At 59.4% G+C, this 54,131-nt stretch carries 42 protein-coding genes, 2 tRNA genes and 2 pseudogenes; 20 read left to right on the forward strand and 26 right to left on the reverse strand.

Annotated features, from left to right (window positions below; translation table 11 throughout):
- The 5 genes from OXG98_13700 to OXG98_13720 all read left to right on the forward strand — a co-directional run.
- On the forward strand, positions 1–901 hold a 901-nt coding region (locus tag OXG98_13700), incomplete at its 5' end, for an aminotransferase class III-fold pyridoxal phosphate-dependent enzyme (GenBank protein ID MCY3773057.1).
- An 89-nt stretch (positions 902–990) separates the two neighbouring features.
- On the forward strand, positions 991–2,082 hold the full coding sequence (locus tag OXG98_13705; GenBank protein MCY3773058.1) for a PmoA family protein: 1,092 nt from the start codon (positions 991–993) through the stop codon (positions 2,080–2,082).
- A gap of 97 nt (positions 2,083–2,179) precedes the next feature.
- Entirely contained in the window at positions 2,180–2,632 is a 453-nt protein-coding gene (locus tag OXG98_13710) for a hypothetical protein (GenBank protein MCY3773059.1), read from the forward strand.
- Between the two features lie 223 nt (positions 2,633–2,855).
- Positions 2,856–3,863 carry a MoxR family ATPase gene (locus OXG98_13715; protein ID MCY3773060.1) on the forward strand — a complete coding sequence of 336 codons (1,008 nt, stop codon included), beginning with the start codon at positions 2,856–2,858 and terminating at the stop codon, positions 3,861–3,863.
- 25 nt (positions 3,864–3,888) lie between these two features.
- Positions 3,889–4,788, forward strand: a complete 900-nt coding sequence (locus tag OXG98_13720; GenBank protein ID MCY3773061.1) for a DUF58 domain-containing protein — start codon at positions 3,889–3,891, stop codon at positions 4,786–4,788.
- A 111-nt stretch (positions 4,789–4,899) separates the two neighbouring features.
- Here the strand turns inward: OXG98_13720 and ugpC are convergent, their stop codons facing one another.
- Positions 4,900–6,000: a sn-glycerol-3-phosphate ABC transporter ATP-binding protein UgpC gene (gene ugpC / locus OXG98_13725; GenBank protein ID MCY3773062.1), complete on the reverse strand. Its 1,101-nt coding sequence runs from the start codon at positions 5,998–6,000 to the stop codon at positions 4,900–4,902.
- A gap of 329 nt (positions 6,001–6,329) precedes the next feature.
- On the opposite strand from ugpC, the gene OXG98_13730 reads away from it, so the two are divergent.
- The 6 genes from OXG98_13730 (at position 6,330) to OXG98_13755 (ending at position 12,042) form a co-directional block, all read left to right on the forward strand.
- Positions 6,330–7,277, forward strand: coding sequence for an ornithine cyclodeaminase family protein (locus OXG98_13730; GenBank protein MCY3773063.1), 948 nt, complete (start codon positions 6,330–6,332; stop codon positions 7,275–7,277).
- 146 nt (positions 7,278–7,423) lie between these two features.
- Positions 7,424–8,602 (forward strand): aminotransferase class I/II-fold pyridoxal phosphate-dependent enzyme, encoded by a 1,179-nt coding sequence (locus tag OXG98_13735; protein MCY3773064.1) that lies wholly within the window; start codon positions 7,424–7,426, stop codon positions 8,600–8,602.
- An 18-nt stretch (positions 8,603–8,620) separates the two neighbouring features.
- Positions 8,621–9,772: an aminotransferase class V-fold PLP-dependent enzyme gene (locus tag OXG98_13740; GenBank protein MCY3773065.1), complete on the forward strand. Its 1,152-nt coding sequence runs from the start codon at positions 8,621–8,623 to the stop codon at positions 9,770–9,772.
- A gap of 161 nt (positions 9,773–9,933) precedes the next feature.
- On the forward strand, positions 9,934–11,394 hold the full coding sequence (locus OXG98_13745) for a hypothetical protein (GenBank protein MCY3773066.1): 1,461 nt from the start codon (positions 9,934–9,936) through the stop codon (positions 11,392–11,394).
- Positions 11,395–11,458: 64 nt separating this feature from the next.
- Positions 11,459–11,713 carry a type II toxin-antitoxin system HicA family toxin gene (locus tag OXG98_13750; GenBank protein ID MCY3773067.1) on the forward strand — a complete coding sequence of 85 codons (255 nt, stop codon included), beginning with the start codon at positions 11,459–11,461 and terminating at the stop codon, positions 11,711–11,713.
- Positions 11,710–12,042: a type II toxin-antitoxin system HicB family antitoxin gene (locus OXG98_13755; GenBank protein MCY3773068.1), complete on the forward strand. Its 333-nt coding sequence runs from the start codon at positions 11,710–11,712 to the stop codon at positions 12,040–12,042. The genes OXG98_13750 and OXG98_13755 overlap by 4 nt, the downstream gene beginning before the upstream one ends.
- Positions 12,043–12,105: 63 nt before the next feature.
- Here OXG98_13755 and OXG98_13760 read toward each other — a convergent pair whose 3' ends face one another.
- From OXG98_13760 to htpG, 13 genes are all read right to left on the reverse strand, one after another.
- Positions 12,106–12,858 carry a nucleotidyltransferase family protein gene (locus OXG98_13760; protein MCY3773069.1) on the reverse strand — a complete coding sequence of 251 codons (753 nt, stop codon included), beginning with the start codon at positions 12,856–12,858 and terminating at the stop codon, positions 12,106–12,108.
- Between the two features lie 5 nt (positions 12,859–12,863).
- On the reverse strand, positions 12,864–14,300 hold the full coding sequence (locus OXG98_13765) for a phosphotransferase (GenBank protein MCY3773070.1): 1,437 nt from the start codon (positions 14,298–14,300) through the stop codon (positions 12,864–12,866).
- A gap of 111 nt (positions 14,301–14,411) precedes the next feature.
- Entirely contained in the window at positions 14,412–15,377 is a 966-nt protein-coding gene (locus OXG98_13770; GenBank protein ID MCY3773071.1) for an esterase-like activity of phytase family protein, read from the reverse strand.
- A gap of 16 nt (positions 15,378–15,393) precedes the next feature.
- Complete coding sequence (locus OXG98_13775) at positions 15,394–16,992, reverse strand: peptide ABC transporter substrate-binding protein (GenBank protein ID MCY3773072.1); 1,599 nt, start codon at positions 16,990–16,992, stop codon at positions 15,394–15,396.
- 222 nt (positions 16,993–17,214) lie between these two features.
- The gene (locus OXG98_13780; GenBank protein ID MCY3773073.1) at positions 17,215–18,780 is read right to left on the reverse strand and encodes a response regulator receiver domain; all 1,566 of its coding nucleotides are present in this window, start codon (positions 18,778–18,780) and stop codon (positions 17,215–17,217) included.
- A 9-nt stretch (positions 18,781–18,789) separates the two neighbouring features.
- A complete protein-coding gene (locus tag OXG98_13785) occupies positions 18,790–21,744 on the reverse strand; it encodes an ATP-binding protein (protein MCY3773074.1) in 2,955 nt (984 codons plus the stop codon).
- The gene (locus tag OXG98_13790; protein ID MCY3773075.1) at positions 21,744–22,805 is read right to left on the reverse strand and encodes a DNA cytosine methyltransferase; all 1,062 of its coding nucleotides are present in this window, start codon (positions 22,803–22,805) and stop codon (positions 21,744–21,746) included. The genes OXG98_13785 and OXG98_13790 overlap by 1 nt, the downstream gene beginning before the upstream one ends.
- Before the next feature lie 172 nt (positions 22,806–22,977).
- Positions 22,978–23,403, reverse strand: coding sequence for a DNA mismatch endonuclease Vsr (gene vsr / locus OXG98_13795; GenBank protein ID MCY3773076.1), 426 nt, complete (start codon positions 23,401–23,403; stop codon positions 22,978–22,980).
- Between the two features lie 204 nt (positions 23,404–23,607).
- Complete coding sequence (locus OXG98_13800) at positions 23,608–24,279, reverse strand: hypothetical protein (protein ID MCY3773077.1); 672 nt, start codon at positions 24,277–24,279, stop codon at positions 23,608–23,610.
- 179 nt (positions 24,280–24,458) lie between these two features.
- Positions 24,459–25,619 (reverse strand): restriction endonuclease subunit S, encoded by a 1,161-nt coding sequence (locus OXG98_13805; protein ID MCY3773078.1) that lies wholly within the window; start codon positions 25,617–25,619, stop codon positions 24,459–24,461.
- Entirely contained in the window at positions 25,616–27,241 is a 1,626-nt protein-coding gene (locus tag OXG98_13810; GenBank protein MCY3773079.1) for an N-6 DNA methylase, read from the reverse strand. Before OXG98_13810 ends, OXG98_13805 begins: the two co-directional genes overlap by 4 nt.
- A 10-nt stretch (positions 27,242–27,251) precedes the next feature.
- Entirely contained in the window at positions 27,252–29,393 is a 2,142-nt protein-coding gene (locus OXG98_13815; protein MCY3773080.1) for a DEAD/DEAH box helicase family protein, read from the reverse strand.
- Positions 29,394–29,556: 163 nt separating this feature from the next.
- Entirely contained in the window at positions 29,557–31,485 is a 1,929-nt protein-coding gene (htpG, locus tag OXG98_13820) for a molecular chaperone HtpG (GenBank protein ID MCY3773081.1), read from the reverse strand.
- A gap of 349 nt (positions 31,486–31,834) precedes the next feature.
- Here htpG and OXG98_13825 point away from each other — a divergent pair, with 349 nt between their 5' ends.
- A complete protein-coding gene (locus tag OXG98_13825) occupies positions 31,835–32,698 on the forward strand; it encodes a phytanoyl-CoA dioxygenase family protein (GenBank protein ID MCY3773082.1) in 864 nt (287 codons plus the stop codon).
- 38 nt (positions 32,699–32,736) lie between these two features.
- Positions 32,737–33,897 carry a Gfo/Idh/MocA family oxidoreductase gene (locus OXG98_13830; protein ID MCY3773083.1) on the forward strand — a complete coding sequence of 387 codons (1,161 nt, stop codon included), beginning with the start codon at positions 32,737–32,739 and terminating at the stop codon, positions 33,895–33,897.
- Positions 33,898–34,064: 167 nt separating this feature from the next.
- On the opposite strand, the gene OXG98_13835 is transcribed toward OXG98_13830, so the two are convergent.
- The 7 genes from OXG98_13835 to OXG98_13865 all read right to left on the reverse strand — a co-directional run bounded on the left by OXG98_13835 (position 34,065) and on the right by OXG98_13865 (position 39,923).
- A complete protein-coding gene (locus OXG98_13835; protein ID MCY3773084.1) occupies positions 34,065–35,162 on the reverse strand; it encodes a hypothetical protein in 1,098 nt (365 codons plus the stop codon).
- The gene (locus OXG98_13840; GenBank protein ID MCY3773085.1) at positions 35,155–36,330 is read right to left on the reverse strand and encodes a quinone-dependent dihydroorotate dehydrogenase; all 1,176 of its coding nucleotides are present in this window, start codon (positions 36,328–36,330) and stop codon (positions 35,155–35,157) included. Before OXG98_13840 ends, OXG98_13835 begins: the two co-directional genes overlap by 8 nt.
- A 493-nt stretch (positions 36,331–36,823) precedes the next feature.
- Positions 36,824–37,873 (reverse strand): mandelate racemase/muconate lactonizing enzyme family protein, encoded by a 1,050-nt coding sequence (locus OXG98_13845; GenBank protein ID MCY3773086.1) that lies wholly within the window; start codon positions 37,871–37,873, stop codon positions 36,824–36,826.
- 102 nt (positions 37,874–37,975) lie between these two features.
- Positions 37,976–38,049 (reverse strand) — tRNA-Val (locus OXG98_13850).
- A gap of 39 nt (positions 38,050–38,088) precedes the next feature.
- Positions 38,089–38,175 (reverse strand) — tRNA-Leu (locus OXG98_13855).
- 747 nt (positions 38,176–38,922) lie between these two features.
- Positions 38,923–39,111 (reverse strand): hypothetical protein, encoded by a 189-nt coding sequence (locus OXG98_13860; protein MCY3773087.1) that lies wholly within the window; start codon positions 39,109–39,111, stop codon positions 38,923–38,925.
- Positions 39,112–39,650: 539 nt separating this feature from the next.
- Positions 39,651–39,923 (reverse strand): HU family DNA-binding protein, encoded by a 273-nt coding sequence (locus OXG98_13865; GenBank protein MCY3773088.1) that lies wholly within the window; start codon positions 39,921–39,923, stop codon positions 39,651–39,653.
- 240 nt (positions 39,924–40,163) lie between these two features.
- On the opposite strand from OXG98_13865, the gene OXG98_13870 reads away from it, so the two are divergent.
- The 7 genes from OXG98_13870 (at position 40,164) to OXG98_13900 (ending at position 51,637) form a co-directional block, all read left to right on the forward strand.
- The gene (locus OXG98_13870; GenBank protein ID MCY3773089.1) at positions 40,164–41,459 is read left to right on the forward strand and encodes an ATP-grasp domain-containing protein; all 1,296 of its coding nucleotides are present in this window, start codon (positions 40,164–40,166) and stop codon (positions 41,457–41,459) included.
- Positions 41,460–41,637: 178 nt separating this feature from the next.
- Positions 41,638–43,131 carry a carboxypeptidase M32 gene (locus tag OXG98_13875; GenBank protein MCY3773090.1) on the forward strand — a complete coding sequence of 498 codons (1,494 nt, stop codon included), beginning with the start codon at positions 41,638–41,640 and terminating at the stop codon, positions 43,129–43,131.
- Positions 43,132–43,136: 5 nt separating this feature from the next.
- Entirely contained in the window at positions 43,137–45,083 is a 1,947-nt protein-coding gene (locus OXG98_13880) for a hypothetical protein (protein MCY3773091.1), read from the forward strand.
- Positions 45,084–45,223: 140 nt separating this feature from the next.
- Positions 45,224–45,928: a DNA alkylation repair protein gene (locus OXG98_13885; protein ID MCY3773092.1), complete on the forward strand. Its 705-nt coding sequence runs from the start codon at positions 45,224–45,226 to the stop codon at positions 45,926–45,928.
- A 159-nt stretch (positions 45,929–46,087) separates the two neighbouring features.
- On the forward strand, positions 46,088–47,998 hold the full coding sequence (locus OXG98_13890; GenBank protein ID MCY3773093.1) for a phospho-sugar mutase: 1,911 nt from the start codon (positions 46,088–46,090) through the stop codon (positions 47,996–47,998).
- 89 nt (positions 47,999–48,087) lie between these two features.
- Entirely contained in the window at positions 48,088–49,194 is a 1,107-nt protein-coding gene (locus OXG98_13895) for a sialidase family protein (protein ID MCY3773094.1), read from the forward strand.
- A gap of 40 nt (positions 49,195–49,234) precedes the next feature.
- A complete protein-coding gene (locus OXG98_13900; protein MCY3773095.1) occupies positions 49,235–51,637 on the forward strand; it encodes an ABC transporter permease in 2,403 nt (800 codons plus the stop codon).
- 41 nt (positions 51,638–51,678) lie between these two features.
- On the opposite strand, the pseudogene OXG98_13905 reads toward OXG98_13900, so the two are convergent.
- The 5 genes and pseudogenes from OXG98_13905 to OXG98_13925 form a co-directional block, all read right to left on the reverse strand.
- Positions 51,679–51,812, reverse strand: a pseudogene (locus OXG98_13905) (IS3 family transposase).
- Between the two features lie 178 nt (positions 51,813–51,990).
- Positions 51,991–52,404, reverse strand: a pseudogene (locus OXG98_13910) (hypothetical protein).
- 116 nt (positions 52,405–52,520) lie between these two features.
- Positions 52,521–52,982 carry a hypothetical protein gene (locus OXG98_13915; protein ID MCY3773096.1) on the reverse strand — a complete coding sequence of 154 codons (462 nt, stop codon included), beginning with the start codon at positions 52,980–52,982 and terminating at the stop codon, positions 52,521–52,523.
- A 133-nt stretch (positions 52,983–53,115) separates the two neighbouring features.
- Positions 53,116–53,508 carry a DUF2750 domain-containing protein gene (locus tag OXG98_13920; protein ID MCY3773097.1) on the reverse strand — a complete coding sequence of 131 codons (393 nt, stop codon included), beginning with the start codon at positions 53,506–53,508 and terminating at the stop codon, positions 53,116–53,118.
- Between the two features lie 2 nt (positions 53,509–53,510).
- On the reverse strand, positions 53,511–54,131 hold a 621-nt coding region (locus OXG98_13925; protein MCY3773098.1), incomplete at its 5' end, for a polymorphic toxin type 8 domain-containing protein.

Here is a 54,131-nt window from a genome sequence, read left to right on the forward strand (position 1 = left end):
GGTGGGGAAGGGCGCGATGATCCCCTTCGACGAACCCGTCTCGGCAGGCATCCCCCAATGCGTGCTGGACACCATCGAAGTCATCCCGGCGGATCTCGACCGGGTCGCCGGCCTGCTGGAAAAAGACCGGGACATTGCCGCGGTCATGCTGGAGCCCTCCGGCGCCTCCTGGGGCACGGAACCCCTGACGGTGGCGTTCAACGAAGGGCTTCGAGCGTTGACGGAAACCCATGGCGTACTCCTGGTCTACGATGAAGTCATTACCGGTTTCCGCTACGCCCCCGGGGGCTACCAGGAGTACTCGGGGATCACGCCGGACATGAGTTTCCACGGCAAGATCGTGGCCGGCGGCATGCCGGGCGGCGTGGTCGCGGGCCGTGCCGACATCATGGAAGTCTTCGACTACACCGGGGACGCGCAACGGGACCGGTACGAACGGGTGCATCACCTGGGGACTTTCAACGCCAACCCGGTCTCCACCGCGGCCGGGATCGCCACCCTGAAACGAGTAGCCACCGATCTTCCCCACGAACGGGCAAACCAGCTGGCCGACCGCCTTCGTCAGGGCATGGATGACATCCTCCGCGAGGAACGCGTGGCGGGTTACGTCTACGGGGACGTGTCCATCTTCCACGTATACCTGGAGGCCTTCCCCGGAAGCGGCGCCTCCGACCGCGATCAACTGATTACCCGTGACGTGAACGTCCTGAAGGGGATCCCGGCTCCGCTCGTCGCCGCCTTCCAGAAGATGCTGCTCGCCCGGGGCATCGACCTGGTCTCCTACACGGGCGGGGTCACGTCCTCCGCCCATACCGACGAGGATATCGCCTTGACCCTCGATGCTTTCGGAGAAGTCATACGCGCCCTGGCGCGGGAGCACATGATCGCGACGCTGAAGTGAAGACACGCCGGACTGAGAACGTATCGCGCGACGCGGACGCGACGCAAACCGAACGACAACCTGATTTGAAGTAGGGAGAGCAAAGATCCATGAAATTGACCCTGACCTCGCCACGATCCAGAGCAGCCCAACTGGCCTCCATCCCGGCGCCCGGGGACTGTAACGCGCCGATCCTCCGCCTTTCCTCCCGAGAGGGCGCAATCCTTCTGGCCGAGCGGGACCCCCTGTCGCCGTTATATCATGCCATCCTGCCTGCCATGGAAGCGGGTGAGGAAGGGACCTGGGAAGCTGCCGAGATAGACGATGCGGAGACCGCCTGCGGGATAGGCTACGAACGCCGGGAAGACCAGGTGGAGGTGTCGCTGGAAGGAGCACCGTTCATGACCTTCCACCACGGCGCCGGCTACCCCAAGCCCTTCATCAATCCCATCCTGACACCCGGCGGGGTCAACATGCTCAGGGAGCCTATGCCGGCTTACAGCGACGGAGAGCATCCCTGGCAGCGGGGACTTACCCTCATGCAGGGCGCCATCAACGGGGTGGACTGCTGGGGGGAGTTTGACCGGCCCGGGTTCGGGCGGACCGTCCAGGACGAGATGTCCATCCGGCAAGGTCCCCTTTCGCTCACCATCGCCACGGGCAACACGTGGTACGAAGGAGACCGGCCCCTCATGTCCGACCGCCGGTGGTACCGCCTGTTCGACACCGGCCGCAACGCCGTTGTGCTGGACGTCCTCTTTACCCTGATCGCCGATCACGGCCCCGTTACGATCGGCTCCACGAAGGAAGGCGGATTCCTGAGCATCCGCGTCAACCCCTCCATGAACGCCTCGGGCGACGGCAAAATGCGCAACGCCTACGGCGCGGGCGATGAGACCGGGTGCTGGTCCCGGCGGGCCCACTGGATGGACTACTGTGGTCCGGTCGGTAATGAAACCGCCGGGTTCGCCGTGTTCGACCACCCGGACAATCTGCGATACCCCACGGCCTGGCACGTGCGGGGGTACGGACTGTTCGCCGCGAACTGCTGGATGGTCTGGGACGACTGCCACTGCGCCGCAGACACAGAAACCACATTCCGGTGGCGCGTCGTCATACACGAGGGCGATACGCGGGAGGCGGCCATAGCGGACCGCTTCCTGGATTACGTGGACGGACCGAGGGCGAACTGGGATTATTGAAAAACCCTCATTGTTCGAGAAAATCACAAGTACGTCGACTAACGGTGAGAGTGGGCACGTTCGGGGCCTGGAAGAATATCTCTCATAGGAGGCGTATATGTCGACCAACGAAGATCTGGCCAAGAGGTCCGATGTCCTTGAGAAAAACCTGACCGACAGGTTTGAGGTCTTAGAGAAAAATCTGGCCAAGGGGTTCGATGTCCTTGAGAAAAACCTGACCGACAGGTTCGGTGTCTTGGAGAAAAACCTGACCAAGAGGTTGAATGTGTCTGAGGAAGGTATGATCAACAGATTCAATGTCTTTGGAAGGGAAGTTACTCGAAAGATCAGCGCACTGCACGGGTGCGTGGACCGGCGGTTTGATACCGTAGACCAACGGTTCGAGGCTGTTGACCAGCGATTTGAGGTTGTAGACCGGCGGCTCGATGTCATAGAACAGCGGCTCGGCACCGTAGACCGGCGGCTCGACGCCGTGGAACAGCGATTGGATCGGATAGAAACCGACGTGGTGGAGATCAAGGATATACTGATCAGAAGACTGGGAAAGTAGCCTTCCAGAAGATCAAAAAGCGATAGAGGAGATCTCACCTTCCGTTTAAACTCCTTGATAGCCTTTCCAATCATCCTGTATCTTGTCAGGCCGTATCTTGCCGGCATTGACGCGCTGACGGGGCCGGAACTCCGAAGGCCACAGGATCGCACCAAGTATCAGGTATCGGGTACCGGCGTTGCGCGGCAGCGAAAACGGATTCTCATCTTCGCAGGAAGTGCAAATGAATGAAGAACGGCAACACGACGACGATCTGAGGATCGTAGAGGAACTCAAAGAAGCGGGCGAAAGCATACGGAAGGAGATTTCCAAGGTCATCATCGGCCAGCAGGACGTAATTCAGCAACTCCTGACCGTCCTGCTGGCCAACGGTCACGCACTGCTGATCGGCGTCCCCGGACTGGCCAAGACTTTGCTGATCAACACGCTTTCCAGGACGCTCGACCTCAAGTTCAGCCGCATACAGTTCACGCCCGACCTGATGCCGTCCGACATCACGGGAACGGAAATCCTGGAAGAGGACCGTACGACCGGTCACCGGGAATTCAAGTTCATCCGCGGACCGATATTCGCAAACGTTATCCTGGCCGACGAGATCAACCGCACGCCGCCCAAGACCCAGGCGGCGCTGTTGCAGGCGATGCAGGAACACGAAGTGACGGCCGCGGGGGAATCCATGAAGCTCGACGAGCCGTTTTTCGTCCTGGCGACGCAGAATCCCATCGAGCAGGAAGGCACCTATCCCCTGCCGGAGGCCCAACTGGACCGCTTCATGTTCAGTATCTACATGGATTATCCGTCCCGCAGCGAAGAGATCGAAATTGCCCGGAGTACGACGAGCGTTCAGGAGGCCGTGCCGGAGCATATCCTGACGGGGGACGACGTAAAGAAACTGCAGCAACTGGTCCGAAGAGTGCCCGTGGCGGACCATGTCGTCGAATACGCCGTCTCACTGGCGCGCATGACCCGTCCTATCGAGCCGGACGCCCCACCGTTCATCCGGGACAGGGTCAGTTGGGGCGCCGGACCCCGGGCTTCCCAGTACCTGATCCTGGGCGCAAAGGCCCGGGCGGTGCTCACGGGAAACTACACGCCCACGCCGGAAGACGTGCGCGCCCTGGCCCTGCCGGTGCTGAGACACCGCATCGTGACCAATTTCAACGCGGACGCGGACGGCGTCACCGCCGATGACATCATCACGCAGTTGATAGATGAAATGAAGGTGTCCTAGCCTTCCTCACGCGTTGCGGCAATCCATGAACACGCCCGACTATCGCAAGTACCTCGATCCGATGACCGTGTCCCGGCTCGCCCGGCTGGACCTCAAGGCGCGGCTGGTCGTGGAAGGGTTCATCGCCGGACTGCACAGCAGTCCCTACCATGGGTTCAGCGTCGAGTACGCGGAACACCGGCAATACATGCCCGGCGATCCCATCAAGCATATCGACTGGAAGGTCTTCGCCAAATCCGACCGGTTCTACATCAAGGAATACGAAGAAGAGACCAATCTGAAGTCCTATATCTTCCTGGACGTCAGCGCGTCGATGGAATACGCGTCCAACGGCATAAGCAAGCTGGAATACGGCAGGTACCTGGCGGCCGCCCTCACCTACCTCATGCTGAGCCAGCAGGACTCCGTCGGCCTGGTGCTGTACGACGAGCGCATACGGCAATACGTTCCCCCGCGGTCGATCCGCAACCACCTGCACGCCATTCTACAGCGGCTGCACGCCGCGGAACCCGGGTCCGGAACGCGAAGCCGGGCGACGTTTCACTCGCTGGCGGAGCGGATTAAGCGTCGCGGGCTGATCATTATTATTTCCGACCTGTTCGACGACCCGGGAGACATCGTCGACAGCATCCGGCATTTCCGCCATCGAAAACATGAAGTGATCGTATTTCGCCTGCTCGATCCCGCCGAGAAGGACTTTTCCTTTCGGCACCCCGCCCGTTTCCGCGACATGGAGACCGGGGAGGAGGTATACACCCACCCGCACGTTATCCGTGAAGCCTACCTGGGCGACCTGAAGGAACAGGACGCGTTGTATACCCGCGTCTGCCGGGAGAACGCGGCGGACTACCTCAGCCTGGACACCGGCACGCCCTTCGATCTCGCACTCTTGACCTTCCTCGCCAAACGCGCCCACCTGGGTTGACGCTCGGCTCCTCAACCGGTCACAGAGATCCGGGCCGTTGGAAAGAAATGTTCCGGAGCAAAGACAGGCAGGAGGACAGGCGTGAACGGGGCGGCATGCGGCACCCGGCTGTCAAACGATCGCCGCCTCGTCGTCCCTGGAGAAGAAGTGGGCCTTGGCCATGTTCACGAGGAGCGGCATTTCCGTATTTAAACCGGGATCCACGAAGGCGTCCACCCTGGCGATGAACGGATACCGGCCGGTGGTCATGTACAGGAAGGTCTCGCTTCCCATGGGTTCCACCACCTCGACGGTCGCCGTGATCTGACGGGCTTCTTTCCAGTCCTTGTTCGCATCCACGGAAGTGATGTCCTCCGGCCGGATGCCGAACGTGACTTCCTTGTCCCGCCAGGGTGCCAGGGCTTCCCGCATACCGTCCGGTATCGGCAACCGGAGGCTGCCTTCGTCGAACTCCGCATGCCCGTTGTCGAATACGACCCGGCCTTCCAGGAAGTTCATGCCCGGACTGCCGATGAAACCCGCGACGAACCGGTTCGCCGGATTCTCGTAAAGCTCGAGGGGCGCGGCGACCTGCTGCACCTCGCCGTCTTTCATCACGGCGATCCGGTCGCCCATGGTCATGGCTTCGACCTGGTCATGGGTGACGTAGACGATGGTCGCTTCCAGGCTGTTGTGCAGCTTGCTGATCTCCGTCCGCATCTGCACGCGCAGCTTGGCGTCCAGGTTGGAAAGGGGTTCGTCGAAGAGAAACACCTTGGGCTTGCGTACGATGGCGCGGCCCACCGCCACGCGCTGTCGTTCGCCGCCCGAGAGCGCCTTCGGCTTGCGCGCGAGAAGATGGCCGATGCCCAGGATGCCGGCGGTCTCGTTGACCCGCGCCTCGATCTCGGAGCGGGGGTACTTGCGCAGCTTCAGCCCGAAGGCCATGTTCTCGTATACCGTCATGTGGGGATACAGCGCGTAGTTCTGGAATACCATGGCGATGTCCCGGTCCTTCGGCGGGACGTCGTTCACGCGCTTCCCGTCGATGTGGATTTCGCCGGAAGTCACCTCTTCCAGGCCGGCGATCATGCGCAGCGTGGTGGACTTGCCGCACCCTGAGGGTCCTACGAGCACGACGAACTCGCGGTCCCTGATTTCCAGGTTGACGTTTCGGACCACCGTATTCTTGTCGAACCGCTTCTCGACGTCCTTCAGGACCACGTCCGCCATGCGGTTATTCCTCCGGGAAGCTGCAGGTTGCCTGTGAGACTCCCGTATTTTGCGGCATGGGGCCGGTTTTGTCAATACAATATACCTGACTGACCGGGGTGCCTCTATCCCGCCGGATCGGCGTGCCTCAGATAGTCGCCCAGACGCACTCAGGCGCAGTCGTCCAAGCGCGGCCTCGGCCTGCTTTTCTGACGCAATATCATCGCGGTTTTGGTTGACTTCGACCCGCGTATTCGTTAACTTGTCTGCTCGTTTTTGTTAAACATACCAGATGCCCACCGCACCGGGTATATGCCCAGATCAACCAGACTGCCGGGAGGATTCATACCATGCCACTCATCGTCGAACTGGACCGCATCAAGGAAGCCGTTGCCGGCATTGACGTCATTCAGGACATCGAAGACGGTTTCGTGGCCTATTCGCAGGGGAAGGTGCAGGTTCCTCCCGTCGGCGAAATGCACTTCGAGGATCCCCCGGGGAACGTCCACATAAAGTACGGCGCCATCAACGAAGACGACTATTACGTCATCAAACTGGCCTCCGGATTCAGCGATAATCCGAACGTCGGCCTCCCGCGCGTCCAGGGCATGATGCTGATCTTCAACCAGAAAACGGGACAGCCGGTGGCGTTCCTGCTCGACCAGGGCTACCTCACCAACGTGCGCACGGCGGCCATGGGGCCCGTCGTGGCCAAGGTGCTCGCGCCGAAAAGTGTGAGCCGCATCGGTGTATTCGGCACAGGGCTGCAGGCGCGCATGCAGGTCGAGTATCTCAAGGGCGTCGTCGACTGTACCGACGTGATCGCCTGGGGCCGTTCCGCCGAGAGCAAGGCGTCCTACAAGCAAGAAATGGAAGCCCAGGGATATACCGTCGAGATAACGGACGACGCCGGCGCGGTGGCGGCGACAAGCAATCTCATCATCATGTCCACCCCGTCCCTGTCGCCGCTGCTGACCGCCGGCCAGGTCCGACCCGGCACCCATATCACGGCCATGGGATCCGACACGCCGGACAAGATCGAACTCGATCCCGGCGTACTCGTAAAAGCCGACGTGGTCGTGGCGGACAGCATCCCCCAGTGCAGGTTGCGGGGAGAGATCGCGCAGGCGATGAAGGCAGGCGCCATTACCGAGGATAAGGTGGTCGAACTCGGGAACGTGATCCAGAATCCTTCCCTGGGCCGCACTTCCGACGACCAGATCACGATCGCCGATTCGACGGGCGTCGCCGTGCAGGACATCCAGATATCCAAGGCCGTCTACCACGCCGTAAAGTAAGGCGGCGAGCGCGGGTCGGCCTGGTCCGTCCCCATCATAAGCGGGCCGGACACGAAGAAACCCGGGCCGGCCAAGCCCGCCAAGCTGATCGGTATGACCGGCTGGCCGAGTTGACAGGCGGCGCATTAAAACCAAGGAGCAAGCACATGGCAGCGGCCTTCCAGACTTTCGAATTGGAACGGATCATGTCGGACTGGGAACAGGTCGTCGAGTACAATCTGTCCGAGAGCGGCGCGCACCCGGTTAAAGTAAGGGAACTGATAGAACACGATCCGGACGTCCTGGACCGCATGCTGGAGACCGAACTGGGCTACGGATACGCCAACGGGTCGCCGGAACTGCGGGAGGCCATCGCCCAGTACTACCCCGGCGCGACAGCGGATAACGTCCTGGTGACCATCGGGTGCATCGAGGCCAATTTCATCACGTTCCAGACCCTGCTGGAAAGCGGCAATGAGGTGGCCGTCCAGGTGCCCTGCTACCTCCAGAGCTGGGGACTCGCGCACAACATGGGCGCCGTGCGCAGGACGTTCACCCTCGATCCCGACCGCGGGTGGGCGCTCGATACCGACAGCCTAGAAGCCGCGGTGACGGACCAGACGAAACTGATCTCCATCTGCAACCCGAACAACCCCACGGGACAGATCCTGACGGAGTCCGAAATGGATGCCGTCGTCCGCGCGGCCGAACGCAGCGGCGCCTACCTGCTCGCGGACGAGATCTACGCCGGGTCCGAACGAGAACGCGACGAGGTTTCGCCTTCCTTCTACGGACGGTACGACCGGGTTATCGCGGCGGGCAGCATGTCCAAGTCCTTTGGTATGCCCGGCCTGCGGATCGGGTGGCTCGTGGGCCCCGAAGACCTTATCAGGGAGCTCTGGAAGCGGCACGAATACCTGACGCTGAGCACGGCCAAGCTGTCCAACCACTACCTCGCGCCGCTCGCCCTGCGCCCGGACGTGCGGAAGGCCATCTTCGACAGGACGCGGGGCTACATACGGCGCGGATGGGACAACTACCAGACCTGGATCAGCGACAACGCGGACATCCTGAGTCTCGTGCCGCCCCAGGCGACCGCCGTGTCCTTCGTCCGGTATGATCTGAAGACGGATTCCGCGACGCTGGCGAACCGGCTGATCCAGGAGAAGTCGGTGCTCATCGGCCCCGGCGACTACTTCGGCGTCCCCAACCATCTCCGCATCAGTTACGGGCTGCCCGCGGACTTCCTGAACGAGGGCCTGCGCCGCATCGCCGATCTGCTCCGCCAGGTAGCCGAGGAAGAGGCCGCGGGGTCGGAAAACGAGCGCGGCGCGGCCGCTGGCTGATCACGGGAAGGGCCTGCCATGCCACCGTCCCTCGATCCGCTGGTGCCGGTAGATGAATTCCCCGTAGCGCACACCTGCACCTACATCAACGCGGCCAACGTGACGCCCATGTACCGTCCAGCGGCCGCGGCGATCGCCGAATGGTACCGGGACGTTGCCGAGCACGGCAGCAACCACTTCGACGAAGAAGCCGAAGCCACGGTCTTCGATGAACTCCACCGGCAGGCGGCCCGGCTCTTTAACGCGTCCCCGGCGGACATCGCCGCCGGTTCCAGCACCACGGAACTCCTGAGTTCCCTCGCCTGGGCGGTCATGCCCGGCGCGGAGACCAACGTCGTCAGCACCGACGTTTCCTTCCCCGCCTCGGTCTATCCCTGGAGACGCGTCGCCAACCACACGGGCTGCGAGGTCCGGCTGGCACACGCCCGGGGCGACACCGTCGATCCCGACCGCGTCAGGGACCTCGTGGACGACAATACGGCGGTGGTGGCCCTGTCCCACGTGGAATTCCGCAGCGGCCAGCGCTGGGACCTCGCCGCCTTTGCGGAGATCGCGCACCGCCACGGCGCCCTGCTCGTCGTGGACGCCACGCAGTCGGCCGGCGCGGTGCCCATCGACGCGCCCGGCATGGGCGTGGACGCCGTGGCCACGGGGGCGTACAAGTGGCTGTGCGGGCCCTTCGGTATCGCGGTCATGTACCTCGCGCCGCACCTCGCCACGAGCCTCGAACCCGGCCTGGTGGGCTTTCGGAGCCAGAAGGACATCTGGGACATCCGGACCGATCCGCCGGACTACCCGGAGGACGCGTCCCGGTTCGAGTTCAGCACCATGGCCTATGGGTTGTCCGGCGGGTTCGCGAAGTCGATCGAGTTTCTCGTGGACACGGGTATTGACCGGATCTTCGCCCATAACCAGGTCCTGGCCGACCATCTGATCGACGGCCTGGCCGCGATCGGCGCCGAAGTCACTTCCCCCCGGGACGCCGCCGAACGATCGGCCATCGTCACCGCCCGCTTTCCGGGACGCCGGGTTGCCGACGTGGCGCAACACCTGAAGCAGGCCGGCGTCATGGTCGCCCTGCGCGGCGACGTGATCCGGTTCTCACCCCACCTGTATAACCGGATGAACGACGTAGAACGGGCACTCGAAGTAATATCCGGCATGCCCTGATTCCTCCGCCAGGCCGGAGCGAGTGAACCGCCCGACGTCGTCCTACCCGGCCTGTTCGACACGGCGGCCGGCGTGGGTACGTTCTGAAACCTCTCGGAGGCGTCCTTACAGGTCTATCCGACGCGGCGCAGAGCATACCGCCGGTTCGAAACGGAACAACCATGTACAAGTACCAGTGGTACCAGTCGATCTACGACAACTTTCCAAAAATCGTCGAAGAAGCCCGGCGGTACGGCGAAGAGATCGGCACGCTGAAGCTGAAGCAGGACATCGGCCTGTACGCCGGCAGCTCGGCCAGACCGGGCAACCTGCCCGATTACGTACTCGACGCGATCGTGGAGGCCAACCGGGGCGGAAAGACCTACACGGTACGGGTGATCGAAGACGAACTCCGCGAAGTCGTCAAGGACGTCTACGGCGACGCATACGACGCGGTGGCCGCCAATACCTGCGAAGCACTGCTGCGCCTCACGCTCGAGACCCTGTGCGCGCCGCCCTCCATGCGCCACGGCGACATCTACCGCGGCCGCCTGCTGATGCCCTACGGCGAGGACTACGAATGGCTGGGCGGGTATGGTCGGGCGTTTCCGCCGCGTTACAAGAACCTCCTCGTGGATCGGACCATCGCGGGCGGCGAACTGGGTATCGAGAACAAGAGCCTGGCGAACCTGGAGACCCTTTACGTCCGCATGGACGGGGCGAAGTACGATCCCCATGGGATCCGGTACAATCCCACTTCGCTGCTCACCGCGGTCGACGTGGACGGCACCATCGAAAACGTGAAGAAAGCCGCCGAGCGAAACGCATCGCTGCTCACGGGCGTCGCCACGGTGGGATACGACACGCCCAGCTACGGACTCGGCGAACAGGACGAAAGCGGCGCGCCCATACTCCTGAAGAAACTCGCCGCCGTGGCCCGGGACTACGACGTCCCATACATCGTCGACACGGGAGGCTCGATTCCCATCGTCGGAATGGACCCCCGGGACATCGACTGCGATATCATCACCTACAGCATGGACAAACCGGGCCGCGCGCCCGCGTCGGGACTCCTGATCGGCAGGGAAGAGGCCATAAACCCGATCCGCAAGGGCATGGGCCTCGGCGGACAGCGATACGGTGACCTGTCCTCCCACGGTAAGGCGGTCTATACCTTCAGCGATCCAGGGCGTGACACCCTGGTGGGACTGACCGCCTACCTGAAGGTCCTGCGCGACCGGCCTCACCTGGTCACCGATCCCGTGGACCGTTTCCACGAAATCATCGTGGAGGAGTTCGGGCAGATGAAGCCCGCGCGCTTCCGCGACGACCTGATCTTCACCAAGACCTACCAACTGGGCGGCACCGAGCTCAACTACGAGCGCACGTGGAAGGACGGCGTCTTCGGCATCCCGATCTTCAACCTCGAAGACCTGTGGGCCAACACCAACCCCATCGTACTCGCCCAGGAGCACATGGGCGTCGAACCCGCCACGATCTACAGCGGGAAGATGTTCCTTGGGCCCGGCCTGGGCACGCTCGACCAGGAAGGCAACCTGATCGAGGAATACGCGGTGCTCGGCGCGAAGACGCTCGTCAAGGCCGTGGAGATCGTGTGCCGTTATGCGGGGCTTCGGGATTAAGCTTAGCACTAGCAGTGACGATTAAAACACTTGCCAATGATATTAATATTTGATATCATATAGCATGAATAGTCGTCAGCGGAAGATCCTCGAAGCGATTTTCGCCGACCCAGTATCCTCGAACATAGAATGGCGACAAATCGAGACGCTTCTTGTTTCCGTGGGTTGTGAAGTGATTAAAGGCTGTGGATCCAGAATAGCTTTCAAATGCGGGACGCTTCGAGCCGATTTTCATCGACCTCATCCGGGCAAGGAGGCTAAACCCTATCAGGTACGCGCTGCACGCGAGTTTCTCAAACGGATGGGAGTAATACCATGAAGCCGATGCGCCATAGAGGATATCCAGCACGAATCGAATACAGCGACGAGGACGGATGTTTCGTTGGCCGCGTGGCTGGTATACGCGACATCATTACGTTTCACGGAGAAAGCGTAGGAGAAGTTCGAGAGGCCTTTGAAGAAGCCGTTGAATTCTACTTGGTCAGTTGTAAAGAACGTGGCGAGGCACCAAACAGACCCTATTCAGGGAAGATTCTTTTACGTATTGATCCTGAAGTACATGCAGCGGTAGCTGAGGCGGCCGAGGTCAGCGGCGTGAGTATAAATCAGTGGGCTAGAGATAAACTGTCCGAAGCTGCCAGCCGTTAGAACGCAGTGTCTGGCGTGATACGTAATTCGATTCCAACCAAAATCCCCAGAAGATATCTTCCGTTATCTGTCTATCGCGACCAGCCCCTCAAACCAATCCCCGCCGAACAACTTAACCCCCGCCTCGATACGCTCCTGGCTGCCGAAGTCTGCCCACCTGGCGTCTTCGGCCCGGAATGCACGGATCCGCTCGCCATCGCGCGCCAATTGCAGGAAGAAATCGATTATCGAAAAGGGACCGGCCTCTCGCATCCTCGTGAGCGCTTCCGGGGACATGGCGTAGACGCCCATGAATGGTACGGCTGTGACTTCGCCGTGCGACGGCCGGGCTGGCCGGACCATGCGGGTCTCGCCGGTAACATCCGACTGCCATCCGCAGAGGATGTCTTCCCGGTCGAAAAGCAGGTGACGCGAACTCCTGCGTTCCTTCACGGCAACGGTGACCAGGGCGTTCGATGCCCGGTGGGCGTTCATCAGTCCGGATAGATCCAGGTCGGTCAGCACGTCCACGTTGTGCACCAGGAACGGCTCGTCGTCGAAGAAACCCGTGGCCTTCCGGACCCCGCCCCCGGTGCCCAGGATCTCCTCTTCCACGGATACGGTCAGCGAAATCCCGGGATGATCGAAGGCGTCCGCAAAGGCCTCGATCTGGTCGGCGAAATGGTGGGCGTTGATGATGAGGTCGGTGAATTCGTGCCGGGCCAGACGGGCGATCACCCAGGAGGCCATGGGCCGCCCGGCAACCTCTACCAGCGCCTTGGGCCGGTCGTCGGTGAGGGGCCGGAGCCGGGTGCCCAGTCCCGCGGCGAGGATCATGGCCTTCACGCATCCTCCTGTTCCCGGTGCCTGAGTTCCACCACGACGCCCGGCCGGTCCGCCAGGTGTTGGGCGAGCCGCTCGGCGAAGTAGACCGACCGGTGCTGGCCGCCGGTGCAGCCGAAGGCGACGGTCAAGTCGGTGAACCCGCGACGCACGTGATGTGCCACCGCCTGGTCGATCATCGTTTTGACGTCCCGAAACAGGGACTGCGTCTCGTCCAGGGCGTCCAGAAAAGCCGCGACGGGCGCGTCCATGCCCGTCATGTGCTCGTATTCCGGGTATCGGCCCGGGTTTTTCACGATGCGGCAGTCGAAAACGAAACCGCCGCCGTTGCCGCTCGGGTCCAGTGGCAGCCCCTTGTGATACGAAAAACTCCACAGGCGGACGGTCAGGCGGCCCCGGGATGATTCGCCCATGCGCCGCAATTCGGAAGAATCCACAATATCGGACCAGGCCCGCTTCAACGCCGGCAATTCATCCGGCAGATCCGCCCTTTCCATCAGGCCTTCCAGGTTCCTTACGCCATGGGAGATGCTCGTCAGAAAGTGGGACTTGCCTTCGTAGAGCCCCCGGTAACCATAGGCGCCCAGTGCCTGCATGAGGCGGACCAGGGCGTACCCGTAGTAGTGGGCGAGGAAAGACTCGCGTTGAACCGGCACGTAAGCACGCACCGCCTCGATGTAGTGTTCCAGGAGTTTGTCCCGGGTCTCCCAGGGGATTTCGGCCTTGGCGTCCTGCAGCAGGGAGGCGACGTCGTACTGGAGCGCGCCCTGGCGTCCGCCCTGGTAGTCGATGTAGTGCGGCCGGCCGTCGTGCCACATGATGTTGCGGGACTGGAAGTCGCGGTACAGGAAATATCCGGTTTCCGTTTCCAGGAGGAACTTCGTGAACCGCTCGAAATCGTCTTCCAGGGCCTGTTCGTCGAAGTCGATGGGCACGAGTTTGAGGAAATGGTACTTGAAGTAGTTCAGGTCCCACCGGATCGACTGCGCGTCGAAACGGCGGCGCGGATAACAGACCGAATAGTCCAGGTCGCTGCCGGCGGCGACCTGGAAGCGGGGCAGGTCGTTGATCACGCGTCTGTACATCGCGACCATTTGATCCGAGAAGGCGCCCTCCTCCGCTCGCGTGGCGGCCACACGATCGTACAGCGTCTCGTCTCCCAGGTCCTGCTGGAGGTAGATCCCCTGGTCCAGGTCCTCGGCGTAGATCTCGGGAACCGGCAGGCCGTGGCGATGGAAGTGCCGGGAAAGAGAAAGGAAAGCGACGTTCTCCCGGCGGTCGGCGTTTGCCGCGCCGACGACGGTCGTTTCATCGTCCGCCAGACGAAAGTAACGCCGCCTGGAGCCGTCGCCGCCCAGCGCGGCCGTACCCGTCGGCTCATGCCCGAACGTGCGGCGGAAGAACCGTACCAACCTGTCCCGGGCATCTCGCATCATGGTCGGCCATCCTTTATCCAGGCGAAGACAACCTGTGCTTCATTCGGACCGTTTCGCGACCTGTCGTGACACGGTCGGATCGCAAATGACCCGGCCGACAGACCGCCGATTTCATCCGGGCCGCTTCATGATCAGGAGCAAGGGTCTGTGATCGGTGGGATACATCCTGCGCGCGTCGTTGTTGTTGTCGAGGATGACATAGACCCGGTCGTGGTCCATGGCGAGCCCTTCCGCCGTTTTCGCGCCGAACTGCTCGTGCTGATAGAGGTACTCCGGGTCGTTGACGATATGGGCGAAGGACCAGATCGTGGACGGCGCGTCGATATCCAGGTACCGGATGGTCCTCCGTATCGTCGCCGTGCTCCGCTGCAGGATGTATACGTTTTCGACCTCCCGGTGCAGACCCGTGTAACTGTCCGCCGATCCATGATTCGCGATCTCCACGATCCTTTGCACCGGGGCCATGTCGACTTCGATCAGGCCGCAGGGCTGCCGTTCGGCGGTGACCAGGAACCGGTCCCGGGCCATCAGCGTGATCCCCTCGAGATAACCGCCGCGCGTCTGGAAGAGCCCCGCCGAAGCACCCACTTTGCGGAGGCTCGTGGTGACCCAGGAGGCCTTCTTCCCATCCGCGTCGACCTTCAGAATAGCGAAGGCGCCCTCGCTGGCGAGGTAGAAGCTTCCGTCGTCATCGCGGGTGATACCCTCCAGGTCCAGCCTGAACACGCCGAAGGGTCTGGGTGCGTCGAACCGGACGTGGGGTACGAATACCACTGCATCCTCCCGTAGCTCGATTCGGAAGATGGTATCGTCGTGCTTGTCGGAAACGGTATACAGGGTATCGCTGTGGACGAAGAGTCCCGATGGTTGGTTGGATTCGGGACCTTCCACGGGGAGGACGCTGATCGCTTCCAGTTTAATCGGTTCGTTCTGCGCCAGAGAAGCTTCAGGAATCCAAAACAGGGCCGAAACGCATAGGGCGAGCGGCGCAATGAGAAAGCGATGGGCGGGCAATGCGAGCGGCGCGAGAAGGAGACGAAGCACGAGCGGCAGGCGAAGCGCGGCCGGGCCCCGCATACCCCCGGAAAGATCCCTACTCCCCATTGTCCACCTCGGCGATGTAAAGCTTGTGCCAGCGGAAGGAACCCACCGTGCCGTCGTCGTTTACGGCATAACCCTTCAGCCAGGGTTTCCGAAGCTGCAGGCCCATCTTGTGATAGAGGAAAGCGGCGGGATAGTCCGCCACCTGGACGGCCGAGGCTTCACGGTACAGACTTTCCCGGATCTCCGGATTCAGTTCGGCCGCGGCCGACTCCACGAGGCGGTCGAAGCCGGGATTGTGCCAGTCCTGCCGTCCGTGACCCCGGGGCTGGGAGTGCCAGATCATGTCCAGCATGTTGCGCGGGTCGAGGAAATCGGCGCCGAAAGCGATCAGGCCGAGGTTCATGTTCCACTTGTACAGGTGGTCCATGTAGGTATGCAGATCGGCCGTCCGGATGTCCACGTCGATACCGAGATGCTCTTTCAGCATGCTCTGTATCGCCACGCCGATCAGGCGGTCGGAGGGGGTTGGCGCCCTGAGCCACAGTTCCTGCCGCGGGAAACCCTGTCCCCCCGGATATCCGGCCTCGCGCATCAGTTGCCGCGCCCGTTCGGGATCGAATCCCTGCACGGCGGCGTGGGTGTCGCCTTCGAATTCCTTGAATCCGGGCGGGATCATGGAATAGGCCGGGACGGCCCCGCCCCGCAGGATGATGTTGCACAGGTTGTCGCGGTCCATCACCCGCGTGAAGGCTTCCCGGACGCGAATGTCGTTGAAAGGCGGCAACTGCGTCCTGAAGAAGAGATACCAGGTGTTCAGCCCGTGAAACCGCACGAGATCCTTCTTCAGGCCGGGATCCCGTTCGATGCGGGCCAAGTCGTTCACATCGACGTTCTCCATGTCGACCTCGTCGCTTTCATAGGGAAGAATGGTCGCCGCGGCCGCGTTGCGGAAGGGGTGTATGACCTTCTCCAGGAAGGGCTTGTGGGGGCCGTTGTAATAGGGATTCGGAACAAGCGTCATGTGGCTGCCGTTGACCCACTCCGTGACCATGAAGCCGGAATTCGTGATGATGTTCTGCGGTTCGGTCCACTTGCGGCCGTATTTGTCCACGAGCCGCTTCGGCACCGGCATGGCGTCACCGAAGGAAACGATATGGGGCAGGTAGGGCGCCCGCTTTTCCGTCTCGATGACCAGGGTCGAATCGTCCACGGCCCGGATGCCGAGGGACGTGAGATCCTTGTTCTCCCCCTTGACGATCGCTTCGGCGTTCTTGATGTCGTAATAGAAGAAGGCGTAGATGTTGGTGGATTCGGGATCGAGCATCCGGCGGTAGGAATACACGAAGTCGTGGGCTGTCAGCGGCGACCCGTCGCTCCAGCGCATCCCGGACCTGAGGTTGAAGGTCCAGATTATCCCGTCATCCGAGCCCCAGCTGTGCGCGGCGCCCGGGATTGGGTTCCAGTGCTCGTCCTTGAACAGCAGGGCCTCGAAGGGCAGGATCGTCTGCTCGGTGTCGTAGGGCTCGATACTGGGGTCCAGGCTCTTCGGCTCGGGACTCATGGACCGCAGCACCTGGCGGGAGGCGTCCACGGCGTCGTCGGGCAGCGTCACGCCGATCGAGTTTACGCGGCCGCCTTCCGTGGGCACTTCAGCATCCTGTTCCCCGCCGCGTTCGCCTTCGCCGCAGGAGATCAGCAAGAGGATCGATATCAGAAGAATATATAAGCGCATGGTGGATGATGATTTGACGCTTCTGTCTGGTTCTAAATAACCGGGAATGAGGATTGCTAACTTCCCAATGCAAACCAAAGAACTATTCATAGGTTCCGAAGACTGTCTACACAACCGAATGAGTAAGTCTTGAACCTATTAACCTTTCCTCGCCGTTCTTCTTAACCACTCGGACTCATCAACCGCTGGGCGACTCAGTTTGGTCGCAAAACTCTGTGCTATGCGTTGAGCGTATTCAGCCTTTAGCTCTCCACGCCACGTATATCGCTTGTCGCTGGTATCTAAAAACTCGAATCCGCGATCGGTCTGCCTCCTAGTCGCAGTTACCGGACTCGGATTATTGCACTCCGATGGGTTGAATTGCAGAACAACCCAACCGGATGAATCAAATTCAATCCCCATTCGCTTAAACTCCTGATCGAGTTTGATAACGAGCTGCTCCTTATCCTTCGTCGGTTCAACCAGCGGAAGAAACAGGAACGAAGTCTCCTCCTCCAGCCTTACACAGTCACATCGTGGTCTCATGCAAATCAGGTGATGTTCATCTCCATCCACCTCCGCCGTAACGATAGACCCAAGCCACAACTTCGGTGGAGGAGCATTGAACACAGTCCGAAAGCTCATTATCCAAGCCAACCGCTCGTCAAGATCAATGACATTTCCGCCAGCAAAGCCACCGGAAAGATCCCCAAATGCCTTCTCCTTCAACACGCTCGTATTCTGCAAACCTTTCGTTGCCAATTTAATCGTCTTTCCCAGATCGATTTCTTTATTACCGAACCGAAATTCTTCACCATTGCGACGAATCCAGTGCTCCACCGCTTCCGTGCCAGCAGGGGACTCCTCGGCAACAGTATTGTCCATTAGACCGCGAAGTTCCTCGGCAACATGGTTCACGATCTGGCGTTCTGCATCTTCAGGATCGGAAAGACAGGTCCTGTGTGCCAGAAAAGCCGGATCCAAATCCGCACTGAATCGATCCAACACCTTATGCTCACCCTCACGAACTGCAGTTAGTGATGTAAGTGCTATGGTTGGAAGTAGTCCCTCTGTCATTGCCGCGAAATCATCAATTAGTAGTTCTGGAAGTTTTTCCTCCGCGACGCACCGGTCTTTCAACTGTGTTGCCAGATTGACTGCAGATTTCGCGTAAATGACTATACGACCGTGTCGATATGAAATCACCATACTACTTTCGTCCTCACAAGGATCAAGTCTCGCTTCCCTTAGTCTTGCGACGATTTGAGCGCGAATGTCCTCCAACCGGGACTCACCCGTATAAATGGCCACGAGTCGAAGGGAGTTTCTTTGATCTGCTTCCCCTGTCAGCAATTTGCAAAGCAAGCTTAGTGCATATTGAGGATCGTCATCCTGTAGTCGCCAATCCAGAACTACGATATCTGCCTGTCTCATCGCACTCATCTTGGATTGCGTAGGGCCAACAACACCGCAGATCACACCTAGCTTTGAAAACGAATCCATTATAGACGCAGCGTTCAGCGAGTGATCCCGACTTCTGGTTACCAGGATTGGATCTTCCTGACTATCGACCGTAATACCCCGACCCGGATCCTCTACCTCGGCCTCGGGTCCAATGTCTTCGTCCGAGTCCATGTATGCCTTGTCATCCACTACTACAGCTGTACGAAGAAAACGCTGGACGAACCTGCGGCTACGACAACCGAGTTCTTCCTCAGATCCCATCCTTTTCTCCTATTCTTTCTCCACCGGCACGATTCCAAAAGTCGCGCCTTCGTCTCCTTCTATCAATTGTAGATCGAACCCTACTCGGCGCAATGTTTCACGGCCGATGTGTAGCCCCATACCACGACCACCTGGCTTTCTGCTGAAACCGTATTCGAAGATTGCCTCCCGGTCACGTACATTGACTCCAGGTCCGTTATCCGCGACGATCAGTGATCCGTCGCGTTCGTCGAGTTCGATGCGTCGTTCTTGTTGGGGATTCTGCTGTGATAACCAGAAGATCGCGTTGTCAACCAAGTTCACAAACACGGGGTAGAAACTCGACGGAAAACCAACAACCCTAGCGTTCGCGAAAGTCTTCGTCGCTACTAACGTTACATTATGACGCCCCATACGGGCTCGGAACAACTCCTCTAGAAAGTCTCGCACCTCAGAACCACGGATTTCCACTTCCTTACGGTAGAGACGCCGCTGCAACGGCGTGAACAGTGTCAAGTAGCCGTCAAGATGGTCGAAACTTGCTCGGATGCTCTCATACAACTTCGCCAACCCTTCATTTGCATCCGCCCAAGCTCTCAGCTTTCTAAGTCCATGCCGCACTGACCTTATGGTACCGGCAAACTCGTGGTTTATTATCTCGATAGCCATTCCCAACTGCGCCAACTGAGCATCGGCTTCCGCCTCCTCCTCCAATAAAAGATTGCGTTGTTCGATGGCCATCAACTGGTCGGCTACCGTACTCTCTCCCGTGACATCTATGGACTGTAGTTGCTCCAGTATCGAGCGTAACAATTCGCTTTGCTCTTCTGCGGTTTTTTGGATTCTTTTCTCCAGTTCATCTCTGGTTTCGACAAAAACCTCATCGGGCATATCCGCTACGTCGACCCGTTGAAATTCACTCAGTACTGCCCGTAATTCCATTTCAACAGCCTTGAGTGACTGCCCGGCCGCACCCCTTGCAGCCGAGGCGACGTTCTCTGCTTCCGTCCTCACTGCGCGACTTGATTCACCAGTAGCCTTGCGGGCTTCTTTCCCTAGGATCTCTAAAGCTTCTTCCGTTCTTTCACGGCGATCGAGTGCCAATTCCGCCTTCCTGGCTTCATCACCTATTAGATCCTCGATCAACTCTCGTGTTGGTCGAAACACATACTCTTGAAGTGAGGCGAACTCCGAGTTGTACACGTTCCAATCGCGAAGGATAGCTTTGCTCAAACCTATACGGGGACGTGATACTCGATACTTTGACTCCAACTCCCTGATATCCGCGTGCACTCGACGTTCGAGATTGAGAACCTCGCGAGCCGCCAGGTGACTATCCGCGATGTTGCATGCGGACCTCAATTCCTCCTCCACACCGACCGTCAATGCCTCCACTTCCTTTTGAGGCACATTGTTCGCAATTTTGTCAAAAAACTCGTCGAGACTCTTCTGAAATACCTTCTTTCTCGCTAAAACCTGTCTTTCGCGTCGCTTCCTCGCTTCGTCCTGTTTTTGAAGTTCATCTTTTCTCGTATCGAACGTTTCGGAATGCAGACCTTCGGATCTGAAAAAATCCGCTGCGACCTGTAGAAAAAAGTTCTGAAGTATTGACCGAAACTGACGATAAGCTTTGTTTTCCTGGAATCCTTCTCGTCCCGCTTTTTCCCTTAGGTCACTATTCCTGTCAGCGTCGATCTCCACCGCGCCGAACATCTTTCGATGTGAAAAGTAATAGTAATAAGCGCTCTTTGTTCGTCTGAACTCGATGTCCAACCAATCATAATCGGTATCACCGTATGGCAGGACTCGAATTCCATTTCGGTAAATATACAATCCACCCAATTCTTCAGTTTTCTTCGCCAAAACGGCGTGTTCCTCATTTGGGATTGTCGAATATCTGCTTTCCCCCTCGAATGCCGCAAAGTCGATCGAGAATTGGCCGCAGTTCGTACGTGCTCCTCGCCCACCGCTCCAAGGTATGACGTGATCTGCCGTCGTCTCGCCGTAGATCGAGATTTCTCCGATAAATTGCCCGAACTCGTCAAACGTTCCTCGGATGCGATGATCTGCATTCTGAAACTCCTCCGGGGTGAAGAACTCGTCCTCACCAATCAAATCATCGGCCACCTCGTCCGTCTTGTGATCGCGAAACGCAGTGTGTATCACACTGTGAGATTCAGGCGTCATGGTATTGCTGAATCCGAGCAACGCCTTTTTCAAAGGTGTCGCTTTCTTCAATGCGGCGGCCTTGGTCGTTGTCGGATCGCCGTCTATATCCTCCGCCAGTAATGTCGAGGTCGGTTTGATGATGAAATGCGTGCCAGACTTGTCACTTCGGAGGGACGGATCCCCGAGATAGGAGTCGATATCTTGTGGATCGACCTTGAATTGATCCAACTCGTCAACTAGCTTTTCCATCAGTGGACTCTCGACACGGAGACCAACCTTTTCAGCATTTTCACGGAACTCTACAACCATCTCGTCCACGTCATTCGCCGATGGCAGTGTGCCCGGAGAGAATGACCGAAGCGGGATTTCGATTTCGTCCAAGTCGATTCCGGGCCACTCGAATATGCCCCAATTCAGAAATGCCGCGGTGAGATCGGAAGCTTCGTCGTCAGTCTTCGGTCGAGTGAGCACCAGAAGTTGTGGCCCTATAGTCGCAATGGCAAGCCTCCCGATCCCCTTTTCACCGAGCATAGGACGAGGCTTCTTGTTGGGGTCACCTGGTGGGATTCCGGTGGGGTTGAGCTTGTACTCTGTGCCTATGGTTAACCATCTGGACACGAAGTCGTCGTAACTCATCCCAACCCCGTCGTCCCTCAAGACAAATAGGCCGTCCGAACGATAATAATCAATCTCGACACGATCGGCATATGCATCATGGGCGTTCTTAAACAACTCGCTGATTGCCGTTGGCATACCAGCAATCTGCTGTCTACCGAGCATGTCGAGTGTTCGAGCACGTGTCTTGAATTTCGGCATCAGGACAGCCTTCCTACATCCTTGAGATGCTCTATGAAATGTTTACCAATCAGCTTGGCCAAGTGGACCGGTACCGCATTTCCAATTTGCCTCGCCATCGACGCCATGCTTCCGTTGAACATGAAATCTTCTGGAAAAGTTTGCAGGCAAGCCGCTTCTCGTATACTGATCGCCCTATCCTGCTCAGGATGGCCAAAGCGACCATTAGAATAGCTGATACACCGAGTGGTCAGTCCTGATGCTGGAGAGTCCCAGGCCATTCGTCCATACACGTCGGAATATCCGGTAAAACCCTTGTGACATTCGAGCTTTAGGTACTCAGGCCAGTCTCGTTCGCCTCCACCTTCGGGTGTCGCTTTAATACGGTCGAGGTTTCGTTCCGAAAGTTTTGCCGCTTTGTGATTAAGCACCCCATTGTGTTCTTCGCCTGCGTGAATCGCCGGAAGATGTGATATCCAGTCCCGAACTGTGGTGTATCTAACGTTGGAGGTTCCTGGTCCATGTGTCTCGTCGGGTATACGAATAACCCCGTGCAGACTCGCTATGAGCAAAAGTCGTCGTCGGGTTTGCGGTATCCCGTACTTGGAAAGTCTAATGGGGCGACAATCAATTTCATATTCTGCCGCATCTAGCCGCTTTAAAAAGTCGCCAAAAGGCTGACTCTCGCTGTCCAACTTCTGCAATCCTGGAACATTCTCCACAAACACAAGATCCGGCTTACAACCTTCCACAAACCGGGCAAAGTGGGCCAACAGTGGAACACGTTCATCCTCGTCCAAACTCGGCCTCTTCGTCTTTTGTTTGCTAAAAGGCTGACACGGTGCACATCCGCTGAACAGCACCGGGCTCGGTCGTTCCGAATCTACTCGTTGGCGGACCAACTCAACGCTAACATCGCGGATATCTTCAGGCTCGAAGTGAACATCGGGAAAGTTGGCTTTGAAGCTCTTCCGAGCATTCGCGTCGTGATCTAGCGCGAACGAAATCCCCATGCCTGCGGCACGAAAGCCACAACTGGCTCCACCACAACCCGCGAAGAAATCATAAACCTGAACAGTCATCAGGCCACCTCGGAAGGTCACTATTACTTTCCGATGCCATGTGCCGAAACACAGGCTTCACACTGGACCGCTTTCATACCCCCGCTTCGGTATAGTGAGGAACCGTAGCGATACTACTATTGTTTCAGTCGAATTTAGGACGTATGAACTCGACAAGCAAGGAACTCGCCACTCAATGATGCTCTACATTGCACTTTGTGAGTTCCGCTAACCTGTGCTCCACTTCCTCTTCGTCCTTAGTCTCGCATTGCCAAATTACAAGAACTCGCCATCCGAGATTCCGTAAGGCCCCTTTCTGATTTGCATCGCGAACCACGTTGGCTGTGAATTTCTCGGTCCAGAAGTCGGTCCGGGATTTCGGGGTGGACGCGTAACGGCATCCTTCGTGCCGATGCCAAAAGCATCCATGCACGAACACGGCCAGCCGATGTTTCGGAAGCACCAGATCGGGACGTCCAGGAAGATCCTTGCGGTGCAGGCGGAAACGCAGGCCCATCCGATGAGCGATTCGACGGACGACCAGTTCGGGACCGGTGTCACGAGTACGAATCGCTGCCATCAATTCGCTACGCCGTTTGCGATCCATGATGTCGGTCATGGGTGATCTCTCATAAGATGGGACAAGAGAACGGCGCTGAACGCCGAGGAAGCTTGAAAACAAGTCTTTTGCGTGCTGCGACTGTATGGTTCAGTAAAACGAATCATATATACCGCGATTGCAGGCCATTCGCTTGGGTGATCTGTTGCACTTCATGTGCAAGCCGTTCAGGCGTAGCGACCGAGGCGGATGCCTCCAGAAAGCTCATGCTTCAGACTCATTAGCCGAGAGATCGCGGAAACGACGGCGCAGGTCCGCTATAGCGTTACGCATCAGTCTCTGATCCTCGTCGGACATGTGGAGAAACGCCCACTGGTCGTCAGCGATCTGATCGATGACGTCCAACATATCCAGAATGATCTCTTGGATTAATTGAATCTCGATACTCCAACCTTTAGGGCTGAAGTGTGTAAAGTCGTTGCGTAGGGCGTGCAGTCTTTTAAATGAATGCTTTTGTGCGTTTGTAATTTCGATGATTCGAACGCAACCAGATTCAGTGCGTGCCGATTCAGATCCGAGTCTCTCAAACAGTTTAGGGGCGCTTGCGACCTGGATGCTTGGCGGATAGTCCCGTGGATTACGAGGCCGACTGAAAGGCAGACTGAACTCATCGACATCATCGATGTAATCGATTTCCCCACGTCTGTCGCGCTCGTGCCATTCGATCCATTTGCTTGCACAGTCCCGGGACAGGGCTCCTAAGTTGGCCGTTCCAGATAGAAGACACACCATAGCCCCTTGAAGCGCACTGTGTAGAGATAGAATTACCCATTTCCAGGCGCCGGATGACCGCTCGGTTTCGGCGAGACACAGGAGGCAGTGCTGGAGGGATGCCAATACATCCTGCCTTTCATCTGTGCGTACATATTCACTCATACTGTATAGACGTCCGATCGGATTTAGGCCGTTATTCTCCAATTGATCCTTCGGTATACGGCGGGAATTCATCTCAGCCAAGCGGGTCTCAGCCATTCTTGCCAGAATGACATCGATCTTTTCATTCCTTGGCGTATACAAACTGCATAAGGTCTGCGCGTTCGAGTTTCATAACAGCCCTACAACAACCGAGATACAAGAGCCTCACCTAACGTCGACGCAGCCATTGAACTTGTGTATGTCATTTCTGCGGCGGCTTGGGCGGCATTCACCATCTCTGCAAAATGAAGCTGTTGATCGAACGGGGGGACTAATACCGAAATAGACTTGATACGGTGCAAGGCCAGCTTTCCTATCGTTACCCGTCCAGTCCGTATCAGGATTTGATCCTGTACGGATTCTGAGTTCAGCTGAGCACTCAAGAAAACGTTGTGTAGCGTGTTGCTCACAAGAGGTGTAAGGTAGGCTGCGTTCTCGGTAAGATTTGCGCCGGCTAAATGGCTTTCTGCTGGTGCAGTTATGCCGATTTTCCCAGCGATTGTAATGAGCGTATCGGTGGAGTGAATAATGTAACGAGAGATGCCGGTTTGTAGGTCTTTGCTGATATACCTTGGGTCGTCTGCGATAACTTTACCTGCTGTAATGTCCGCAGCTCTGATGTATCGGTGCGGAGTCTTTCTGTCGGAATAACGACTTCCCTTCGGCAATCGCTTTCCACCGCGTATCCGAACTAGATCCTCAAGCCGCCGTTTATCCCAGCCCATAGGGTTTTCGGAGGGGTCGCCGAACATCTTGACGAAGAGGGCTGGTATAAACTCGCGCAGTCGTTCCTGCGTGCGCTTTCTTAGCCGCTCAATCTTTGCCGCCCGATTTAAAATGCCAACGATCCTCCGCTGATGGTCAAGCGGTGGCTGAGGCACGGGTAATGACATCAGTGCCCTCATGTCGGTCCGAGGCATCCGCGACCCTGTCACCGATGACATGACAAAGTTGACTGTTTCTTTTCGTCGCAACAGATAGGCAACAAACTCACGGTCAACTCCATCTCGCGGGAGGAGTGGAACCAACTCGGTCGAACACCTGCCTGCAAAACCTGGAGTAGCGACCTTGTTGAGATATGGCCGAAGCTTCGCATAGAGGATGTGACGCTCGTCGAAGCGATACGAAGTGCTTCTTTGGCTTCCGATACGTGAATCGTTTTTAAAGTTGAAATCACCGCTTTCGGATTCGACATGTTCGACGCCCACATATGGGAGGGCAAAAACTGTCGGATTGTCAGGTTGAAGTCCTTGGCGATCCATCTCGCAAAGTTGGCCGAGTGGGACTATCGGCGTGCTCATTTTGTCACCGCCTTCCTCACGTCCTCGGTCAGCGAGTCTATTTCCCCAAGAATCTCCGTCTCGATGTCCCGAAGTTCATCTAGAATCTCCAACGGGTCGCGGTGCTCGACCAATGCGCGGTTACGAGGGCGGTGGCGGTTGGCGCTCAGATTGAAGTCGGCGGCTCGGATGGCGTCAGTTTCCGCAAACCACCATTTCTCCGTCCAGTCTGCCTCATAGTCCCGGTCTCGCCACGTGCGCCAGCACGCTTTCTGGTCATTGAACGCTTTAGTCAGACCAGGAAGGTCGTCATCGTCGATAGGCTGGTCGTGGTTCGCGTCGAGTTTAAAACCGTCGTTGTCGGCGTGTAGAAACATCACTCGTTCAGTCGCTCCTCCCTTGCGTAACACAAGCAACGAAGTCTTCACACCCGAATACGGACTGAACACGCCGCCGGGCAGTGACAGCACGGCTTCGACGGCGTTGTTCTCGATCATTCGGCGCCGCAGTTCTCTGTGCGCGTTTGTGGCACCAAACAACACGCCTTCGGGCACTACCACACCGCAGCGTCCACCATCTTTCAGGTGATAGAGCATGTATTGTAGGAATAGCAGTTCGGTCTGTGCCGTGCGACCCACCCTCACGTCCTCGACGATGCGGTCGCGGTCGAGTCGACCGGAAAACGGTGGATTCGCGAGGATGACATCAAAGCCGTGTGACGGAAGACCGAGTTCGATCTTCTCGGTGCGGTCGAGTGATCTCGTTAGTGCGTCGCGCCTCAAGATTCGCACCCGATCCAGACCACGGAGCGTCAGGTTCATCGTGGCTAGACGCACCATCTGCGGGTCCACATCGGCTCCGTAAAACGTCGCCTCCTGCAACTGGTGAACAGCGTCGCGGCTTAGCATATCTCCAAGACCGCGCCGAACTGTCTTTCCATCAAGATCCACTTCCTCAATGCCGTCCGGGGAGGAATTAGCAAGCCGGATATGATCCCAGGCACCGACCAAGAACCCCGCCGTGCCTGCTGCCGGATCGTAGACGGTCTCGCCGATGCGTGGATCGACCAATCGTATTAAGGCTCGGATGACATGGCGCGGCGTGCGGAACTGGCCGAGTTCGCCAGCCTGGCGGATCTGACGTAATACGTGCTCGAATAGATCGCCCTTGGTGTCCGCGTCTACACGATCGAGCCGGAGGTCGTTCAACTGACTTACTACCTGGGTCAGTACCGTCGGCTCGTCAATTATCAGTCGGGCACCGTCCATGAAGTCGGTGACTCCGTTCGCAGCAAGTTCCGCATGGAATGGAAAGACTTCCTCACGCACCCAATTCACCAACCGGTCGCCGTTTAGTACGTTCGCCCAAGACGACCATCGCAACGACTCACGCGGCACCGTGGACACTCCTGGCTCACGGCCGTTGCGCGGATCACGCAGGTTCCACTTTCCCTCGTAGCTGCTTGTGTAAGGTTCGGCTCCTGGTCGTTGCGCCGTGCGCACCCGCACTTCGTCTGCAGTCTCATACATGTAGAAGTAGATCAGAAAGCTGAGTTGCTCAGCATTCTGGGCCGGATTCGGATAGCCACCGCCAAATAGATAGTCGCGTATGCGATCTATACCGAGCCGGAGTTCTGGGGTCATGGGCATACTTTCAGCAATTCCCAGCGAGAAAGCCCTTGGACTTAGCGTCAGGCCGATCTCGCTTCAACACCGCAGCATTGAAGCCCGTGATAAGGCGCTCAAGCGACTTTTCGCCTCCGAATACACGTCGCGCTTGTTCGTACCCGCCGAGAGCGGAAAACGGATGTTCGTCTAGATCCCAGCCTCCAAAGGCGTCCATTGTCATGGCATCGGCCTTCGCCCGACTGCCGATGAGGCTCGCCCAGCGGGCTTGTTCTGCATTAAATTCCTCATGCCTTCCCCTCCACAACTCAAACCGCACGCCGATCTCTGCGGCACGCGCCTCGTGAGCCGGCGTCCGAATGATCTGGCCTGTCTCATCCAAAGTCAGCCACTCCCGGCTTTCCGGGTCGATGTGGTCGTCCACGTCAAGGGTGAGGAGTACGCGGTGGTCGCCGCTACGGCTTGAAGTTCGAGATTCACCCGCATACCCGCCCTCGTTGCTCGCGTCCTCGTCGTGGATATCGGTGACCCCTACGAAATCAAAAATTGTAAAGTCTGACTTCCCGATGTGCGGTGCCTTGCGTGTGCCTCGCCCCCGCATCTGTCGGTAGAGGATGGTGCTGCGCGTAAACCGCGCCATAACCAGATTCACGACTTCCAGACAATCGAATCCCGTATCCAACATATTGACACTGACGAGTATTTTCGGGAATTCCTCCTCCTTGAAGCGTTTGATAATGGAACTCGTGTCGGGCGCCGGACCGCCGCCTATGTCACTAACTACAAAGTCGGCGTAGCGCGTGGTTGGGTGGGGTTTCATGTCTGCAAAACACTCGTCGAACATCTCCGCCAGTGTCTCGGCGTGGCGGCGAGTAACGGCGAACACGATGGTCTTACCCCAAGCAGGTCGGCGTCGTATGCCGTCGTGGCCAACAAAACCCTTTTCAAGCACGTCGCGAAACTCTCGCACCATGGCGCGATTACGTTCAGGAATGGTAAACTTTCGTTCCAGCACACGCGGATCAACAACGATCTCATCCGCAGTCGCGAAAAGCTCTTCGAACTCCGATCTTGTCTGCTCGTCCATCGCGCTCCAGTCGATCTCGTCGCGGCGTACATCAAACCCGTCCTCCGCCGCGGTCTTCACCGTCATCGCACGATAGACACGATAGGGCACGAGATGGTTCTCCCGAATAGCTCGTTGCAATGTGTAGCGGTAGGTAGGTTTGGAAACCTCGAAGAAACGTAGCGTGTCGCGTACGAACAGTCCGTCCTCGAGGTCGGGAAACGCTTCTGCGTCTGCCGTGCAAGGCGTAGCCGTTAAGCCGAGTTGGATGCCGTCGAAATGCCGCAATACACCGCTCCACCTGCCGTAGATTGAACGGTGGCATTCGTCGGTGATGACGAGATCGAAGTATCCCGGTGAAAGGGTCCTGTATTCTGCAATGATGGTCTGCAAGGTCCCGATAGTGATTAGTTTCGCACGATCGAAACCCCGACCCGGTCGCAGCACGTGGCAGGGATATTCCCGCAAATGATCGGTGAAGACGTCCTCGGCCTGCCGGGCCAGTGCGATACGGTCGACCAGGAACAGGACGCGCGTAGCAATACCCGCCTCGAAAAGCCGCTTGATGAAGGCCGCCGCCGTGCGGGTCTTGCCGGTTCCTGTCGCCATCTCCACCAACAGTTTGCGACGGCCCCGCGAGAATTCTTCCGACAGCGCTCCAATACACTCGATCTGGTATTCGCGGTCTACGATTTTCCGGTCGATTTCCACCGTCGCCAGATCAAGGCGAATCCCGCGAGCGGCGATCCTTCGCTCAAGGTCGTCCTGAGCGAAAAACCCCGAGATCCTGCGGGCGTGGGCGTCCGTGTCCCGATCTAGGAAACGCACTTCCTCGCCGTTCGACAGAAACACGTACGGCACGCCTAGTTGTTCTGCGTAGTGACGCCCCTGATCCTGTGCCGCTACTGGATCTACACGTGCCCTTTTGGCTTCCAACGCCGCCATAGGCCGACCCCGCCGATCGCAAAGCACGTAGTCTGCCTGCGAACCGTCTGGCAACGTGTATTCGAACAGGACACTTGAACCATCGGTCAGGTTCCAGCCCGCATCGTTAAGCAGGGCGTCGATCTTGACGCGTGCGAAGGCTTCGGTCGTGCCACTCATGGCACTTTCCAGGCCTTGACCGTTTTAACAATGGCACTGGAGTACTTGTAAGTATAAAGTTTCAAAACCGCTGGACCGCGGTAACTCCTTTCTTCAGAACCAAATCGAAGGCAATGATCGCCTCTAACCAACGGCCATAACCATGAGGCGATCTGACAAAGCCCTAAATCCGGATCAGTTCCTTGACGAGCAGGTCGTTGATCCGGCTCGCGAAGCCCACGGGATCGTCGAGCTTGGACCCCTCGGCCACCACGGCCTGCTCGTACAGCAGGCGGCCGATGGATTCGACGCGCGCGTCTTCGCCGTCGCTGTCGTGGAGCTTCTGCAGGCCCTGGACCACGGGATGTCCGGCGTTGAGTTCCAGGATGCGCTTGGAGGCCTGGCCGCCGCCCTCGCCCATGCGCTGCATGAGCCGTTCCATGTGGGCGCTCATGGCACCCTCGTCGGCCACCAGGCAGGAGGCGCTGTCCTTGAGGCGCGTGGACAGCCGGATATCCTGCACCTCCGGGATCTTGCCCTTCAGGGTTTCGATCAGCGCCTGGAAAGTCTTCTCGTCGTCCTCCGCCCTGGCCTTGTCGGATTCGTCCGCCGTGATGTCGCCCTTGTCGGCCGCCTTGTACTTCTTCTCGCGGTACTCGGTCACCGACGACATGACGAACTCGTCGATGGGGTCCGTCATGAAGAGGACGTTCCAGCCACGGTCCCGGAAGACCTCCAGGTACGGCGTTCGTTCGAGCATGCCGCGGTGCTCGCCGATCAGGTAGTAGATCTCCTCCTGGTCCGGCGGCATCTGGTCGACGTATTCATCCATGGAAATGAACTTCCCGGCCTCGGTGTTCATGGATTCGTACACGGCGAGGGAGGTCAGGGTGTCGCGGTTCTCGAAGTCCTGCGCCATCCCCTCCTTGAGGATCAGTCCCAGTTCCCTGTAGAAATCCACATACTTGTCGAACTCGTCCTTCTTCATCTCCTCCAGTACGGTGAAGATCCGCTTGACGATGTTCTTCCGGATGCGGTCGAGTATGGGATTCTGCTGCAGGATCTCGCGGGAGACGTTGAGGGGCAGGTCGGCGCAGTCCACCACGCCCTTGATGAAGCGCAGGTAGGGCGGCAACAGCTCCTCGCAGTTTTCCATGATCTGAACCCGCTGCACGTACAGCCTCGGTCCGACCTTGGGGTCGCCGAACATCATGTCGAAGGGCCGCTTCGCCGGGATGAAGAGCAGCACCTTGAACTCCGTCAGCCCCTCGGCCGTGTAGTGGATCACCCTGGCCGGATCGCCGTAATCGTGGGAGATCTGGCGGTAGAAGGCGTTGTACTCGTCTGCTTCTATCTCGTCCTTCGATCGCAGCCAGAGGGCCTTCATGGAATTGAGCGTCTCTTCCCGGACCACCGCCTCCGTCTTGTCGTCCTCCCCCTCTACGGGTTCGTGCCGTTCCACGTCCATGACGACCGGATACTCGATGAAATCGGAGAACTCCTTGACCACCTGCCGGAGCCGCCATTCCTCCAGGAACTCCTTCTCTTCCTCCTTGAGATGGAGCGTGACGTCGGTCCCGTGCGCCTCCTTCTCCACGGTCTTGATGGTGTATTCGCCCTCTCCCGCGGAGACCCAACGGACGCCTTGGTCCTCCGGGTCGCCGGCCAGACGAGAAACCACCGTTACCCGGTCCGCCACCATGAAGGCGGAGTAAAATCCAACGCCGAACTGGCCGATCAACTCGGGGCGGCTGGCTTCGTCCGCCTGCTGCAGGGTCTCGAGGAACGCCCTGGTGCCGGACTTCGCAATCGTTCCCAACTGGTCGATGATGGTTTCGCGAGACATCCCCGTGCCGTTGTCGGAAACCGTCAGCGTGTTCTTGTCCTTGTCGACGATCAGCTTGATCTTCCACTCGGTGTCGCCGTCCACCAGGTCGCTGTTGTTGATGGAATTGAAGCGGATCTTGTTGATCGCGTCGCTGGCGTTGCTGATCAACTCGCGGAGGAAGATCTCCTTGTTGGAGTAAAGCGAATGGGTGATCAGGTGAAGGATCTGCCGCAACTCGCTCTTGAATTCCAAGGTTTCGGTGGATGCGGTGGGGGCTTCGGACATCGTCTGGCCTTTCCTCCTGGGCAGGGGAGCGGGCTGCTCCCGGTGTGACATGCTGTCCCGGGCCGTGATTTGCGCCCGGATACAGTGCGTTTGGTATGTCTATCCCATGTGAAACTTGTTGCCTTTTGCCGGTCTGTCGCTCGCTCGCGCCGGGCCGGACAGCATGCGTATTATAGGGATTTCAGCCAGTTTTGTCAACATGGGGCTTCCTTCAAAAAAGGCTTTGGCAGCGGGATAGACGGAGGTAGATTGTTAACCCGACCATACACGATTCAAAGGAGTCCAAAAATGCGTCGACAGCACGTAGTGTTCCTGTGCATCGTATGCGGACGAAACGGGAGGCGCCGGGATGCTGACCAGTGAACAGGTAGCCGAATTCCATCGCAACGGGTTCCTCAACGGCGGCCGCGTCCTGGACGACGACGGGATCCGGGAACTGCGCGACGAACTGCAACGAGTGCTCGATACTGGTCCGGAAGGCTTTCCCGATGATGGACCGAGGCCGGTGCTGTTTCACAACATGGTCCGCGAAAGGGAACCGGAGCGCTGCGTCTGGCAGATCGTGAACATCTGGGAAGTGTCCGGCGCCTACCAACGTCTGATTCACCATCCCTTCATCGTTGAAGCCATCAGCCGGCTCACGGAGGCGGACGAACTGATGGTCTGGCACGACCAGATCCAGTACAAGCCGCCGGGCTACGGCGGCGTCACAAGCTGGCACCAAGACGCGCCGCTGTGGCCCATCATACGACCCATGACGCCGGTATCCGCCTGGGTCGCACTGGACGACGCGACGGTCGAAAACGGGTGCATGTGGATGACGCCGGGCAGCCACCGGTGGGGCAACCAGATCGAGTTCCTGCGGACGCAGGCCCACCTGAAGCAGACCGAGGACTTCGGGCGGATCGAGGGCTTCACGCCGCCCGCCGGCGCAGAGACGACAACCGCGAAACCCCGGCCCTGGCCGGTGAAGGCCGGAGAGGTGTCGTTCCACCACTCGCTGACGTGGCACGGTTCGCCCTTCAACCGGTCCGGGCTGCCGAGGCGCGCGATCGCCATGCACTACATGACCGGCGAGTCCCGCTTCGTCGCCTCCGGCCAGCACGTCATGAAAGCCTTCGTCGACCTGCCGGACGGGGCGCCTATGAACCAGGCGGGCGAACACTTCCCCTTCGTAATGAGAAACGGCAAGCCGGCCGCCCTCGCCGGGTAAACGCATCCGGGCGGGCGGGGCGCCGGAAGGAGCGATCCATGGACGCCGTTCGCATCGGCATCATCGGTACGGGAAACATGGGCAGCCACCATATCGAGTACCTGTCCGGGAACGAGATCCCGGGCGCGGTGCTGAAGGCTGTCTGCGACGTGAAGCCGGATCAGTTGGCGCGCGCGAAGTCGCTCGCCGGCGATGGTGTCGAGACTTTCGCGGACGCAGACGAACTATTGGAGTCAGCGGCGATCGACGCAGTGATCATCGCTACCCCCCACTACGACCATCCGCCGCTGGCGATCAAGGCCTTTGCCCGGGGGCTTCACGTCCTCTGCGAGAAACCGGCCGGTGTATACACGCGCCAGGTGCGGGAAATGAACGCGGCGGGCGAAAAGAGCGGGCTGGTGTTCGGTCTCATGTTCAACCAGCGGACCCTCGGCGAACACCAGAAACTCAAAGAACTCGTGGCGTCCGGCGAACTGGGCGAACTCCGCCGCACCAACTACATCATCACGAACTGGTTCCGCGCGCAGAGCTACTACGACTCGGGCGGCTGGCGCGCCACGTGGTCCGGCGAAGGCGGCGGCGTGCTCGCCAACCAATGTCCCCACAACCTCGATCTCTGGCAGTGGATCTGCGGCATGCCCGTGCGCATCCGGGCGTTCTGCGGCTTCGGCAAGTACCACGATATCGAGGTGGAGGACGACGTGACGGCCTATGCCGAATACGAGAACGGCGCCACGGGCGTATTCATCACGACCACGGGCGAATCCCCGGGGACCAACCGCATGGAAATCACGGGGGACAACGGCAAGGTGGTCATGGAAGAGGGCAGGATCACCTTCTGGCGCAACAGGACCCCGGCGGACGTCTTCAACCGCGAATGGAAGGGCGGTTTCGGAAGTCCGGAGACCTGGAAGTGCGCAATTACCTTCAAGGCCGGGGGCGAAGAGCACCGGGGCATCACCAGGGACTGGATACGTGCGATCCTGGAGGGCACGCCGCTCATTGCACCGGGCGTGGAAGGCATCCGGGGCGTCGAGCTCGCCAACGCCATGCTGCTGTCCGCCTGGCTCGACGACTGGGTCGAAATACCGGTGGACGAAGCGCTCTACTACGAAAAACTTCAGGAACGGATCCAAGCATCCACGGTGCGCAAGGAGGATACCGGCGGCGCGACGCTGAGCGTCGAAGGCACGTTTTAGCGCCCGAAGGCGCGTTTTAGAACGCTTTGAAGTCGGCAGGCGGGCCGTCAATCTCAGGACCGACGGTTACAGCAGCGGCACTTAGCGCCGCGCCGGCTACAACAGCGCCGCGCAGTCCCAGTTGCTTGTAGCGGCCTTACAGGTTGCTTTAGCGCTCCTGCCGCCTCTTACAGAAGCGTCGCGCAGTCCCAGTCGCGGTACGCGTCGACCAGGCATTGCATCTTCAGCCGCCAGTAGTCCCGCGTACTCCCGTTCTGCTGATCCCAGACGGGAAGTTCGACCCGCCAGATAAGCTGCAGGCGGTAATCCCCGCAGAGATCATCCCACGAATAATTTTTAACACCGCGCTTCACCAGCGACTCGTAGTATCGCGTCAAGCATCGTGTTTCCCGGTCGTTTTCCTGTCTCTGTTCACGCGTCCAGAACGTCGCGATCAGGTATACCAGATCTTCCGCGCCCAGGCAGACGCACACCTCCTCCATATCCGACAGGTAGGTGCCATGAACCTCCGGGTCGTCGGGACAGAGGAACTGGGTGAAGTAACAATCCGAGTGACACGCCGTGAACTGTGAGAAGCAGTCGAATCTGTGTTTCAGATACCGATCCCACAGCGTGGGCAGCGCTTCTATCCGCCTTTCGTACAACTTGATCAGTTCGCGTGGCAGTTCGCCACCCGCCGTCTTTCTGAACCGCCTCCATTCCTCGGTCTGGCAACGCACCTCCGTCATATACCGTTCCTCATCCCTGAACGGCGGCGGGATCCTCACGGGGCCGTCCCTCAGAGCCGAATGCTCCCACCAGTAAGCATGGAGCCCGGCCAGGGCATCCACGCAACCGGCCAGTTCCTCTTCCTCCGGCACGCCGTCTCCAGCCAGGATGCGCTCGCGAGAGACGGGGGCATGGTGCGTCCCGGAGACGTCGAGCATCAGGCAATGCGAAACACCCGTTTCCTTGTCGTACGCGCCGTCTATAAGCGGAATCAACATGGACGGCGGCGGCTTCTGCCCCGTTACGAGGCGATAGAACGCGACTTCATCCCGCCCCCAGTGATTCTGCTTGATCTTGATGAACAAGCGCTCCGGAACATCCGCCGGTGCATCCTCGGAATACACCGGTTCCAAGTGCGCCGCGACCGAATTGAATGCGGGATTGGGATGGAACTTAACGTCCAGGATCCGTCCCTGTCCCAGCAGGCCATTTCGGCGGAATATGGAGGTCAGCAGTTCGGGGGTGACCGAATCCAGCGACGAGATAACGTCAGGCATCGACGGCTCTCTGCGGATTTCGCGGATTACGCGGGTTTCGCGGATGCGGATTGTCCACGCCCACGGCATCGGAAATCCGGCTCAGGCCATCCCGCGCCAGCAGGCGGCACAGACCCCGGTTGATGCGCTTTACCAGACCCGGACCATGATAAATCAGCGATGTGTACAATTGTACAATAGTAGCGCCCAGGCGGATCTTCTCGTAGACGTCCTCGGCGTTGAATATGCCGCCCGTACCCACGATCACGTGGCGGCTGTGATCCATCCGCGGATACCAGGCCCGGATTGACGCGTCGATCAGACCCCGGACAGGCCGTCCGCAGAGCGTCCCGGGCATGGCGTCGAGCAGGCGTTGCGGGGACTTCAGACCGGCATAGGGTTTTCCCGTCGGCAGCCCGAAAACGATCCCTTTTACGAAGGGGAATGGATCCATGGCCGCGAGCGTCCCTTCAATGGCGCCGGGATCGGTCGTAGGCACCACCTTGAGGAACGTGGGCGGCATGGCGTCGTACCGGGCGTATCCAGCGAGCAACGACCGCAAGGTGCCCGGATCGTCGAAGGGACTCCGACCAGACGCGGTATTGGGGCAGTTCAGATTGAGCGTCACGTAATCGGCGAGGCCGAGGAAGGGTTGCACCGCCGCGACCAGTTCTTCCACCACCTTGTCCGTGGCCGCCGGCCTCCCGGTGTTCGTTTCGACCAGGTTGATGCCGAGGGGGACGGGCAGCCTGGACGGTCCGGGCGGTCCGGGCGGTCCGGCGGATGCGAACCGCCGGGCCACCGCTTCCGCGCCGTCGTTGGGCACCCCGTAGTTGACCACGATCGCCTCGTCCTCCGGCACCCGGAACAGTCTCGGGCGTCCGGGATTGCCGGCCGACGGATACGCCGAGACCGAGCCGACCTCCACGAATCCGAATCCGGCCGCCGCGAGTCCCTCTATGGCGACCCCGTTCTTGTCGAACCCGGCGGCCAGACCGACCGGATTGGGGAAGACGAGTCCTCCCGCTTCCATCCTGAGCCGCGGGTCATCCGAGGCGAACAGGCTCCGGAGCAGACCGCGAACGGGCGGAATGCGTCCCGCCGCGCCGACCGCGGACAGCGTGGCGCGATGAATCCACTCGGGATCCACGCTGAAGAATACGGGGCGAAGGAGGCGGTAGAGCGACATGGTACTGGCTTTTTAAATAAGATCCCGGACTCCCATTTCATTCCTTCACGATTACAGCGGCACGGCATGCGGCGCAAGCACAAAAAAAACCGGGCGCCTCGCACAGGGCAAGGCACCCGGCTTGCGTCTGGAGGAATGTCAACTGATCAGATCAGTCGTCACACCTCCGTTGTTTAGATATCATACTTCCTCCTTTCTTTTGCGCCGCCGTGCTGCAGTACGGGACGCGGTCCATGCCGATGCATCAACATGCCGGACATGATCCGGCGTCAAATCCCCGCGACAGCCGGGGATTAAATCCGCAAGTCCTATTGTCTCATCAAGATACGGAAATCCGAAAGGCCTCCTGAGATTCCACGGGAGCGGATGCAGTTTTACGGGTTCGCCACCCAATTTCGGCACACAGGCCATCTACATATACGTGGGCTATCTACACGTACGCCGGTTTCAATGCCGCGTGGCGCCGCGTGCCGGTCTCAATGCCGCGTCCAAGTCAAACGTACTCCGGTTTCAGCGCGACCCCGAAGCCGGGACGGTCAGGCGGTACGATCACGCCGCCGGATACCACGGGCTCGTCCGGCAGGATCATGTCCTCCGGGTCGTTCCACCGGTCGGGATGGGTCTCCGCGAGATCCATACAGTCGGTTGCGACGACCAGGTGCAGCCCCCAGATCTCGCCGCCCCGGTGAGGGCATACGGGCACGTCATGTGCTCTTGCCAGTTCCAGGATGCGCAGGCCCGCGGTAATGCCTCCGCACCAGGTGATATCGGGCTGCCACAGATCCAGGGCCCCGGCGCGGGCAATGGCGCCGAAGGCGTGGTGCGAGAAGTCGTGCTCGCCGCCGGCCAGGAGCACGGGCGCCAGCCGCGGCCGGAGTTCGGCCAGCTCGTCAAGATGATCGGGAGTCATGAGATCCTCGAACCAGTAGGGTTCGTATTCTCCCAGAAGTTCGCGCATCCGCAGGGCGACTTCGGCGTCCCAGGACATGTAGCAGTCGAACATGAGCAGCGCATCCCGGCCGAACATCCCGCGACACCGGGCCGCCAGCGCCGCGGCCGTGTCGTAGTCGGCGTCTTCCCGCCACTGGTGGGAGCACTTTACGGCGGTGTATCCCAGGTCGCGGACCCGGGCCGGATCGCCCCCCGTCGCGTAGGCGCGCACCGTTTCCTTCCTCAACCCCCCGATCAGTTCATACACCGGCTTGTCTTCGGCCTTGCCCAGCAGGTCCCACAGGGCCAGGTCGATACCGCTCAGGGCCATGATCACGATCCCGTTGCGGCCGTAAGGCAGGGATTTGAAATAGAGATGGTCCCAGATATCGCGGATATCGTCCACATGGCCGATCCGCCTGCCGACCAGGGCGTCGCGCAGGTGTCCGTTGACGATCAGCTTGCCCGGTTCCCCGCCGCCGCCGCATCCGTACCCCACCAAGCCGGCATCCGTCTCGACCCGGACCACGATCTGCCAGTAGTATTCCTGCCAGGCGCCCGTCCCTTTCTTTCTCCATTCCGGATAGACGGCCCTGATGTCCGTGATTTTCATGTCAGATCGGAAAGCCAGGCGTGTTGCGCGTGAGCGAAACGAAGGCAGAACCGGACTCTACCCGAGGCAGGGGATGCGTGGGTGCGGTGTGGTATGATTGAATGGGCGCTAGTGGGATCGAACCACTGACCTCCACGATGTCAACGTGGCACTCTAACCATCTGAGCTAAGCGCCCTGCATTTCGCGCATTCCAAAGTGTGCTCGCGACCCCGAATGCCGAGGGCCGGACTCGAACCGGCACGGACTATTGAGGTCCGGGAGATTTTAAGTCTCCTGTGTCTACCAATTCCACCACCCCGGCATACCCGTCCCGATATCTCCCAACACAACGGCAACATGGTATGGTGAGCACCCCGGCAAGTCAAGGGAAATTGGTTCACGCCCAGCCTGCTCGAGGGCCGGATGCAACCAGTTGCAATCCGTTGGTTTTTTTATTTCCTCTTAAGTAATTGCACCCACTCAATATCGCCTGTTACGAGAAACTCATCGGCTCCTATCTTCGTAATGGTCCCATCATCACGTATCCAATGAGCATCCTGAAGAGACAGGCTGTGTTTTGTTTCACGGCTACTCATTCTTTTAGGCCATCCCACCAGTTTTTCTCCACTACCTAGTTTGACCAGAACCCAATGGTGAGGTAGTCGGAACGCTCCATCCCATGGCTGAGCGTCGTGGGATTGTCGAGTCAGTCCGATCTTTCTGAGTATCCTCATCCAGTCTTTGTTTATCGCAAGCGACCAGTACTACTGAAATAACCACGGATATTCCAGATAGTGCCACTATACTCCACATATCCACTGCAGGGAACATCGTCAGGCTCTCGCCGGATGTAGCCGGCTTTACGGCGATCTGAAGACCAGATAAGAAACCAGATTCGGCAAGAATTGAATAGACGACATATACTACAAAGCTCAATGCCAAGGCTTGGGCAGTTAGTCGAAGCGGGGCTTTTTCTCTAGTTCCTGTAAGAAGCTCAACGAGAGTTACTGTAAAGAAACCTGGCAGTAGAACGATCAATATGTAGATCGCCTGAACGGAGCTGGGCATCCTAGTCACTTTCTACATTTACCGACCCAGATTGATCGCTTTGACTGTTCTCGCCATTGCTTGGGGGAGGATTTGGCGAGATCATCTCCGGAGTAATGTCAGGCATGGTTTCGATTCCTGGCGAATCTTCATTTACACTTCTTGTCTCCACATCATGTTGCTCCCCGGAAACTTGTCTTTCCTCAGACATATTAGTCTCCTTACGTCGACAGAATCTATTCGGGTTTGTTATGCCGAGAACATTATCAGCAATGCATCCTGACTTCAACTCAGTGTCAGACTGCAATCTAGATATGCGGTTTGAGAGCAAACGCAGAAACTGCGGGTGCCATCAGACACTGTAGTTTAGTTATCATGATAGAAGATACTCAACATACCGCCATTGGGAAACTCTCTTCGACAATTCTGTTTCATGTAATCCATACCTGATGCCTTAAACGGGCGTAGTGAACATGATTTCACGACGAGACAAGACGATCCTCCATTTTCTCCGAAGTATGCGCGCGAAACCGTTGAACCAGAATATGAACACGTGTGCAGAACAGGTCAAAAAAACGAAAGCTTCAGAAAACCTGCGTCAGGCAGGGAGACAGATTGGCAGGAACCGGGACGGCCAATGCCGTCATACACTCCGGCTGTTCAACCGGTCCCGCCCGGTCCCGCCTTGTTACATCACTGTACAGCAGGCCAGTCCGGCTTTGATAACCGGACTGGCCTGCTGAGCGTTCTTTAGCCTATGGCGTCTTTTAAAGCCTTGCCCGCCGTAAACTTGGCCACGTTTCTCGCCGCGATCGTAATGGACTCGCCCGTACCGGGATTTCGCCCCTGGCGAGCAGCACGCTTCGATACGCTGAACGTGCCGAAGCCGATCAGCGTGACGGAATCGCCGTCACTGAGACTGCTTTTGATGGCGTCGAGTGCAGCGGCGACTGCGCTATCGGCCTGTGCCTTGGACAACCCGGTAGCATCAGCAACCTTACCGGCCAATTCTGTGCGATTCATTGATTACCCTCCAGATAAAATAATGGGAGTAATGCACCCCGATAGAGTGCGAGAATTCCCGCGACAGACCGTAACAAGGTCCTGTACTAGCGGGCGAACTACGTGAATTGTACGTGCAATATATATCCGTACGCGATACCGTATGCAAGTTTTTTATTCACTGTACATCTGTGTGGCACTGCGACGGGCCGGGCGATTTCATTGATTTCGACGGTCGAAATCTCTATTTTTTGTCTTAGCATGCCTGATCAGCCTCCGCCTAAAACAGTCCTGCTCCTGATGCCGACGACGACCTACCGGGCCGGTCCCTTTCTGGACGCCGCCCGCCGGATGAACCTGGAAGTCGTCATGGGCTCAGACTTCTGCCACGTGCTGGCGGAAGAATGGGACATCCCGCTTTCGCTGCGATTCAGGCACGTGTCCCAGGCGGTGGAGGATATCGTGTCCTTCGCCCGCGGCCAGGCTCTCGACGCCATCATACCGGTCGACGACTATACGACCGAGATCGCGGCCAGGGCGTGCCAGGCCCTCGGCATTCCGCACAACACGCCCGAAGCGGCCGTTGCGGCGCGTAACAAGCACCGCATGCGCGAAATGCTCTCCGCGGCCGGGGAATGGTGTCCGTATTTCGCTCGCTTCGACGTGACGGTCCCCGTCGAGGAAATCGCGCTGGAGCAGCCCTATCCGTGTGTGCTTAAGCCTGTCCTGCTTTCGGGCAGCCGGGGCGTCATCCGGGCCGATTCACCCGCGGAGTTCATAGAGGCCTTTAATCGAATAGGCCGCATGCTCGGCAGGGCGTCGGACAGACCGCCCGACCTGGACCCCGACGCCAACCGCATCATGGTGGAATCCTATATTCCGGGCGCAGAGGTGGCCCTGGAGGGCCTGTTGACCGGCGGCCGCCTGCGTGTGCTCGCGCTTTTCGATAAACCGGATCCGCTGGAAGGCCCCTTTTTCGAAGAGACGATTTACGTGACGCCTTCGCGTTTGCCCGAAGCGACGCAACACATCGTGTCCGAAGCCGTTCAGCGGGCTTCCGCGGCCGTGGGTCTCTCGGAGGGACCCGTCCATGCCGAGCTGCGGGTCCGCCACGGCAGGGCCCGGATGATTGAAATCGCCGGCCGGTCCATCGGGGGCCTGTGCTCGCGGATCCTGGAATACGGACTCGGGGTAAGCCTGGAGGAACTCATCCTGCGTCACGCGCTGGGCGAAGACGTGGACGGTATCAACGGCGGGACGGTGGGTTTCGACAGGGCGGAAACCGGTACGAAGGCCGCGGGCGTGATGATGCTGCCCGTGCCGGAAGGCGGACTGTTCCAGGGATATGACGGCGTGGACGCGGCGAAGAAGGTCCGGGGCGTGGAGGACGTGGTCATCACCGCCAGGGAAGGCGACATGCTGACCCCGTTGCCGGAAGGCGCCAGCTATCCTGGTTTCATCTTTGCGAAAGGGGACGAGCCCGGCCAGGTGGAGCAGGTGCTGCGAAAGGCCCATGGCCGGCTGCACATGCGCGTCAAAACGGTCCTGTCCACGTGAGAGAAAAGGCCTTCTCGGCTTGGCTTCACGGCAATCTGCATGACTCTGGCGCGCGGCAACGGCGGAAGGACCAGGGAAGGCTTTTATGCGCCGTTTCGGGACTTGAGGATTTCAGGACCTGGACAAAACGGAAGGTGAACCACCCGAACCAAAAGAACTAAAAAGGGAGATGAGCACCGTGTCAAAGCACTACGAGCGGGTTATGGAGATCTACCGGGAGGTAAGCGACCTGCGCGGGGCCGCGGCCCTGATGGGGTGGGACCAGGAGACCTATATGCCCCCCAGGGGCGCCGCCACGCGGGGCCGGCAGCTTGCCACCATTTCCGGCTTGATCCATGAGCGGATTACATCCGACGAAATGCGCGGAGCCCTGGGCGAGGCCCGTTCGGAATCCCTGGCACCCGACCAAGAGGTCAACATCCGCGAAATCGCGCGGGACAGCGACCGCGCGGTCAGGATCCCCGTCACCCTGGTCAAGGCGCTGGCGGAAACGAGTTCGGCCGCCATAGGCGTCTGGATCAAGGCCCGGCAGGAAGACGATTTCAAGGCTTTTGCGCCGTGGGTCGCCAGGCTGGTCGACCTCCAGCGCCAGACCGCCGAGGCGGTCGGATACGAAGACGAACCCTACGACGCGCTGCTCGACGAATACGAACCCGGCGCCACTACGAAAGAAACCGCTGCGGTCCTGGATTCGATCCGCGCTCCCCTCGTCGACCTGGTGCAACGCATCGGATCGTCGGGCGTCGAACCCCGTACCGACTTCCTGGAAAGAGACTACACCATCGACGATCAACGGCGCATGGGCGTCATGGCGGCCGAACGCATGGGCTTCGACTTCGAGTCGGGCCGTTTGGACATATCCCCCCATCCGTTCTGCACGCACCTGGGCGTGAACGACGTCCGGATGACGACGCGGTACGCCGAAAACCTGCCCATGCAGTCCTTCTACGGCGTGATCCACGAAGCGGGGCACGGTCTCTACGAACAGGGGCAGGACCCGGCGCACGAGGGCACGCCCCGGGGCGCGTCGGTATCCCTCGGCATCCACGAATCCCAGTCGCGCCTGTGGGAGAACATGGTCGGCCGGAGCCGGGCTTTCTGGCAGTACTTCTACCCCGAATTCGCCGCCGTCTTTCCCGATCAGACCGCGGATGTGAGCGAAGCAGAAATCTATGCCGCGGTGAACGAAGTAAAACCTTCACTCATCCGGGTCGAAGCGGATGAAATCACCTACAACCTGCACATCCTGCTCCGGTTCGAAATAGAGCGCGGCCTGTTCGCGGACGAATACGCGGCCGGCGATCTCCCCGCGGTCTGGAACGAGAAGATGAAAGCGTTCCTCGGTATCGAGCCGCCCGACGACAAGGACGGCGTGCTGCAGGATATCCACTGGTCGCACGGCAGCTTCGGATATTTCCCCACCTATACCCTGGGCAATCTATACGCCGCCCAGTTCTACCGCGCCGCCGAACGCGACATGCCCGGCCTGTCGGACCAGGTCGCCCGCGGAGAGCTGCTGCCGCTGCGGGACTGGCTCAAGGAGAACATCCACCTGCCCGGGATGACCTACCGCGCCGGAGATCTTGTGCGGCACGTGACTGGAGAGCCGCTCACCGCGGACTGTTTCCTGACCTACATCCACGACAAGTACAGCGCGCTCTACAGTCTATGAGAACCGTGGACGATTCCTCCACACCGAAGGTAGCGACACCGCGGGCCGTGGCGATCGGCCTGGCGCTGGCCGTGGTCGTCAACGTTTTTTCACTGACGAGCCACTACCTCCTGGGATATGCCCACCTTACCTTCGCCCACATCGACCTGGCCCTGCTGATTCCCTTCCTCCTGGGCGTCCTCGGCCCCAACATGCTGCTGAAAGCGTACCGCCCCGCATGGGGACTTCGCTCGCGGGAACTGCTGTTCGTCTTTGTCCTGGGCTGGGTCGGCTTCATGGTGCCGACCTGGGGGATGTCCAACTACGTGGTAGGCATCATGGCTACGGCGGAATACTACGCCTCCCCGGAGAACCAGTGGCGCGAACTGTTCTTCCCCTATCTCCCGGACTGGGTGGTCGTCACCAACGAACAGAACGCGAACCGGGACTACTACTGGGGGCTGCCCGAAAACAGGCCGATTCCGTGGGCCGCCTGGATCATCCCCAGTTTCTGGTGGCTGTCCTTCTTCGCCGGGCTCCTGGCGGTCGGGCTATGCTTCGTCATCCTGATGCGCAGGCAGTGGGTGGAGCACGAACGGCTTTCCTATCCCGTCGCGCAGGTACCGGTCGTCCTGACGGAAACGGACGATGCAAGAGAGGCGGTCGTGCCGACGATCATGCGTAACCGCCTGTTCCTCATAGGCGCCGTGGCCACCTTTTCCATCATGCTCTGGAACACCGCGGCTTACTGGACCCAGTGGCTGTCGTTTCCCGTCGACGCCAACACCTTGTTCAACGTCGAACTCGGCCGCGCCTTTCCGGCGCACCCCATCCGCATGAATGTCCTCACCTTCGCCTTCTCCTACTTCATCAACGTGGACATCCTGTTCAGCGTCTGGTTCTTCCAGATCATCAACACGCTGGAGCAGGGCATCCTGGCCCGTGTCGGGATTACCGCCGACTCGGGTACCGCCGTACCGGGCGGCCTGGTGGCGGTTCAGTTCATCGGCGGCATGGTGGCCTTTGCGCTCTGGGGATTCTGGATCGCCCGACGGCACCTGGGGAACGTGTGGCGGCACATCCTGGGAAAGGACACCAGCCTGCGCGACGATGATGAGTTCTTTTCTTACCGGGCCGCGCTGGTAACGGGCGCCTGCGGACTGGCATACATCGTCTGGTGGCTGCACGCGGTGGGCATGTCCTTCCCGGTTATCGTCGTTTTCCTCATCCTGCTGTTCCTCTTCTACTTCGCGCTGTGCCGCGTGATGGCGGAATCGGGCCTGGTCTTCCTGGACCTGCCCATCAACGCTCACCAGTTCACCGTCGCCATGCTGGGATCCGCCTCCCTTTCCCCGCAGAACCTGACGGGTCTCGGCCTGGGAAGCGCCTTCGCCCGCAACTGGAAGACCTTCACGATGATCACACCTTCCCACGTCGCGCGGCTGCAGTCCGTACTGGGCATGTCGGGGCGCATGCTCTTCTTCTGGTCCGCCGTCACTTTCGCCGTCAGCGCGGTCACGGCCATCGGTTACTCGGCCTATACCGGGTACCGGATGGGCGGCGCGGCGAACTACTACGCCAACGTCGCGGGCGACCCCGGTTTCTACGACCTGATCGTCACCTGGATGAAAAACAGCACCACGATTTCGGGGGCGGAAGTGTTCTTCCTGGTCGCCGGCATGCTGATGGTCACGGGGATGACCCTGGCCCGGTACTACTTCAGCTGGTGGCCCATATCGCCGATCGGCTTCGTCGTGGCCGCCGGAGGGCCGGCCCGTCACGCCTTCTTTCCCGTCTTCCTCGCCTGGCTGTTGAAGACGATCCTGATCCGGATCGGCGGCGTACGCCTCTATCACGCCGTTCAGCCCCTGATGATCGGCATCATGGTCGGTTACGTTCTCGGTGCGGCCATTGCGGTCCTGGCGGATTTCTGGTATTTTCGTGGGTCCATACATGAACTGCAATTCTTCTGATGGATATCCGGGGATGTCCGTTGCTCCGGGGGTCATGTCGCGTTATGGACACCACGTTTAAGAAGACACGGCCTGATGTTTCGCGGCCGTTCGAGAGAAAGCCGTTTCCTCGTACACCCCTTCTCCGACTGGAGGCCCGCGTGACTTCGAAAGAGATACACGGCGTCCTCGAGGCACTGGGCGATCCCGCTATCGCCGCACATTCGCAGCGATTCTTCAAGACCGGTCCGGGAGAATACGGCGAAGGAGACCGTTTCCTCGGAATCCGGATTCCCGTGATACGCGCGCAGGTGCGCAGATACCGCGATCTCTCCATGCGCGAGACCCTGCGCCTGCTCGCGTCTCCCTATCATGAAGCACGCATGTTTTCGCTTCTGTTGCTGGTCATGAAATTCGACAAATGCAAAGAGCGGGAGAGAAGGGCGGTCTACGAAGCGTATCTCGGCCATACGGCCTTCATCAACAACTGGGACCTCGTCGACTGCTCCGCCCATCCCATTCTGGGCGGCTATCTGGACGCGCGGGACAGAACACCGCTCTACCTACTGGCGGACTCGGAGTCGATATGGGAACGCAGAATGGCCATCATGGCCTGTCTGCATTTCATCAGGCAGCACGACTTTGCCGACGCGCTGAAACTGTCCGAGCGCCTGCTGAACGACGGGGAAGATCTGATCCAGAAAGCCGTGGGCTGGATGCTCAGAGAGATCGGAAAGCGGGACCTGCCCGTTGAACAGACGTTTCTGAAGACCCGTTACCGGCAGATGCCCCGCACGATGCTGCGCTACGCGATAGAGCGATTCCCGGAGGAGGAAAGAGGCAGATACCTGCGGGGCGAGGTATAGACTTGCATACCCCGGAGATGCGTATGGACCGCGTGGAGCGGACCGCCTGGCCTCCGCGTTGGTCGCCGAGTGCGCAGATTCCAGCCCAGATGCGTATGGACCCGGCTGAGCAGGCCGCATGGCCGCCACGACGCCCGGGATTCCCGGTGGAGATCACGAATGAGTGAGCAGGCCATCCAGAGAGTCAACGCGTGGGTCGGCGGCGGCGTCCTTTCCCGGACGGCAGGCGAGGCCATCGTGCGGTGGCTGACGGAGGCGGACTTCGCGGCGTTCGAAGCGGATATCCGAGCCCTGGTCGAAGCGGGGGACACCCATGAGCTGGAAGACGCCTTCGGTTCGAACATCACCTTCGGAACGGGCGGCCTCCGCGGCAGAATGGGTCCGGGACCGAACCGGTTCAACGCCCGGACCGTGGGCGTGGCCGCGCAGGGGCTGGCCCGGTACGTCTCCGGGGCGCAGGAGGGTGGTGATGGGCAAGGCAGCAAGGACAACGGGCATGGAGCGGCGGACCGACATGGCCTCGGCGATGGTCCCGACAGCAATGGGAAAGGTGGTGAGGACCAACGCGGCTTCGGCGACGCGGGCGGCGTCGTCGTGGCGTGGGATACCCGGTACAACTCGGAAGCGTTCGCGAAAGAGGCGGCCCGGGTGCTCGCCGCCAACGGCATACCGGTACTGATCTTCGACGGCTATCGCTCAACCCCCGGACTTTCTTTCGCCGTACGTGACCTTCGGGCGGCGGCGGGCGTGATGATCAGCGCCAGCCACAACCCGCCCGGCGATAACGGATTCAAGGTGTACGGTCCCGACGGCGGCCAGATCGTGGCGCCCCGCGACGCGCGAATCACCGCGGAAATGCGGCGTGTTGACAAGATTATGCGTATCGAATATGAAGATGGCGTGCGGCGAGGCCAGATCCGGACGATCGACCCGGCGATGGACGACCGATACATCCGCATCCTCGGGGACCTGTCCCTGTCCGGCGACCGGGACGTGCGCATCGTTTATACCCCCCTGCACGGCGTGGGCATGACCTCGGTGGCCGCTGCGCTGGAAAAACTGGGCTACCGGGACGTGCACTACGTAGCCGAGCAGGTCGAGCCCGACGGTGCGTTTCCCACGCTCGCCGGCGGCATCGCGAATCCGGAAAGACCGGAGGCGTTCCTCCTCGGCATACGGAAGGCCGCGGAAACCGGCGCGGACCTCGTCCTGGCCAGCGACCCCGATGCCGACCGCGTGGGGTGCGCGCTTCCGCTGCCCGAGCGGGGATGGTCGGCCCCCCCGGACGCCCTTGCGCTCAACGGTCACCAGATCGGCGCCCTCCTTTGCCACTATATACTGAGCCGGAAACACGCGGCGGGCACGCTGCCCGGGCGGGGACTGTTCTGCAAGACCGCGGTAACGTCGGACCTGCCCGCGCTCATCGCCCGGTCCTACGGCCTGGAGGTCGTGGACAACCTCCCCGTCGGGTTCAAGCACGTCGGCGCGGCGATTGAAAACATGCCGCCGGACATGACCTACGTGTTCGGGACCGAGGAGAGCCACGGGTACCTGGCGGACGCGCGGATACGGGACAAGGAGGCCGCCACCGGCGTCCTGCTCGCCGAGTATGCCGCCCTGGTGAAAAAAGAAGATCGCACCCTGCGCGACGAACTGGACGACATCTACCGAACGTACGGGTATTTCAGGGAAGCTCAGCAGTCGGTCGCCCTTCCGGGTGCGGAAGGCACGCGCAGGATCGAGGACATCATGGGAGAGCTGCGCGCGTCGCCGCCGAGGCGGATAGGCGGGCGCGCAGTATGCCGCGTGATCGACCGGCAGAGCGGCCAGGCGCTGGATCTTCGTCCGCGGACCACTGCCCGGGTCGGTGGCGATCGGGTGAACATCCTGATCTTCACACTCTCGGAGGCCGGCCACACGCGGGTCATCGTGCGCCCGTCGGGCACCGAACCCACGATGAAGTGCTACATTTCCGCTTCGACCGTCGACATGCCCGGAACCCGGGAGTCGATCGACAGCCTGGCGGAATCCATGCTCGCTGACATGATCGATCTGTGCGATAGAATGTAGGGTACTGCATACCGTATAGAGACCCGGGCAACCCGGTCAGAACCGATACAACAGGCGGGGCTACCAACCCTCCAGAGAGGACAATCCCCATGCGCATCATCGACTCCGGCATCATCAGCCGAAGCGTGCCCGGCACCGACCGCGCCACCCTCACCTTCCCCGCCGTGCTCTGCAAGGCCGACGGGACGCTGATCGCCACCTGGCACAGCGGTTTGACAAAGGACTGCGCGGACGAAGTGATAGAGGTCAGCCGTTCCTCCGATTTCGGCAGAACCTGGAGCACCCCCGGACGGCCCTTCGAATCCCCGGCCCTCCACGGCGTTCGGGGATCGGTCAAGATCGTCTACCTCACGGAACGGTCTCCGGGAAGGCTCATGGCAGCGGCCATGTGGATCGACCGCGAGACCTACCCGGATGCCCCGGGGCTCTTCAACCCGGAGACCGAGGGATGCGTGCCCATGTACATCCTCCTGGCGGATTCGGAGGACAGCGGGGAGACCTGGTCGTCCTGGCGCGAAGTGCCCATGCCGGAGGTGATCGGGCCGGCGAGCCTGACCAATCCCGTCATGCAGTTGCCGGACGGCACCCTGGTCATGACCATCGAAAGCAACAAGCACTACCTCGACACGTCGAGATGGTACCAGCGGGTAGTCGCTTTTCACTCCACGGACGGGGGAAGGACCTGGGGCGAGCCGGCGATTATCGGGTTCGACCCGACAGGCCGTATCTTCAACTGGGACCTGCGGTCGGCCGTGTCACCGGACGGCAGAATCGGCGCCTTCGCGTGGACGTACAACACCGAAACGGAATCCTACCTCAACATCCACCGCCGCGTAAGTTCCGACGGCGGACGGACCTGGTCGGATCCGGAGGACATCGGCGTTACCGACCAGGCGGCCCATCCCGCCGTTCTGCCCGACGGGCGTGTCGTCCTGCCCTGGGTGGACCGCTTCCAGGACCAATCCATCAAGGCCCGCGTCGCGCCGTCCATCGACGGGACGTTCGATCCGGAATCCGAGGTGACCCTGTACGCCCACGAGGCGCCGGCAGACGATCCCAAAGGCGCACTGGGCTTCTCGGTGTGGTCCTTCGGCCTGCCCTACTCGGAAGCCCTGTCCGACGGTTCGGTCATGGTGGTTTACTACGCGGGAACCGAGACCGCCATGGACGTCCACTGGACCAGGCTGGCGCCCTGAGGCCTTTCTGATTCGTGGAGCTACGCGGAAGCACCGAACCATGATCGGACACTACCTCCACACCGCCTGGCGGAACATCCTCAAGTCCCGGTCCCACGCCGCGATCAACGTCATCGGCTTCGCCATCGGCATGGCCTGCTGCCTGGTCATCCTGCTCCACATCCGCGACGAACTGAGCTACGACCGGCACAACGCGCGCGGGGACCGTATCTACCGGGTGGTGACGGATCGCACGGCGCGCACGCCCGGCGCGCTGGGCGGATTCATCAGGACTCAGCTGCCGGAAGCGGAGGAAGTGCTGCGCCTGAGGGCGACGATCGGCACCTGGTTGTTCACGACCGAGGACAAGCAGTTCTACGAGCAGGGGGTATACTGGGCCGACGGCAACCTTTTCGACGTGTTCGACGTGACGCTCGTCCAGGGCAATCCCGCCACCGCGCTCACGGCGCCGAATACCATGGTCATCAGCGCGTCCATGGCCCGCAAGTATTTTGGGAACGCCGATCCGGTCGGCAAGGTGATCACCGGGGATCATCAGTTTGCCTTCACCATCACCGCTGTCATGGAAGATCCTCCGGTCTACGCCCATTATCATCCGGATTTCTATATTTCCATCGCGACCACATCGGGGAGGGGCGATCCGCTCCGGCTACTGAGTAATTGGGCGAGCAGCGAGTACTACACCTACCTGCTGCTGGCGCCCGGAACACCTCCGGACGAAGTGGGCGGCCTGCTGCGGCGACGTCTGGAGGAACGGCTGGACACCGACACCCGCATGGTCGCGTTCACTCATACCTATACGCTGCAACCCCTTTTCGACATCCACCTCTATTCCCACCTGGAATACGAGATGGAGACGAATGGAGACGTGTCCTTCATCCGGATGATGGTCGCGATCTCGGTCTTCATTCTCCTGATCGCCTGCATGAACTTCACCAACCTCGCCACCGTCCGTTCCATGGGCAGGGCCAGGGAAATCGGCATGCGCAAGGTCGCCGGTGCGACCAGGGGGCAGATCGTTCGTCAGTTCCTGGGCGAAACCATGCTCATCAGTCTCCTGGCCTTCCTGGCCGCCCTCGGTATCGTCTCGATCATCCTTCCCCTTTTTCGCACGCTGACGGACCACCTGCTGGCCATGCCATCACTGGAGCCGTGGTCCATACTCGGCGGCGCCGGCATTATAGTCGGGGTCGGCATTGTTGCCGGAAGCTGTCCGGCCCTGGTACTGTCCCGGATCAGTCCCGCCGCGATCTTCCGGACCGCGTCCGACACCGGCGCGTCCTTCCTTCGCAAAGCACTGGTGGCCGTCCAGTTTTCTATCGCCATTTTGATGATGATCGGAACCGCGGTCGTTTATCAGCAACTCGAGTTCATGCGGGACAAATACCTGGGATTCGAGAAGGAACACGTTGTGATCATGCCGCATCTCCAGGGCATGAACTTCGGTATGATCATGGGACGATTCCCCGAACATGCGGATGTGGTGAGCGTAACCGGGGCGAACTACGTGCCCGGACGCACTACGGGACGAGGCACGCTGCCGATCTTTCCGGTGCGAAGCGTCGATCGGCCCGCGGAGCCTCCTGTAACCACGCAGATGCTGATCACGACCGGTGGATACGTGCGCACCCTCGGCCTGAAGTTGCTTGCGGGGCGGGATGTTTCTTTCGAACGGGATTTCAAGGAGGTAGAACAGTCGGATGGCAGCACGACCTACACGTCGGTCGGATGTCTGCTCAACGCGGAGGCCGCCGGCCGCCTGGGATGGACGAATCCGGTGGAAGCACTGGACCGGTTCGTCCAGGTGGCGGACCGGCAGATGAGGGTCGTCGGCGTGGTCGAGGACTTCCACCTCAGAACATTGCACGACCAGATCGAACCGTTGCTAATTGCCTTTGGTGGCGCCGGTGTGTTCGCCATTCGGTTCGTTCCCGGCGATCCGCAGAACACCCTGCGGGACCTGGAAGCCATGTGGAAGGCATCCACTCCGCACATACCCTTCACCTACTCATTCCTCGACGAAGACGTGGAACGGCTCTATCGCTCGGACCGGTTGCTGGGCCGGCTCGTTACCATGTTGGCCGGGCTGGCGGTCTTCACCGCGTGCCTCGGGCTGTTCGGGCTGGCGGTCTTTACGGCAAAACAGCGAACGAGAGAGGTCGGAATTCGAAAGACGCTGGGCGCATCGACACGTCAACTCGTCCTGCTGCTCTCCCGGGAGTACACCATCCTCGCGGTGATCGCCAATGCGATCGCCTGGCCGGTGGCCTACCTCGTCATGCAGCAGTGGCTGAGGGAGTACGCTTACCACACTGAGATCTCGGCGCTGCTGTTCCCAGCGGCCGGCCTGCTCGGACTGCTGATCGCATGGATAACGGTGAGTTCCCAGACGCTTCGAGCCGCTGCCATGAATCCGGTCGATTCGCTCCGCCGCGAACAATAGATGATGTTACCCCGTTTTTGTGGACAGTTTATCATTGGGGTTCAGGCCGATTTCTTGAAGCTCCTTTCGAAGTTTAAGGGGGAGAGATACCCAAGGAAGCGTGTCTTCTCCGGGTGTTGTAGAAGCCCTCGATGTATTGGAACAGGGCGAGTCTGGCTTCGGCCTGTGTAGCAAAGCGCCTGCGAGAAGCGCATTCTCCCTAAATGGATCATGCGTCCGTAGGCGTCGTAGACGGTAGCGGTGTTTATACCCTTCTCGTCGTCGACGGTCATGTAGGATCGGCCGTGTCCGGACTCGGCGCCCCAGTATCCGTAGCGGGTGTCGACGGCGGTGGCGGCGGTGTGTCCGGGGGGTATGACGCGGGAGACCCGCAGGAGAGGATCGTCGTCGTAGGTGGTCGTGGTGATCCGGCTGCCCGCGGCGGCGTCCGTCAGACCGCTATAGGTGTATGAAGGCGGCTGGTACACCGGTCCGAGCAGTTTTTCAGACTTGCCCGCCCGGTTGTACATCGTCTGGGTGACGACGTCGTTTGCGCCGGCCCGCGCGCGGGTCTGTATCGGGCGCGCCAGGCCGTCGAAGGAGCTGGAAAGAACCTCTGCCGGTCCTACGTAGAGGCCAGCCAGGTATCCGTTTCCGGTCTCGCCCTCGGCTTTGAACGTGGGCGTCCATCCTGAGGGCACGGCCACCGAGGCCGATGCTCCCTTGAACCGGGTATCCCGGTGGCCGTAGAGCCATGCGTTCACCTTGCCGGTGGGAACGAGCTCCATCTCGACGCGGGCCCAGGGCCGGTTCCGGTGCAGCCCTTAATCACGGCAGCGGAGGACGTCAGGACACAGGCCAGAACTGTAGATTGACTGGTTGTCCCCTTGGGGTGCGTTACACCCTACTTTGTTGACAAATACTTAGTTTGATACAAAGTTACACCTGGATCGCCAATGTCGTCAGAGTACCAGGCAAATTCTGTCACAAACGACTTCTGAGGAAAAAGATACTGTGCTCTTTGCTTCCAGGTTTCGCATAGAGTCTTCCCCAGAAACTCCCAAATCTCGTCCTCACAATCATGCTCGCCCGTACCCACCATATATTGCAGGTAACATAGGTTTATATGCCCTTCAACGTGTTTGGCTCCATAATTGGTTATAACCTCATCGAAATACTCTCGGTCGTAGTTCGTTGCAAGTAACACAAAACCGTCTACTTCTATCAGGTCTGGCCAGAACAACTTAGAGTACATCAAGGCCAGTTCCGGTCCTCTGTCATCGAAGTAAAGGAAGTCCACTGCATCCTCAATGTCATTCTTTGAATCTCGAAACAACTTCAAGATATTCGGATCAAAGCTTACCATCGCTAATACCCCCTTGGAATGCCATCGGGCCTCGCTGGTCTTGAATATCTGGGCGACGGCCGGGGTGTCCCGGTCTGGTCTGGGTTCATATGTAAGCTCTCACCAGTTACACAAAATCCATCACATAACCCAATTACTCAATTCTCCCGATTTCGGTTTTAAGATCCGATATTAGCTGTTGGACGGACGTGTTGACGCTTCCTACCTTAGGAACCCAAAAAACACCAGGGAGTATTCCATCTGAATCGAGTTTCGGAAGAAGATCATGAATAAACTCGTTCAACGATATCGACTCTGGATGGTAGTCTTCCCATTCTTCTCTCGCAACGACTCGAGCGAATTCCTTAGCTGGCCAAAGAGGGAAAACCGTTCTGCCCTGAGGAGTTTCCGTTAAGGCCCACCCTTTAAAATACAACCCCCATACAGTTTCCCAGTCGGCGACCTTTTTGACGAAGTAGGAATACCTCTTTGGTGGGTCTAACAGCATAACAGATCTTAGTTGTCTGTCATTTATAACGGGGTCCATGGTTATTCCTCCACAATAGGACGTTCTTTGTTCCTGCGTCCGTAATCGTCGTATCTGTGCTGAGTCCTGTGGTCGGCTTGATTTTGCAGGTTGGAATGTTCGTAGTTATACCCCTTTGCTGCCTCTCTTCCCCGTTCGTGAGCGAGTTCTTTTCCGGGAGGATTTCTTATAGTCTGTCGGTTACCTGTAGAAATATGGCGTTGTTCGTTCCTGATCCATCCTCTGTCAGAACTTGAAGTCTTAAGATCCCCACCTATCTCCCTCAGTCGATTCTGTCTTCCGCTTCTTCCTTTGTTACTAAATCCCAGCGATTTGCTAACAGCTTTAGCCTGATCTCCTAACCCCGTTGCGAGATCGATTACTGCAAATACATCATTGGCATCCCAAACGCCGTCGGAAATGGTCGAGACGTTGTCCACGAAATCTACTATCTCATCTGTCCCAATATCCTTCCATGTATCCTTCTTGAATAGCGATTTGCCTCTCTTGGCAGCGTCGTACGCTCGGCTGGCAACCTTAAAACCTCTAGTGAGGATGTTCCAGGCAAGCCGCCCATCCGGATCCACATATTTCAGCGGATTATTGGCGGCATAGACATAGGGACTGATCCCCGGATACTCGTC

This window comes from Gemmatimonadota bacterium, assembly GCA_026706345.1.
In the GTDB taxonomy this organism is placed as follows: Bacteria; JAAXHH01; JAAXHH01; order JAAXHH01; family JAAXHH01; genus JAAXHH01.

Coding starts and splice junctions, on each gene's coding strand:
- OXG98_13705 (MCY3773058.1), top strand. CDS start 991: ATGAAATTGACCCTGACCTCGCCACGATCCAGAGCAGCCCAACTGGCC.
- OXG98_13710 (MCY3773059.1), top strand. CDS start 2,180: ATGTCGACCAACGAAGATCTGGCCAAGAGGTCCGATGTCCTTGAGAAA.
- OXG98_13715 (MCY3773060.1), top strand. CDS start 2,856: ATGAATGAAGAACGGCAACACGACGACGATCTGAGGATCGTAGAGGAA.
- OXG98_13720 (MCY3773061.1), top strand. CDS start 3,889: ATGAACACGCCCGACTATCGCAAGTACCTCGATCCGATGACCGTGTCC.
- ugpC (MCY3773062.1), bottom strand. CDS start 6,000: ATGGCGGACGTGGTCCTGAAGGACGTCGAGAAGCGGTTCGACAAGAAT.
- OXG98_13730 (MCY3773063.1), top strand. CDS start 6,330: ATGCCACTCATCGTCGAACTGGACCGCATCAAGGAAGCCGTTGCCGGC.
- OXG98_13735 (MCY3773064.1), top strand. CDS start 7,424: ATGGCAGCGGCCTTCCAGACTTTCGAATTGGAACGGATCATGTCGGAC.
- OXG98_13740 (MCY3773065.1), top strand. CDS start 8,621: ATGCCACCGTCCCTCGATCCGCTGGTGCCGGTAGATGAATTCCCCGTA.
- OXG98_13745 (MCY3773066.1), top strand. CDS start 9,934: ATGTACAAGTACCAGTGGTACCAGTCGATCTACGACAACTTTCCAAAA.
- OXG98_13750 (MCY3773067.1), top strand. CDS start 11,459: ATGAATAGTCGTCAGCGGAAGATCCTCGAAGCGATTTTCGCCGACCCA.
- OXG98_13755 (MCY3773068.1), top strand. CDS start 11,710: ATGAAGCCGATGCGCCATAGAGGATATCCAGCACGAATCGAATACAGC.
- OXG98_13760 (MCY3773069.1), bottom strand. CDS start 12,858: ATGATCCTCGCCGCGGGACTGGGCACCCGGCTCCGGCCCCTCACCGAC.
- OXG98_13765 (MCY3773070.1), bottom strand. CDS start 14,300: ATGATGCGAGATGCCCGGGACAGGTTGGTACGGTTCTTCCGCCGCACG.
- OXG98_13770 (MCY3773071.1), bottom strand. CDS start 15,377: ATGCGGGGCCCGGCCGCGCTTCGCCTGCCGCTCGTGCTTCGTCTCCTT.
- OXG98_13780 (MCY3773073.1), bottom strand. CDS start 18,780: ATGGGATCTGAGGAAGAACTCGGTTGTCGTAGCCGCAGGTTCGTCCAG.
- OXG98_13785 (MCY3773074.1), bottom strand. CDS start 21,744: ATGCCGAAATTCAAGACACGTGCTCGAACACTCGACATGCTCGGTAGA.
- OXG98_13790 (MCY3773075.1), bottom strand. CDS start 22,805: ATGACTGTTCAGGTTTATGATTTCTTCGCGGGTTGTGGTGGAGCCAGT.
- vsr (MCY3773076.1), bottom strand. CDS start 23,403: ATGACCGACATCATGGATCGCAAACGGCGTAGCGAATTGATGGCAGCG.
- OXG98_13800 (MCY3773077.1), bottom strand. CDS start 24,279: ATGAGTGAATATGTACGCACAGATGAAAGGCAGGATGTATTGGCATCC.
- OXG98_13805 (MCY3773078.1), bottom strand. CDS start 25,619: ATGAGCACGCCGATAGTCCCACTCGGCCAACTTTGCGAGATGGATCGC.
- OXG98_13810 (MCY3773079.1), bottom strand. CDS start 27,241: ATGACCCCAGAACTCCGGCTCGGTATAGATCGCATACGCGACTATCTA.
- OXG98_13815 (MCY3773080.1), bottom strand. CDS start 29,393: ATGAGTGGCACGACCGAAGCCTTCGCACGCGTCAAGATCGACGCCCTG.
- htpG (MCY3773081.1), bottom strand. CDS start 31,485: ATGTCCGAAGCCCCCACCGCATCCACCGAAACCTTGGAATTCAAGAGC.
- OXG98_13825 (MCY3773082.1), top strand. CDS start 31,835: ATGCTGACCAGTGAACAGGTAGCCGAATTCCATCGCAACGGGTTCCTC.
- OXG98_13830 (MCY3773083.1), top strand. CDS start 32,737: ATGGACGCCGTTCGCATCGGCATCATCGGTACGGGAAACATGGGCAGC.
- OXG98_13835 (MCY3773084.1), bottom strand. CDS start 35,162: ATGCCTGACGTTATCTCGTCGCTGGATTCGGTCACCCCCGAACTGCTG.
- OXG98_13840 (MCY3773085.1), bottom strand. CDS start 36,330: ATGTCGCTCTACCGCCTCCTTCGCCCCGTATTCTTCAGCGTGGATCCC.
- OXG98_13845 (MCY3773086.1), bottom strand. CDS start 37,873: ATGAAAATCACGGACATCAGGGCCGTCTATCCGGAATGGAGAAAGAAA.
- OXG98_13860 (MCY3773087.1), bottom strand. CDS start 39,111: ATGTCTGAGGAAAGACAAGTTTCCGGGGAGCAACATGATGTGGAGACA.
- OXG98_13865 (MCY3773088.1), bottom strand. CDS start 39,923: ATGAATCGCACAGAATTGGCCGGTAAGGTTGCTGATGCTACCGGGTTG.
- OXG98_13870 (MCY3773089.1), top strand. CDS start 40,164: ATGCCTGATCAGCCTCCGCCTAAAACAGTCCTGCTCCTGATGCCGACG.
- OXG98_13890 (MCY3773093.1), top strand. CDS start 46,088: ATGAGTGAGCAGGCCATCCAGAGAGTCAACGCGTGGGTCGGCGGCGGC.
- OXG98_13895 (MCY3773094.1), top strand. CDS start 48,088: ATGCGCATCATCGACTCCGGCATCATCAGCCGAAGCGTGCCCGGCACC.
- OXG98_13900 (MCY3773095.1), top strand. CDS start 49,235: ATGATCGGACACTACCTCCACACCGCCTGGCGGAACATCCTCAAGTCC.
- OXG98_13915 (MCY3773096.1), bottom strand. CDS start 52,982: ATGGTAAGCTTTGATCCGAATATCTTGAAGTTGTTTCGAGATTCAAAG.
- OXG98_13920 (MCY3773097.1), bottom strand. CDS start 53,508: ATGGACCCCGTTATAAATGACAGACAACTAAGATCTGTTATGCTGTTA.